Annotated in this window: 58 protein-coding genes (2 of these 58 only partly in view); 24 read left to right on the top strand and 34 right to left on the bottom strand. The window is 65.2% G+C overall.

Going from position 1 to position 54792, the window contains the following annotated elements; translation table 11 throughout:
* Together L6D89_RS11115 and L6D89_RS11110 are read right to left on the bottom strand one after the other, a co-directional pair.
* Positions 1-936 carry the 5' portion of a putative 2-dehydropantoate 2-reductase gene (locus L6D89_RS11115; RefSeq protein WP_236199721.1) on the bottom strand. 12 nt of this gene lie to the left of the window's left edge, so only the first 936 of its 948 coding nucleotides appear in the window; the start codon lies at positions 934-936; its stop codon lies beyond the left edge, outside the window.
* Complete coding sequence (locus L6D89_RS11110) at positions 936-1322, bottom strand: YbbN family protein (RefSeq protein WP_236199720.1); 387 nt, start codon at positions 1320-1322, stop codon at positions 936-938. Before L6D89_RS11110 ends, L6D89_RS11115 begins: the two co-directional genes overlap by 1 nt.
* Here L6D89_RS11110 and L6D89_RS11105 point away from each other — a divergent pair.
* A complete protein-coding gene (locus L6D89_RS11105; RefSeq protein WP_236174492.1) occupies positions 1321-1740 on the top strand; it encodes a PilZ domain-containing protein in 420 nt (139 codons plus the stop codon). The genes L6D89_RS11110 and L6D89_RS11105 overlap by 2 nt on opposite strands.
* A gap of 180 nt (positions 1741-1920) precedes the next feature.
* Entirely contained in the window at positions 1921-2997 is a 1077-nt protein-coding gene (locus L6D89_RS11100) for a 3-deoxy-7-phosphoheptulonate synthase (RefSeq protein WP_236174493.1), read from the top strand.
* Between the two features lie 236 nt (positions 2998-3233).
* On the opposite strand, the gene L6D89_RS11095 is transcribed toward L6D89_RS11100, so the two are convergent.
* Both L6D89_RS11095 and L6D89_RS11090 read right to left on the bottom strand, forming a co-directional pair.
* Entirely contained in the window at positions 3234-3518 is a 285-nt protein-coding gene (locus tag L6D89_RS11095) for a GNAT family N-acetyltransferase (protein ID WP_024765462.1), read from the bottom strand.
* 22 nt (positions 3519-3540) lie between these two features.
* Entirely contained in the window at positions 3541-4815 is a 1275-nt protein-coding gene (locus L6D89_RS11090; RefSeq protein WP_236174494.1) for a hypothetical protein, read from the bottom strand.
* Positions 4816-5052: 237 nt separating this feature from the next.
* Between L6D89_RS11090 and L6D89_RS11085 the strand changes: the two genes are divergently transcribed.
* From L6D89_RS11085 to L6D89_RS11070, 4 genes are all read left to right on the top strand, one after another.
* Positions 5053-5742: a crotonase/enoyl-CoA hydratase family protein gene (locus tag L6D89_RS11085; protein WP_236174495.1), complete on the top strand. Its 690-nt coding sequence runs from the start codon at positions 5053-5055 to the stop codon at positions 5740-5742.
* A 159-nt stretch (positions 5743-5901) separates the two neighbouring features.
* Positions 5902-6093 (top strand): hypothetical protein, encoded by a 192-nt coding sequence (locus L6D89_RS11080; RefSeq protein WP_236174496.1) that lies wholly within the window; start codon positions 5902-5904, stop codon positions 6091-6093.
* 305 nt (positions 6094-6398) lie between these two features.
* Positions 6399-6620, top strand: a complete 222-nt coding sequence (locus L6D89_RS11075) for a hypothetical protein (protein WP_236199719.1) — start codon at positions 6399-6401, stop codon at positions 6618-6620.
* Between the two features lie 99 nt (positions 6621-6719).
* The gene (locus L6D89_RS11070; protein ID WP_017516914.1) at positions 6720-7691 is read left to right on the top strand and encodes a magnesium and cobalt transport protein CorA; all 972 of its coding nucleotides are present in this window, start codon (positions 6720-6722) and stop codon (positions 7689-7691) included.
* A 567-nt stretch (positions 7692-8258) separates the two neighbouring features.
* Here L6D89_RS11070 and L6D89_RS11065 read toward each other — a convergent pair.
* On the bottom strand, positions 8259-9011 hold the full coding sequence (locus L6D89_RS11065) for an amidotransferase (RefSeq protein ID WP_236199718.1): 753 nt from the start codon (positions 9009-9011) through the stop codon (positions 8259-8261).
* On the opposite strand from L6D89_RS11065, the gene L6D89_RS11060 reads away from it, so the two are divergent.
* A complete protein-coding gene (locus L6D89_RS11060; RefSeq protein ID WP_236199717.1) occupies positions 9000-9197 on the top strand; it encodes a hypothetical protein in 198 nt (65 codons plus the stop codon). The genes L6D89_RS11065 and L6D89_RS11060 overlap by 12 nt on opposite strands.
* 18 nt (positions 9198-9215) lie before the next feature.
* Here the strand turns inward: L6D89_RS11060 and L6D89_RS11055 are convergent, their stop codons facing one another.
* From L6D89_RS11055 to L6D89_RS11045, 3 genes are all read right to left on the bottom strand, one after another.
* Positions 9216-9770 carry a cysteine hydrolase family protein gene (locus L6D89_RS11055; RefSeq protein WP_236199716.1) on the bottom strand — a complete coding sequence of 185 codons (555 nt, stop codon included), beginning with the start codon at positions 9768-9770 and terminating at the stop codon, positions 9216-9218.
* Between the two features lie 169 nt (positions 9771-9939).
* Positions 9940-12084 (bottom strand): 3-hydroxyacyl-CoA dehydrogenase NAD-binding domain-containing protein, encoded by a 2145-nt coding sequence (locus L6D89_RS11050; protein ID WP_236199715.1) that lies wholly within the window; start codon positions 12082-12084, stop codon positions 9940-9942.
* A gap of 101 nt (positions 12085-12185) precedes the next feature.
* A complete protein-coding gene (locus L6D89_RS11045; RefSeq protein ID WP_205335082.1) occupies positions 12186-13391 on the bottom strand; it encodes an acetyl-CoA C-acetyltransferase in 1206 nt (401 codons plus the stop codon).
* Between the two features lie 696 nt (positions 13392-14087).
* On the opposite strand from L6D89_RS11045, the gene L6D89_RS11040 reads away from it, so the two are divergent.
* Entirely contained in the window at positions 14088-14891 is an 804-nt protein-coding gene (locus tag L6D89_RS11040) for a c-type cytochrome (RefSeq protein WP_236199714.1), read from the top strand.
* 219 nt (positions 14892-15110) lie between these two features.
* On the opposite strand, the gene L6D89_RS11035 is transcribed toward L6D89_RS11040, so the two are convergent.
* From L6D89_RS11035 to L6D89_RS11020, 4 genes are all read right to left on the bottom strand, one after another.
* Positions 15111-15845, bottom strand: coding sequence for a proteasome-type protease (locus tag L6D89_RS11035; protein WP_236174503.1), 735 nt, complete (start codon positions 15843-15845; stop codon positions 15111-15113).
* Between the two features lie 78 nt (positions 15846-15923).
* Positions 15924-16733, bottom strand: a complete 810-nt coding sequence (locus L6D89_RS11030; protein ID WP_236174504.1) for a transglutaminase family protein — start codon at positions 16731-16733, stop codon at positions 15924-15926.
* Positions 16730-17680 carry an alpha-E domain-containing protein gene (locus tag L6D89_RS11025; protein WP_236174505.1) on the bottom strand — a complete coding sequence of 317 codons (951 nt, stop codon included), beginning with the start codon at positions 17678-17680 and terminating at the stop codon, positions 16730-16732. The genes L6D89_RS11030 and L6D89_RS11025 overlap by 4 nt, the downstream gene beginning before the upstream one ends.
* Positions 17681-17682: 2 nt before the next feature.
* Positions 17683-19095: a circularly permuted type 2 ATP-grasp protein gene (locus L6D89_RS11020; RefSeq protein ID WP_236174506.1), complete on the bottom strand. Its 1413-nt coding sequence runs from the start codon at positions 19093-19095 to the stop codon at positions 17683-17685.
* 351 nt (positions 19096-19446) lie between these two features.
* Between L6D89_RS11020 and ydcS the strand changes: the two genes are divergently transcribed.
* The 5 genes from ydcS (at position 19447) to L6D89_RS10995 (ending at position 25203) form a co-directional block, all read left to right on the top strand.
* On the top strand, positions 19447-20619 hold the full coding sequence (gene ydcS / locus L6D89_RS11015) for a putative ABC transporter substrate-binding protein YdcS (RefSeq protein ID WP_236199713.1): 1173 nt from the start codon (positions 19447-19449) through the stop codon (positions 20617-20619).
* 274 nt (positions 20620-20893) lie between these two features.
* On the top strand, positions 20894-21913 hold the full coding sequence (locus L6D89_RS11010) for an ABC transporter ATP-binding protein (RefSeq protein WP_236199712.1): 1020 nt from the start codon (positions 20894-20896) through the stop codon (positions 21911-21913).
* Between the two features lie 47 nt (positions 21914-21960).
* Complete coding sequence (locus L6D89_RS11005) at positions 21961-22812, top strand: ABC transporter permease (protein ID WP_236174586.1); 852 nt, start codon at positions 21961-21963, stop codon at positions 22810-22812.
* Positions 22802-23623, top strand: a complete 822-nt coding sequence (locus L6D89_RS11000; protein WP_236174509.1) for an ABC transporter permease — start codon at positions 22802-22804, stop codon at positions 23621-23623. Before L6D89_RS11005 ends, L6D89_RS11000 begins: the two co-directional genes overlap by 11 nt.
* 155 nt (positions 23624-23778) lie before the next feature.
* Positions 23779-25203: a gamma-aminobutyraldehyde dehydrogenase gene (locus L6D89_RS10995; RefSeq protein WP_236199711.1), complete on the top strand. Its 1425-nt coding sequence runs from the start codon at positions 23779-23781 to the stop codon at positions 25201-25203.
* A gap of 291 nt (positions 25204-25494) precedes the next feature.
* Here the strand turns inward: L6D89_RS10995 and L6D89_RS10990 are convergent, their stop codons facing one another.
* The 6 genes from L6D89_RS10990 to L6D89_RS10965 form a co-directional block, all read right to left on the bottom strand.
* Positions 25495-26199 (bottom strand): type 1 glutamine amidotransferase, encoded by a 705-nt coding sequence (locus L6D89_RS10990; protein ID WP_236174511.1) that lies wholly within the window; start codon positions 26197-26199, stop codon positions 25495-25497.
* Positions 26200-26387: 188 nt separating this feature from the next.
* Positions 26388-26726, bottom strand: a complete 339-nt coding sequence (locus tag L6D89_RS10985; RefSeq protein ID WP_024765445.1) for a ribonuclease E inhibitor RraB — start codon at positions 26724-26726, stop codon at positions 26388-26390.
* A gap of 276 nt (positions 26727-27002) precedes the next feature.
* Positions 27003-27686, bottom strand: coding sequence for a hypothetical protein (locus L6D89_RS10980; protein ID WP_236174512.1), 684 nt, complete (start codon positions 27684-27686; stop codon positions 27003-27005).
* A 33-nt stretch (positions 27687-27719) separates the two neighbouring features.
* Positions 27720-28481, bottom strand: coding sequence for an SDR family oxidoreductase (locus L6D89_RS10975; protein ID WP_236199710.1), 762 nt, complete (start codon positions 28479-28481; stop codon positions 27720-27722).
* Complete coding sequence (locus tag L6D89_RS10970; protein ID WP_236199709.1) at positions 28478-29440, bottom strand: alpha/beta hydrolase; 963 nt, start codon at positions 29438-29440, stop codon at positions 28478-28480. The genes L6D89_RS10975 and L6D89_RS10970 overlap by 4 nt, the downstream gene beginning before the upstream one ends.
* On the bottom strand, positions 29424-30899 hold the full coding sequence (locus tag L6D89_RS10965; RefSeq protein WP_236199708.1) for a flavin-containing monooxygenase: 1476 nt from the start codon (positions 30897-30899) through the stop codon (positions 29424-29426). Before L6D89_RS10965 ends, L6D89_RS10970 begins: the two co-directional genes overlap by 17 nt.
* Positions 30900-31054: 155 nt before the next feature.
* Between L6D89_RS10965 and L6D89_RS10960 the strand changes: the two genes are divergently transcribed.
* On the top strand, positions 31055-32071 hold the full coding sequence (locus L6D89_RS10960) for an AraC family transcriptional regulator (RefSeq protein ID WP_236199707.1): 1017 nt from the start codon (positions 31055-31057) through the stop codon (positions 32069-32071).
* A gap of 140 nt (positions 32072-32211) precedes the next feature.
* Here L6D89_RS10960 and L6D89_RS10955 read toward each other — a convergent pair whose 3' ends face one another.
* From L6D89_RS10955 to speE, 3 genes are all read right to left on the bottom strand, one after another.
* Positions 32212-32997, bottom strand: a complete 786-nt coding sequence (locus L6D89_RS10955) for a sulfite exporter TauE/SafE family protein (RefSeq protein ID WP_236174517.1) — start codon at positions 32995-32997, stop codon at positions 32212-32214.
* A gap of 232 nt (positions 32998-33229) precedes the next feature.
* Positions 33230-35305 (bottom strand): LTA synthase family protein, encoded by a 2076-nt coding sequence (locus L6D89_RS10950; protein ID WP_236199706.1) that lies wholly within the window; start codon positions 35303-35305, stop codon positions 33230-33232.
* 288 nt (positions 35306-35593) lie between these two features.
* Positions 35594-36454 carry a polyamine aminopropyltransferase gene (speE, locus tag L6D89_RS10945; RefSeq protein ID WP_236199705.1) on the bottom strand — a complete coding sequence of 287 codons (861 nt, stop codon included), beginning with the start codon at positions 36452-36454 and terminating at the stop codon, positions 35594-35596.
* A 192-nt stretch (positions 36455-36646) separates the two neighbouring features.
* On the opposite strand from speE, the gene L6D89_RS10940 reads away from it, so the two are divergent.
* Positions 36647-37552 (top strand): DNA-3-methyladenine glycosylase family protein, encoded by a 906-nt coding sequence (locus L6D89_RS10940; RefSeq protein ID WP_236199704.1) that lies wholly within the window; start codon positions 36647-36649, stop codon positions 37550-37552.
* A 2-nt stretch (positions 37553-37554) separates the two neighbouring features.
* A complete protein-coding gene (locus L6D89_RS10935; RefSeq protein ID WP_236199703.1) occupies positions 37555-38031 on the top strand; it encodes a methylated-DNA--[protein]-cysteine S-methyltransferase in 477 nt (158 codons plus the stop codon).
* A 9-nt stretch (positions 38032-38040) separates the two neighbouring features.
* Here L6D89_RS10935 and L6D89_RS10930 read toward each other — a convergent pair whose 3' ends face one another.
* Both L6D89_RS10930 and L6D89_RS10925 read right to left on the bottom strand, forming a co-directional pair.
* Positions 38041-38577 (bottom strand): methylated-DNA--[protein]-cysteine S-methyltransferase, encoded by a 537-nt coding sequence (locus L6D89_RS10930; protein WP_236199702.1) that lies wholly within the window; start codon positions 38575-38577, stop codon positions 38041-38043.
* A 24-nt stretch (positions 38578-38601) separates the two neighbouring features.
* Positions 38602-39180, bottom strand: coding sequence for a TetR/AcrR family transcriptional regulator (locus L6D89_RS10925; RefSeq protein WP_236199701.1), 579 nt, complete (start codon positions 39178-39180; stop codon positions 38602-38604).
* A 67-nt stretch (positions 39181-39247) separates the two neighbouring features.
* On the opposite strand from L6D89_RS10925, the gene L6D89_RS10920 reads away from it, so the two are divergent.
* Positions 39248-39775 (top strand): dihydrofolate reductase family protein, encoded by a 528-nt coding sequence (locus tag L6D89_RS10920; RefSeq protein WP_236174524.1) that lies wholly within the window; start codon positions 39248-39250, stop codon positions 39773-39775.
* 316 nt (positions 39776-40091) lie between these two features.
* On the opposite strand, the gene L6D89_RS10915 is transcribed toward L6D89_RS10920, so the two are convergent.
* The 6 genes from L6D89_RS10915 to aroC form a co-directional block, all read right to left on the bottom strand.
* On the bottom strand, positions 40092-40283 hold the full coding sequence (locus L6D89_RS10915) for a PLDc N-terminal domain-containing protein (protein WP_236174587.1): 192 nt from the start codon (positions 40281-40283) through the stop codon (positions 40092-40094).
* 61 nt (positions 40284-40344) lie between these two features.
* Positions 40345-41028 (bottom strand): acireductone synthase, encoded by a 684-nt coding sequence (mtnC, locus tag L6D89_RS10910; RefSeq protein ID WP_236199700.1) that lies wholly within the window; start codon positions 41026-41028, stop codon positions 40345-40347.
* Positions 41029-41193: 165 nt separating this feature from the next.
* Positions 41194-41739 (bottom strand): 1,2-dihydroxy-3-keto-5-methylthiopentene dioxygenase, encoded by a 546-nt coding sequence (locus L6D89_RS10905; protein WP_024765430.1) that lies wholly within the window; start codon positions 41737-41739, stop codon positions 41194-41196.
* Positions 41740-41786: 47 nt separating this feature from the next.
* A complete protein-coding gene (locus tag L6D89_RS10900) occupies positions 41787-42413 on the bottom strand; it encodes a methylthioribulose 1-phosphate dehydratase (protein WP_236199699.1) in 627 nt (208 codons plus the stop codon).
* Positions 42397-43557, bottom strand: coding sequence for an MFS transporter (locus tag L6D89_RS10895; protein WP_236174528.1), 1161 nt, complete (start codon positions 43555-43557; stop codon positions 42397-42399). Before L6D89_RS10895 ends, L6D89_RS10900 begins: the two co-directional genes overlap by 17 nt.
* A 75-nt stretch (positions 43558-43632) precedes the next feature.
* Complete coding sequence (gene aroC / locus L6D89_RS10890; RefSeq protein ID WP_236199698.1) at positions 43633-44724, bottom strand: chorismate synthase; 1092 nt, start codon at positions 44722-44724, stop codon at positions 43633-43635.
* Between the two features lie 123 nt (positions 44725-44847).
* Here aroC and L6D89_RS10885 point away from each other — a divergent pair, with 123 nt between their 5' ends.
* Together L6D89_RS10885 and L6D89_RS10880 are read left to right on the top strand one after the other, a co-directional pair.
* Positions 44848-45879 (top strand): alpha/beta hydrolase, encoded by a 1032-nt coding sequence (locus L6D89_RS10885; protein ID WP_236199697.1) that lies wholly within the window; start codon positions 44848-44850, stop codon positions 45877-45879.
* Between the two features lie 49 nt (positions 45880-45928).
* Entirely contained in the window at positions 45929-46711 is a 783-nt protein-coding gene (locus tag L6D89_RS10880; protein WP_236199696.1) for a hypothetical protein, read from the top strand.
* A gap of 685 nt (positions 46712-47396) precedes the next feature.
* Here L6D89_RS10880 and prmB read toward each other — a convergent pair.
* Complete coding sequence (gene prmB / locus L6D89_RS10875; protein WP_236199695.1) at positions 47397-48311, bottom strand: 50S ribosomal protein L3 N(5)-glutamine methyltransferase; 915 nt, start codon at positions 48309-48311, stop codon at positions 47397-47399.
* Between the two features lie 180 nt (positions 48312-48491).
* Between prmB and L6D89_RS10870 the strand changes: the two genes are divergently transcribed.
* From L6D89_RS10870 to folE, 4 genes are all read left to right on the top strand, one after another.
* Positions 48492-49088: a cysteine hydrolase family protein gene (locus L6D89_RS10870; RefSeq protein ID WP_236174533.1), complete on the top strand. Its 597-nt coding sequence runs from the start codon at positions 48492-48494 to the stop codon at positions 49086-49088.
* A gap of 174 nt (positions 49089-49262) precedes the next feature.
* Positions 49263-49583 carry a hypothetical protein gene (locus L6D89_RS10865; RefSeq protein ID WP_236199694.1) on the top strand — a complete coding sequence of 107 codons (321 nt, stop codon included), beginning with the start codon at positions 49263-49265 and terminating at the stop codon, positions 49581-49583.
* A 70-nt stretch (positions 49584-49653) separates the two neighbouring features.
* Complete coding sequence (locus tag L6D89_RS10860) at positions 49654-50211, top strand: Smr/MutS family protein (protein WP_236199693.1); 558 nt, start codon at positions 49654-49656, stop codon at positions 50209-50211.
* A 143-nt stretch (positions 50212-50354) separates the two neighbouring features.
* Positions 50355-50900, top strand: coding sequence for a GTP cyclohydrolase I FolE (folE, locus tag L6D89_RS10855; protein ID WP_024765420.1), 546 nt, complete (start codon positions 50355-50357; stop codon positions 50898-50900).
* A 63-nt stretch (positions 50901-50963) separates the two neighbouring features.
* On the opposite strand, the gene L6D89_RS10850 is transcribed toward folE, so the two are convergent.
* The 4 genes from L6D89_RS10850 to L6D89_RS10835 form a co-directional block, all read right to left on the bottom strand.
* Positions 50964-51815 (bottom strand): cache domain-containing protein, encoded by an 852-nt coding sequence (locus L6D89_RS10850; protein WP_236199692.1) that lies wholly within the window; start codon positions 51813-51815, stop codon positions 50964-50966.
* 97 nt (positions 51816-51912) lie between these two features.
* Entirely contained in the window at positions 51913-52374 is a 462-nt protein-coding gene (locus tag L6D89_RS10845) for a bacteriohemerythrin (RefSeq protein ID WP_236174537.1), read from the bottom strand.
* A gap of 382 nt (positions 52375-52756) precedes the next feature.
* Positions 52757-53359 (bottom strand): glutathione S-transferase family protein, encoded by a 603-nt coding sequence (locus tag L6D89_RS10840; RefSeq protein ID WP_236199691.1) that lies wholly within the window; start codon positions 53357-53359, stop codon positions 52757-52759.
* A gap of 10 nt (positions 53360-53369) precedes the next feature.
* Positions 53370-54527 carry an aminotransferase-like domain-containing protein gene (locus tag L6D89_RS10835; RefSeq protein ID WP_236174539.1) on the bottom strand — a complete coding sequence of 386 codons (1158 nt, stop codon included), beginning with the start codon at positions 54525-54527 and terminating at the stop codon, positions 53370-53372.
* Positions 54528-54609: 82 nt separating this feature from the next.
* Between L6D89_RS10835 and L6D89_RS10830 the strand changes: the two genes are divergently transcribed.
* On the top strand, positions 54610-54792 hold the 5' end (the start) of the coding sequence (locus tag L6D89_RS10830; protein ID WP_236199690.1) for a MarR family winged helix-turn-helix transcriptional regulator. 261 nt of this gene lie beyond the right edge of the window; only the first 183 of its 444 coding nucleotides appear in the window; it begins with the start codon at positions 54610-54612; the stop codon falls past the right edge of the window.

Here is a 54792-nt window from a genome sequence, read left to right as displayed (position 1 = left end):
GTTGCGCGCGTCGATGAAGCGCAGCGCGCGATACAGCGCCTCGATCTTCGGCAGTGCGCACCCGGCCCGGCGTGCAGCTTCCAGCGGCGCCGCGTAGATAGCACCCAGCTCCAGCGGGCGGCGCTGGGCAAAGTCATGGTACATGCTGGGCAGATAATCCGGCATGGCGTCGGTGGAGCTGAGCATCGCGCCGACAATGCCCGGCGGCAGCGAGTGCCCGCAGGCAGCGGCGCCGGCGATGACTTCCTCCATCAGTTCAGCCACCAGGGCGCGGCTGTCGGGGTTGTCCATGATCGCTCGCGTGCCGCTGTCGAGCAGCACAGAGAGGCCGTTGTAGGGAATGTTCCAGACCAGCTTCTGCCAGCGCGCCTGCTCCAGGTTGGGCATGGCATTGGAGTCCAGGCCGGCGCTGCGGAACAGCGCGGCGCCCTCCTCGACGATAGCCTGACGCGCTTCGGCTTGCTGCGCGGAGCCGGAGTGATAACCGATGTTCACCCCACCGAAGGCCTGGTGCTCGATCACGCCCGGTTCAGCACGGTGTACGCAGATGAAGCAGAGGCCACCCAGCAGGTGGATGTGCTCGGGCAACAGCGCCCGCAGTTCGTCTTCCACGGCGAGGCCGTTCTGCAGCAGCAGGACCTTCGCCCCCTGCGCCGCGGCCTGGATGATCAGCGGCGCCAGATCGGCGTTGCTGGTGGTCTTGGCGCCCACCAACAGCCAGTCGCAGGGCGGCATCCGCGCCACGTCGGCGTAGGCATTCACCGGCGACAGGCTCAGCGCGCCATGCACCTGGCTGTTCAGGCGCAGGCCGTTCTGCGCGACCGCGGGGTATTCGCTACGCAGCAGGAAATGTACGTCGTGGCCGGCGCGGGCCAGCATCAGGCCGTAGAAACCGCCAATGGCGCCGGTTCCAATGATGCCGATTCGCAGATTCATCAAGGCAACTCCTCAGCAGGGCGCGACAGGGCAGCGCGCAGGGCTTGGATCAGGGGTTCAGGGCGCAGCGCTGCGTGGACGGGGCCGAGGAACTGGCCATCGCGCACCAGGAACAGGGAAGGCAGGTGGAAGACTTCATAGCGCTCGACCAGGCCGCCACTGTGGCCGGCGTCGATCCAGCACAGACGATCTACCGGCAGGCTGAACGCCGGCAGTACCTGCCGCGCCCAGCGGCAGGTAGAGCAGCCGGCGCCGGTGAACACCAGCAGCGAAACGCCCGGCAGCTCCAGCAGCCGGCGGTCGGCATCCAGGTCGGTCAGCTCCAGGGCCGGCACTATACTCACAGAGCCAACACTATAAAGATTGCAGTCGGAGCGTTCCGTCATGCGTCAGTTCCTGCGTCACCCTTGCGACTTTCCGGTCGAGCTGGTCATCCGCAAACAGACGTTCCTGCCGCGCCAGCGGTTGCACAATATCAGCCTCGGCGGCGTCGCGTGCAATTCGCCACGGGGCTTTCGCCGTGGCACCTCCATCGAGCTGCGCATTCCCCTGCTGGGTGACTCCGCCCGCTATCCGGGCATCATCGCCTGGAGCCGCAAGCAGGCCAGCGATTATCGCGTGGGTATCGCCTTCATTGACGAGGACACGCTGTTCCGCGCGCGCATGGTGGAACAGGTCTGCCAGATCGAGCAGTACCGACGGCAGCGGGAGCAGGCCAGCGGCGGCAGCCTGCCGTTCGAAGAGCTGGCGCTGGAGTGGATCGCGCAGAACGCCGCGGACTTCCCGATGTTTTGCGCGGTCTGATCGACACCCCGCAGAAAGTCGCGCAAATGCCCGTGTTGCGGGCATTTTCCTGCATCGAGCCATTGTCGAGGCGAGGCCTGAACGGTTAAGGTTCGGGTTCCCCTTAGCGACACCATTGCCTGCGCCCCATCGCACGGGGATTTCTGGCGGCCGGCACCCGTGACCTGATTGAGTACCACGATGGCTGATTTACAGATCGACGACCTTAACGTTGCCTCCAACGAGACACTGATCACGCCGGAGCAGCTCAAGCGCGAAATCCCCCTGACCGATGCCGCCCTGCGCACCGTCGCCAACGGCCGCCAGGTCGTCCGCGATATCCTCGACGGCAAGGACCACCGCCTGTTCGTGGTGATCGGCCCCTGCTCGATCCACGACATCAAGGCCGCCCACGAATACGCCGAGCGCCTGAAGGTGCTGGCCGCGGAAGTTGCCGACAGCCTGTTCCTGGTGATGCGCGTCTACTTCGAGAAGCCGCGCACCACGGTCGGCTGGAAAGGCCTGATCAACGACCCGTACCTGGACGACTCCTTCAAGATCCAGGACGGCCTGCACATCGGCCGCCAATTGCTGCGCGACCTCGCCGAGATGGGCCTGCCCACCGCCACCGAAGCGCTCGACCCGATCTCCCCGCAATACCTGCAGGACCTGATCAGCTGGTCGGCCATCGGCGCACGCACCACCGAATCCCAGACCCACCGCGAAATGGCTTCCGGCCTGTCCTCGGCGGTCGGCTTCAAGAATGGTACCGATGGCAGCCTGACCGTAGCGATCAACGCCCTGCAGTCGGTTTCCAGCCCGCACCGTTTCCTCGGCATCAACCAGGAAGGCGGCGTCTCCATCGTCACCACCAAGGGCAACGCCTACGGTCACGTCGTGCTGCGCGGCGGCAACGGCAAGCCGAACTATGACTCGGTCAGCGTTGCCCTGTGCGAACAGGAACTGACCAAGGCGAAGATCCCGCTGAACGTGATGGTCGACTGCAGCCACGCCAACTCCAACAAGGACCCGGCCCTGCAGCCGCTGGTGATGGACAACGTCGCCAACCAGATCGCCGAAGGCAACAACTCCATCGTCGGCCTGATGGTGGAAAGCCACCTGGGCTGGGGCGCTCAACCCATTCCCAAGGACCTCTGCCAACTGCAGTACGGCGTGTCGATCACCGATGCCTGCATCGACTGGGAGACCACCGAGAAGGCCGTGCGCAGCATGCACGCCAAGCTCAAGGACGTCCTGCCCAAGCGCCAGCGCGGCTGACGCTTCGAGCGGATAGTAAAGAAGCCGGGCAGATGCCCGGCTTTTTTCTTTGGCAAATTCCGCACCGGTGCTTTTTGTAGGAGCGAGCTTGCTCGCGAATCGCTTGACGCTGGAGAGAAACACCGTTCGCGAGCAAGCTCGCTCCTACAGAACTGCCGACGCTGCCAGACATGGAATTCCAGCGGGCACAAAAAAGCCCGGCATTCGCCGGGCTTCCTGTTTCCATACCCTGAAGATCAGAGCGCGGTATCAGTGTGACGCTGGCGGCGTTCCAGGTAGCGCTCGACGTAGGAGCACGACGGGATGACGCTGTAGCCCTTGCGCTCGGCGAACTGCAGCGCGTGTTCGGTGAGAGCGGCGGCGATGCCGCGGCCGCGCAGGCTGTCCGGAACGAAAGTGCGATAGATGTCGAGCGTCTGCTTGCCCAGATCCATGTAGGCCAGATAGGCGCGATGACCATCAACAGTCGTTACGAACTGGTGGCTGGTTTCATCATGCTGGATGGACAACGACTCACTCACTTGCTCTCTCCTTCGCAGGGCCTCACAACATGACCCGCACCTGATTGATCTTGTTCAGGCGGAGGAACATCTCTGCCGAGCCGGTCCCCATCAGGACCGTGATATAGGCTCGACCGTTCTCCACCTTGTGCAGCACACCTTGATAGTAGGCACCATCGAACGTGATGAACTGCAGGCGCTTGCCGGTGTACTGGGCAAGGCTTTCAACGCTAACGAACTCATATTGCTGCGTTCTGGCCTGCGACTCAACCGTTTCTTGGGCCGAAACCATTTGATATTGGCTTTCCGGCGTGATTTTTTTCTTCAGCGGATCGACCCAGGCGAACCCCAGTGGTGCAACCGTTTGCTGATTTATTAGGACGACCGGATGCAGCATCTGGATCACATCCTTGGGCTCGAAAAATTGTAGGCCATCCCAGGCCATCCCCTCGGTAGGGGTCAGTTCGACGCGCAGCGAACGCGGGTCAGCCAGGTAGCGGCCGTAAGCCTCGAGCACCGGCTGGTCGAGGGCGATGCGCTGCTGGCGCAGGGCCTTGTCGAACTGCTCCAGCGACAGGGCGGTATAGGCCTTCGGGTCCAGGCCGAGCTTGCCCCGGCAGAACTCGCTGACTCGACGCTGGTACTGGTTGTCGTTCATCTCGACGACAACCTGTGACACCCGCGGCGGGTTCACGCGCATGTCCCCCGGGCGCTCGGAGACATTCATCAGCGTCATGCTGGTGTGCATATCGAGCATGTCACGGGTATCGCTGCGCAGATCGAAAGTCAGCGTCTGCGCGCCCGGCTGCATGCGGTAGGAGAACTCGATGTCCGATTCGAGGGTGCGGTAACCCATCTGCAGCAGCTCATCGACACCGATGTTGCGTACGTTGCCGCAGGCCACTTCGCTCATGGCGGTGAAGGCGCTCTTCTCCGCAGGCTGGGCATACAGCGACTGCATGAAGGGGCCGTGAATCTGCAGCTCGACGCCCTTCAGGTCTACCGACATCTGTTCCGGCAGCTTGCCCTCGGCCAGGCGCTCCTTGAAGCTGAGCAGTTCGCGCAGCCCGTTGAACTTCAACTGGGCGTGGGAAACCTTCAGGCTGTCGCCGGCCATCGGCACCCTGATCACCAGGTTCTGCAAGCCGACCTTGCCGTCGAAGGACGACGATATACCGCCGTAGGTGATCTCCATGATCGGCGAGAGACGGGCGATGGCGTCGTTCACCACGCTGCGCACGGAAAGCCAGAGCGACGCCTTGATGATCAGGGCAATCGCAACGACGGCAAACAGGGACCACTTGAAGATCTTCGACATGACAGGCACATCCTGGGTTGTGCGAGGGCGGTACGCAGAGATGGTGGCAGCTTAACAGCACGCTGGATGCCCCTCCACGAGCGCTGTCGGAATTTGCATACGCAGCGCACAGAAATCGCCCGGAATTTGTGGCACGCAGCTGACTCACCAGTCAGTCAAAACGCTTTACGCCCCAGGCCGGCGTCAGTATGTTCTGGCCACTTCCAACCCAAGGACTGCAATCCAGGACCCTCTGCCATGAGTGAGCTGATCAGCTACCAATTCGAAGACGGCATCGCCACCCTGACCCTGAACAACGGCAAGGTGAACGCCATCTCCCCAGCGGTCATCGAAGCCTTCAACCAGGCCCTGGACCAGGCGGAGAAGGACCGAGCCATCGTCATCGTCACTGGCCAGCCGGGCATTCTGTCCGGCGGCTACGACCTCAAGGTGATGACCTCCGGCCCGGAGAACGCCGTGAACCTGGTGGCCGCCGGCTCGACTCTGGCCCGCCGCATGCTCTCGCACCCGTTCCCGGTGATCGTCGCCTGCACTGGCCATGCGGTCGCCAAGGGCGCCTTCATCCTGCTCTCAGCGGACTACCGCATCGGCGTCGATGGCCCGTTCCAGATCGGCCTGAACGAAGTGGCCATCGGCATGACCATGCACCACGTCGGCATCGAACTGGCTCGTGATCGGCTGCGCCGCTCGGCCTTCACCCGCTCCGTGGTGAACGCGGAAATGTTCAACCCACGCGATGCCGTAGATGCCGGTTTCCTCGACAAGGTGGTCCCGGCCGAGCAGCTCCAGGCCGCCGCCCTGGAAGCCGCCCAGCACCTGAAGAAGCTGAACATGACCGCACATCGCAACACCAAGCTGAAAGTGCGCAAGCAGTTGCTGGAAACCCTCGACAGGTCCATCGAGCTGGACAAGAACCACCTGTCCTGATCGCCCGCCAACAAGAAAGCCCGGCCTGATGCCGGGCTTTTTCATGCCATGACTATTACCTAAAGAGCAATACTGATTAATCCTGTTTGCTATTTTTCAAAAATTATTACGCATTAACCTATAGATGAACCCAGAGAAAACCAACCGGAGGTGTTCATCATGAAACTCAACATCATCGCCGCCAGCGTACTGGCCGCCGCTACCGCTTTTGCCGCCCAGGCCAGCTTCGCCGAAGAGTCCCCGCTGATGCAGGACCGCATGGTTCACATGACCCAGGCTGCCATCCAGCAACAGCAGTCCGAGCAATCGGCCAGCCAGGTGAACGTCGAAGCCGCTGCCAAGCAGGGCTGAAACCTTCACACCTCCAAGCCGCCTGCAGCAGGTGACGTCATGCAGTCGAGCCCGAAGCGAAAAGCCCGGCGTGATGCCGGGCTTTTCCGGGACGATGACGCAGCCTCGGCAAGGGTCAGATAGCCATGAAGCCCGCCAGAATCCAGGAACCCACCGACAGCGCCCCGCCACCGACCACCGTGCGTCTGGTCGCCGTACTGCCATCTATCAATTCGCCTGATACCCGGAAGCAACCGGCATCGTTATTCAAGCGAACTGACCAAAGCGACACTGGGCCATCACTTCGCCGAGCCCGAATCGCCTCAATGAATCGTCAAGCCCACCGCTACGCCCGCAACGGCGCCCTCGCCGCCCTGGGGCTCTATACCATCGTGATTCTGGTGGTCACCGCCCTCACCGCCGGCTTTGATGGTGCACGCCGGGCCCCGGTGGACAACGTCGACCGCAGCGGGCTCTTCGAGCGCTTCAACCAGGCGGTTCCCGTCGCCCTACAGGGCCTTCAGGACGTTCTCACGCCGCACTCCTGAGCCCCCTTCACTGGCGCAGCACGCCAGGCTGGCCAACACTAAAGCCCTGCACAACGACTCCAGATTCCGCACCAGATGCACTGCAGGGTGGGTTTCAGCATGGGCCGAGTCATCGCTTCCGCCGTCTACAGCAAGGGCCGCAAGGTCTCCGACATCCCGCTCGAGGATGGTTACCGCTGGGCCTGCCAGCCTGACCACTTCGTCTGGACCGGCCTGCAGGAGCCGACACCGGAGGAGATGTTCAACCTGCAACGGCAGTTCAACCTCCACGAGCTGGCTGTCTCCGACGCCCTGGAAAAGCACAGCCGGCCGAAGCTGGAAACCTTCGGCGATGCGCTGTTCATCGTCATCTATTCGCCGATCCGCGCCGATAGCCGATTGATGTTCGTCGAAACTCACCTGTTTGCCGGCATCGGCTACATCATCAGCGCACGCCATGGTTTCTCCCAGTCCTACGCCCAGGTCCGACAGCGCTGCGAGGCGCGGCCGTTACTGCTGGCCCATGGCACCGACTTCGTGCTCTACGCCCTGCTGGATTTCGTGATGAGCAACTACGAACCGGTGGTGGAGGCGATCCGCGAGGAGATCGAGGAAGTGGAGCAGCAAGTGCTGCGCAAGTCACTGACCCAGGAGCAGATCGAGAAGATCTACGGCCTGCGCCGCGAGGTGCTCAAACTCAAGCACTACGCCGCGCCCATGGTGGAAATCTGCCAGGAACTGCAGCGCCTGGACTTTCCCTTCATCGACAAGCAGATGCGGCCCTACTTCCGCGACGTGGCCATCCACGTGAACCGCCTGCTGGAAGACCTCACCACTTTGCGCGACGTGGCCAGCCAGACCATCGAAGTCGGGCTGGCACTGGAGTCCTCACGACAGAGCGTGGTGCAACGCAAGTTCGCCGCCTGGGCGGCCATTCTCGCCTTCCCCACCGCCGTGGCCGGTATCTACGGGATGAATTTCGAGTACATCCCGGAACTGCATTGGCACTACGGCTACTTCCTGATCATGGGGTTGCTGGCGCTGGGCTGCGTCGGGTTGTACATCAGCTTCAAGCAGGCGGATTGGCTATAGAGAGCATTGGCAGCCATTCGGCGACGCGGAACGTAGGATGGCGTGGAGCGCAGCGCTACCCATCGAATGGTGTGCACCGGCTGATTCGTGCCGGCTGAGGCCAATCGCGGACAGAGTCCGCTCCTGCGTAAATGCCTGCTTCAGGTGCCGAACACTTCGCCAGCGCTCCCTGCAGGAGCGAGCTTGCTCGCGAACCGCCCGACGCCGGAGCAGCGGGGAAGACATCGCGGACGCAGTCCGCCCCTGCGAGATATCTTTGCGCTTGGGCCATCCCTCACCCTGGCCCTCTCCCAAGGGGAGAGGAGACCGTTCGGTGCAGGATGAAACGTCGGCAACAGCAGGCACGGACGGCTCCCTCTCCCCCTGGGAGAGGGTTGGGGTGAGGGGGGAAGACGCAGCGATGGGCTATCCAGAGAAGTCAGCTGCTCCTACACCAACCGGCGGCTGCAGGAGCGGACTTCGTCCGCGATCGGGTCGGCTCTGCACCTATCCAACCCGGACCGATGTCCCACGGCACCAACGAAAACGCCGCTCGATTGAGCGGCGTTTTCAGTCAGCACGGCAGAATCAGGCCGCGCTTTTCTTCTCGGCTTTCTTCTTCGCGTCGCTGCCCTGCTGGACGAAGCGCATCATCCACTCGCCCACCGCGGTGCCCTGGTGTGGACGCGCAAGGCTGTCGATGCCGGACTGGAACACCGGCTCGCTGAAGATGTGCTTGCGCAACTCGAGGATCGCCTGGGAATAGTCGCTCTGGAATTCCGGGTGGCCCTGGAAGCACAGCACCTGGTCACCAATGGCGTAGGCCGCGTTCGGGCAGAAATCGCTGGAAGCGATGCGGCGCGCACCATGAGGCAGCTCGGTGACCTGGTCCTGGTGGCTGACCAGCAGGGTCAGGCCATCGCCCAGCGACGGGCTCATCCACTCAGGCTGCTCCTCGATGCGGTAGTCGTGGATGCCCACGCCCCAACCCTGCCCGGCACGCTCGGCCTTGCCGCCCAGCACCAGCGCCAGCAATTGATGGCCGAAGCATACGCCCAGCAACTTGTCGCCGCGCTGGTAGAGCTTGAGCACGTAGTCCTTGAGGGTCTGGATCCAGGGATCAGTGCCGAACGAGTCCGCCTTGCTGCCAGTCACCAGGTACGCGTCGAACTTCTCATCATCGGGCGGGTAATGCCCTTCCACCACGTTATAGACCTTGAATTCGGCCGGAACGGGTTGCTTGGCGAACAGTTGCTGGAACATCCAGCCGTAGCCCTTGTACTGGTCGATGAGTTCGGGGCGGAGAATGTCGGTTTCCAGAATGCAGATGTGCAACGACATGCAGTGGTGATTCCTGGGGGGTTAGCGGCTGATAAGAATGGTTTTCCTGAAACTGATGAAACGCGCGTGAAAATTACGCCCTATTTTTTCACCGCACAAGATGCCGAAGCCGATTCTTGCGCAGGAATTTCAGGGGAAATACCGGAAAAATCGACTTCCTTCAATTGCACCGGCGCACAGGGGTGACGGCCGGTTGGCAAGGATTCAGATCAGGGACAGCGTTCCCAGTAGCGAGTTCGCGCTCAGCACCTGGGCGTATTCACCTTGCAGGTTGGCCAGGGACATGGCGTGAACCTCCTCCGCACTGCGCCAATTGCCGTTGAAATCGAGCTTGTCGAAGGCGAAACAGGCGTCCGCCACCACCCGAGTGGCAAAGCCCAGGTTGCCCGCCGTGCGCGCCGAGGCTTCCACCGAGTTGTTGGTACTCACTCCGCAGATCACCAGCGATTCGACGCCGCGCACGCGCAGCCAGCGCTCCAGGCCGCTGTTGATGAAGGCGTCAGGGATGTTCTTCTCCACCACGTGCTCGTGCTCCAGCGGCGCCAGCGCAGGCTGGAACTCCGCGCCGGGCTGCCCCGGCCAGAACGGCGAACCCGGCGTGCGCGAGATATGCCGCACGTGCACCAGCGGCCAGCCGGCCTGGCGCCAGGCTGCCAGCAGCACACCGATGCGTTGCTCGGCCTGCGGGTTGTTGCGCGGCTCGGAACTGGTGCGCATGCCGTTCTGCATGTCGATGATCAACAGGGCGGGAGCAGTCATCGCTGCGGTCCTTGCGAGTTGGGAGGCGCCATCCTACGGCCTGAGCAGGCAAGAAAAAACCGGCCAGGGGCCGGTTCTTCCGAGTGAGGACTTGTAGGAGCGAGCTTGCTCGCGAACGGCCCTGCTGTGGACTCGGTTCGCGAGCAAGCTCGCTCCTACGAAGTGCACGTCAGAAGGACTCTCCCCGCGCCGCTTTTTCCAGCAGCAGCGCCGGCGGCAGGAAGCGCTCGCCATACTGCTCGGCCAGGTACTGGGCGCGGGCGACGAAGTCCTTCAGGCCGTATTGGTTGATGAATTGCAGCGCGCCGCCACTCCAGGCCGCGAAGCCGATACCGAAGATCGAGCCGATATTGGCGTCGGCGGTGGAGGTCAGCACACCCTCCTCCACGCAGCGCACCGTCTCGATGGACTGGATGAAGAGAATGCGGTCACGCACGTCTTCCGGTGAAATCTGCGCGTCAGCCTTCTCGAAGCGCTGCTTGAGCTCAGGCCACAGATGCTTCCTGCCATTGGCCGGATAGTCGTAGAAACCCGCGCCAGCGGCTTTGCCTGGGCGCTTGTACTCGTTGACCATCAGGTCCACCACGGCAAAGGCCGGGTGCTGCGGCAACTGCTTGCCTTCGGCTTCCAGGTCCTTGCGGGTCTGCTCGCGGATGTGGGTCATCAGGCTCATCGACACTTCGTCACTGATCGCCAGCGGGCCTACCGGCATGCCGGCCTGGCGCGCCTGGTTCTCGATCATCGCCGCCGACACGCCTTCGCCGAGCATCGCCAGGCCTTCGTTGGTGAAGGTGCCGAACACGCGGGAAGTGAAGAAGCCGCGACTATCGTGGACCACGATCGGAGTTTTCTTGATCTGCAGGACGTAGTCGAAGGCGCGGGCCAGGGTGGCGTCGTCGGTCTTCTCGCCACGGATGATCTCCACCAGCGGCATCTTGTCCACCGGGCTGAAGAAGTGCAGGCCGATGAACTTCTGCGGCTGCGCCACGGCCTCGGCCAGACCGGTGATCGGCAGCGTCGAGGTATTGGAGGCGATCACCGCGTCCGCCAACGCGGCGGACTCGGCAGCGGCGCTGACCTTGGCTTTCAGGCCACGGTCCTCGAATACCGCTTCGATGATCAGGTCGCAGCCTTCGAAGTCGGCGTCGCTGGCGGTCGGCTTGATCCGTGCGAGGAAGGCGTCACGCTTCTCGGCAGTCATCTGGCCCTTGCCGACTTTCTTGTCCAGCAGGCCGGCGGAATAGGCCTTGCCCTTCTCGGCCGACTCCATGGAAACGTCCTTGAGCACCACCTCGATGCCGGCGGCGGCCGAGACGTAGGCGATGCCGGCGCCCATCATGCCGGCGCCGACTACGCCGACCTTTTTCGTCTGCTGCGGCGGGATGCCCTGCGGGCGGGATTTGCCGGCGTTGATCTCGTTGAGCTGGAACCAGAAGGTGCCGATCATGTTCTTCGCCACCTGGCCGGTGGTCAGCTCGGTGAAGTAGCGCGCCTCGATCAGCTGAGCCGTGTCGAAGTCCACCTGGGCACCTTCGACGGCGGCGCACATGATCTTCTCCGGTGCCGGGAAGCATCCCTTGGTCTTGTCACGCAGCACCGACGGGGCGATGGCCAGCATCTGCGCCACCGCCGGGCTGGACGGCGTACCGCCGGGAATCTTGTAGCCGGCGCTGTCCCACGGCTGCTTGGCGGCCGGGTTGGCGGCGATCCATTCGCGGGCCTTGGCCAGCATGTCTTCCCGGCTGGAGGCGAGCTGGTGAATCAGGCCGGCCTTGAGCGCCTGATCCGGGCGCACTTTCTTGCCTTCGGCCAGGTACGGCAGGGCCTTCTCCAGGCCGAGCAGGCGCACCATGCGCACCACACCGCCGCCGCCGGGCAGCAGGCCCAGGGTGACTTCCGGCAGGCCGAGCTGCACGTGGCTTTCGTCCAGGGCGATGCGGTGATGGCAGGCCAGGCAGATTTCCCAGCCGCCGCCCAGGGCCGCGCCGTTGATGGCGGCGACCACCGGCTTGCCAAGGGTTTCCAGGCGACGCAGCTGGCCCTTGAGCACCAGGATGCCTTCGTAGAAGGCCTTGGCGTCGGCCTTGGTGACCTTGATCAGTTCATTCAGATCGCCGCCGGCGAAGAAGGTCTTCTTTGCGGAGGTGATCACCACGCCGGCAATCGACTCCTTCTCGGCTTCCAGGCGCGCGACAGTGGCGGCCATGGCCTCGCGGTAGGCACCGTTCATGGTGTTGGCGCTCTGGCCGGGCATGTCCATGGTCAGGACGACGATGTTGTCCTGGCCTTTTTCGTAACGGATGGCATCAGTCATTTTTGTTTTCTTCCCAAGGGTGGGAGACCCGCAGGAGCGAGCCTGCTCGTGAATACTCCGCAGCGCGGACAGGTTCGCGAGCAAGCTCGCTCCTACGACAGTCAGATACGTTCGATGATGGTGGCGATGCCCATGCCGCCGCCCACGCAGAGGGTGGCCAGGCCGTAGCGCAGGTTGCGCCGCTCCAGTTCGTCCAGCAGGGTGCCGAGGATCATGCAGCCGGTGGCGCCCAGCGGGTGGCCCATGGCGATGGAGCCGCCGTTGACGTTGACCTTGCTCTCGGGCACGCCCATGTCCTTCATGAACTTCATCACCACCGAGGCGAAGGCTTCGTTCACTTCATAGAGGTCGATGTCCTCGGCCTTCAGGCCGGCCTTGGCCAGCGCCTTGCGGGTGGCCGGCGCGGGGCCGGTGAGCATGATGGTCGGGTCGGTGCTGGTCACCGCAGTGGCGACGATGCGCCCACGGGCCTTCAGGCCCAGCTCGCGGCCCTTGGCCTCGGAGCCGATGAGCATGGCAGTCGCGCCGTCGACGATGCCGGAGCTATTGCCCGGTGTATGCACATGCTCGATGCGCTCGACGAAGCTGTACTTGCGCAGCGCGCTGGCGTCGAAGCCCATCTGGCCCATCATCTCGAAGCTGGGTTTGAGCGCACCGAGGCCTTCGAGGGTGGAGTCGGCGCGGATGAATTCGTCATGGTCGAGCAGGACGATGCCGTTCTGGTCCGTGACAGGCACCAGGGATTTGGCGAACAGCCCTTCGGCGCGGGCCTTGGCGGCCTTCTGCTGGGAGCGCAGGGCGAAGGCGTCGACATCGGCACGGCTGAAGCCTTCCAGGGTGGCGATCAGGTCGGCGCCGATGCCTTGCGGGACGAAGCTGGTGTGCAGGTTGGTTTCCGGGTCCAGCGCCCAGGCGCCGCCGTCGGACCCCATCGGCACGCGGGACATGGATTCCACGCCGCCGACCACCACCAGGTCCTCGAAGCCCGAGCGCACCTTCATGGCGCCCAGGTTGACCGCTTCCAGACCCGAGGCGCAGAAGCGGTTGATCTGCACGCCGGCGACCTGCTCGTCCCAGTCGGCCACCAGCGCGGCGGTCTTGGCGATGTCCGAGCCCTGGTCGCCCACCGGGGTCACGCAGCCCAGGACGATATCGTCGACCTGCGCGGTATCCAGCTGGTTGCGCTGCTGCAGCGCACGCAGCACACCGGCCATCAGGTTGACCGGCTTGACGCTGTGCAGCGCGCCGTCCTTCTTGCCCTTGCCGCGGGGAGTACGCACCGCGTCGTAAATGAATGCTTCGGTCATGGCGTTCTCTCTTAGAGTTGTCGTCACGCAGGCGTGGCGTGTCGGCCTACCTTAGCGGCGTAACGGCCAGGGGCAATGACCGCAACGCTCAGCACAATTGACCGCCACGCTCAGCGACCGACCGGAGGCGCTCGGGCCGAAGGCTCTGGAAAGGGGTTGTCGGCGGCAGCGGACGAGCGGTCGAAAAGCTGAACGGCGTTGTCACGCCCCAGTCATATAGAGGGAATATGCCTGAAGCTGCGTCACTTGCTGCAAGATGGTCTAAGCCCGCGCGGCACTAGGCTTAGACTCCGTTATGCAGTGAATGAAAAGCGTGCAGATGATGCGAAGAGTGCCGTTGCCGGGTTTTGCCGGTTCGGCTGGAGACACCAGAAGCCAAGGTACGCGCCTCACTATCAACAGGCCGTGAGTGAGCCGTGCCAAGAACAAGAAAGGCGGAAGGACATCATGGACAAACAATCGAGAAAATGGCGGCAGGCCAGCCTGATCGTCTTCGCAACCACCGTTGTTTTGATCATTCCCAATCTGAGTCGTCTGGTCGGCTAGGGCCAACACCCGGCTATCCCGTCGCTGCGCACCGCGCGCCGCCATCCGCGAGCCACGGTCAACGCAGCACGGGAGGAGCCACCTCCCCTGCCTCATCCCGTCAGCCTCTGCTATGGTTCCGCGGCCCGATTCTTCGCCCCGGATGCGACCATGCGCCCACTGCTGTTGTTGCTGTTCCTGCTCTGCCCCAGCGTTTTCGCTGCGACCCTCACCCTGGAATTGCCCAACGGCCAGCACACCCTCAGCACTGAACAGCTGCTGGCCAACGCCAGGGCGCAGGACATCGAGATTCCCGCCGACGTCTCCTACAAGCGCACCATGCACTATCGCGCGGTGCCACTGGCTGCCTTGCTGGACGGTGTGAAGCCCGGCGATCACCTGCAGGCGGTTGCGCTCGATGGATTCGCCGCCGAGCTGCCGGCCGCGCCGTTGCTGGAGGAAAAGGGTTCGCGCGCCTGGCTGGCCATCGAGGAAGCCGGCAAACCCTGGCCGAAGCTGGGCGACGGCAAGCCTTCCGCCGGGCCTTTCTACCTGGTGTGGACCGATCCCAGGGCGGCCGGCATCGGCCCGGAGCAGTGGCCGTTCCAGGTTGCCAGCATCCGTTACCTGAAGCCGCTGGCCGAACGCTTCCCGGCGCTGCTGCCGGCGAAGAATGCGCCGAAGCAGGTGCAGCACGGTTTCGCCCAGTTCCAGAAGAACTGCCTGGCCTGCCATCGCCTGAATGGTGCCGGGGATTCGCAGTTCGGTCCCGATCTGAACATCCCGCACAACCCGACCGAATACTTCGCCGCGGATTATCTCAAGCAGTACATCCGCGACCCGCAGAGCCTGCGGCACTGGCCGGAGGCGCGGATGAAGGGGTTTGCCGCAGACGTGATCAGCGACACGGAGCTGGAGCAGATCGTCGCTTACCTGAAGCATATGGCGGGACGGAAGGTGAAGGCCGGCAGTTAGAAGCCGGGGCTCGTCGCAGGGCGCATAACGCGCCAGCGTTATCCGCCTTATCGATCTCGGCGGATAACCTGTTCCAGGTTATGCGCCCTACAGCACTACCCGGAAAGCCCGACGGGGCGACGGTTCGCGAGCAAGCTCGCTCCTACAAAGAGCGGGTTCCTCGCGTAGGATTGCCGTGTAAGAGCGAGCTTGCTCGCGAACCCGCCCGGCAGCGAAACATCAGTGCCAGTAATCCCCCGGCGGCGCCGGCAGCTCGCCGAGCAACTGGCGCAACCCCGCGCCCCACTGCCCGCGAATGCCCTCGAAATACGCATCGCCTTCCTGGATACGGTAGCCGGCCGGCACCTCCAGGCTGCCTTCGCGGTACACCAGCAGGTCCAGCGGCATGCCCACCGAGAGGTTGCTGCGGATGGTCGAGTCGAAGCTGATCAGCGCACAGCGCAGCGCCTGCTCCAGCGGCGTGGCATAGCTCATGGCGCGGTCGATGATCGGCTTGCCGTACTTGCTCTCGCCGATCTGGAAGTAAGGCGTATCGCGGCAGGATTCGATGAAGTTGCCCTGCGGGTAGACATTGAACAGGCGCGGCACCTCGGTGCCGATCTGCCCACCGACGAGGAACGAGCTGCCCAGGTCGACACCCTGGTTCTGCCCGATGTTCTCGTCGTGGTCGACCACTTCGCGCAGCGTCGAACCCACCAGCCGGGCCGCTTCGAACAGGTTCTCGACGTTGCCCAGGTTTGGCTCGTCGCTGCCCATGCGCTGACGCAGAACACTGATCACCGACTGCGAGGTGGCCAGGTTGCCGGCGCTCTGCACCACGACCAGACGTTCGCCGGGGGTGCCGAAGATGTGCAGCTTGCGGAACACGGCGATGTTGTCGACGCCGGCATTGGTGCGCGAATCGGATACGAAGACCAGGCCCTGGGCGAGGTTCATGGCGACGCAATAGGTCATGACGTTCTCATGGCATGTTCTGGGGGCAAAAGGCTGGCAACGATCTTAAGCCGCTGCCCGGCCTTTCGCCACGCCCGCTCACTGCTGCATCTGCTGGGCCTGCTGCAGGTGCCCCGGCGCTACCGTGACGCGGGCGTGCATCTGCTCGCCGCCGCCGCCCCGACGCATGCCGCGCACCGGGCAGGCATCGAGGTAATCCAGGCCCACTGCCAGCTTCAGATGACGCTCCGGGCGGTCCAGCACATTGGTCACGTCGAAGCTGTACCAGGCGCCGTCCAGCCAGGCCTCGGCCCAGGCATGGCTGGCGAGATGATCCTCGGAGTCGGCGTAGAGATAGCCGGAAACGTAGCGCGCCGGCACGCCCAGGTAGCGCAGGCAGGCAAGGAAAGCGTGGGCGTGGTCCTGGCAGACCCCCTGCCCGGCCGCGAAGGCTTCGGCCGCGGTGCTGTCGACCTGGGTCGAACCCGGCACGTAGGCAATGCGCTCATTCATCGCCTGCATCAGGCGGATCATCGCCTTGCGGTCGCGGCGCTCGGCGCACTGGGCGCGGGCGAACTCCTGCAGCGCGCCATCGGCCTGGGTCAGGCGGGTGCTGCGGAGGAACGGCAGCGGCGACAGGTGATCGTGTTCGCAGTCGTTCTCCACGTCGATTTCGACGTTGCCGTGGGCGGCGATGACGATGGCCTCGTGGGGTTCATCCAGGGTCAGCACGTGAAGAATGTTGCCGTAGGCGTCGCGCTGCGGATGCGCCGGACGCGGCAGGTGCAGTTGCCAGTCGAGCACATGCTGGCGTTCGCTCTCCTGCGGAGTCAGGCGCAGGTACTGAATGCTCGCGCGCACCTGGTCTTCGTAACGGTAGGTGGTGTCGTGGCGGATGGAGAGTTTCATGCGGCCTCCAGGTACGAGCTGTGAATGGCGTTGGCGAGCTGGCGCACCAGCCCGATGTGGTCGGTTATCCAGGGATGCAGACCGGCGCCCAGCACCTCGTCGATGCCGGTGTAGCGCACCCGCGCCTCCAGTTCGGCGGCCAGGCGCTGGGCCGGGCGGCCGTTGGCGCCGGGCAGGCTGGCGAGGATCTGGCGCAGTTCCTCGGCGCAGGCCAGCAGCGAGCGCGGGACGTCCTCGCGCAGCAGCAGGAGTTCGGCGATGTTCCGTGCGTTCAGCGCATCGCGATACAGCTCGGTGTAGCCCTCGAAGGCCGAGAGCGCGCGTAGCAATGCCGTCCACTGGTAGTAACCGCGGGCGGATCCTTCGGCAGGCCCGGCGCTGTGCTCGCCCAGTACCTGATGCCGCGCATCGAGCAGGCGCAAGGTGTTGTCGGCGCGTTCGATGTAGGTGCCCAGGCGGATGAAGTGGAAGGCGTCGTTGCGCATGCTGGTGCCGAAGGTGGCGCCGCGGAACAGGTGCGAGCGGTCCTTCACCCATTCGCAGAAGTGGCTGATGCCGTAGCGCAGCAGGCCCTGGTGGGCGATGTCGCGCATCTCCAGCCAGGTCGCGTTGATGTTTTCCCACATGTCGGTGGTGATGCGCCCACGCACCGCATGCGCTCCGGCACGGGCGGCGCCGAAGCAGGAATAGATGCTGGTGGGGTTCTGCGCATCCAGGGCGAAGAAGTTCAGCAGGCGCTCGGCGTGCAGTTCGCCATGGCGCGCGAGATACGCGTCGAGATTGCCGGTGATCAGCAGCGGCATGGCCAGTTCTTCCAGGCCATCGCCGCGGCCATCCTGGGGCATCAGCGACAACGAGTAGGACACGTCGAGCATGCGCGCGAGGTTCTCGGCACGCTCCAGGTAGCGCGACATCCAGTAGAGATCGGAAGCGGTACGGCTCAGCATGATCAGTCCTCCACCACCCAGGTGTCCTTGGTACCGCCACCTTGTGACGAGTTGACGACCAACGAACCTTCGCGCAGCGCCACCCGGGTCAGCCCACCGGGCACCAGGCGCACGTTGTCCGGCGCGGAGAGCACGAAAGGCCGCAGGTCGATGTGGCGCGGGGCGATGCCGTTGTCAACGAAGGTCGGGCAGGTCGACAGGCTCAGCGTGGGTTGCGCGATGTAGGCCTCCGGGCGCGCCATCAGCCGCGCGCGGAAGGCCTCGATTTCCGCGCTGGTCGCGGCCGGGCCGACCAGCATGCCGTAGCCGCCGGAGCCCTGCGCCTCCTTCACCACCAGCTCGGGCAGGTGCGCCAGCACGTGGGACAGGTCCTGCGGCCGGCGGCACTGCCAGGTCGGCACGTTGTGCAGGATTGGTTCCTGGTCGAGGTAGAAGCGGATCATCTCCGGCACATACGGATAGACCGACTTGTCGTCGGCCACGCCGGTGCCGATGGCATTGGCCAGTACCACGTTGCCGGCCCGGTAGGCGGCGAGCAGCCCGGGTACGCCGAGCATGGAGTCGGGATTGAAGGCCAGCGGGTCGAGGAAATCATCGTCGACGCGCCGATAGATCACGTCCACCGGCTGCGGCCCGGCCGTGGTGCGCATGTAGACGCGCTCGTCACGGACGAACAGGTCGGCGCCCTCCACCAGCTCCACGCCCATTTCGCGGGCAAGGAAAGCGTGCTCGAAGTAGGCGCTGTTGAAGCGTCCCGGCGTCAGTACCACCACGCTGGGATTATCCAGCGGGCTGGAACTGCGCAGGGTATCCAGCAACAGGTTCGGGTAATGGTCGATGGGCGCGATGCGTTGCGCGCCGAACAGTTCCGGGAACAGGCGCATCATCATCTTGCGGTTCTCCAGCATGTAGGAGACGCCGCTGGGGGTGCGCAGGTTGTCCTCGAGCACGTAATAGGCGCCGTTGCCGTCGCGTACCAGGTCGATGCCGGCAATGTGCGCGTAGACGTTGCCCGGCACGTCCAGGCCCTGCATGGCCAGTTGGTACTGGTCGTTGGCCAGGACCTGCTCGGGCGGGATCAGGCCTTCCTTGAGGATGCGCTGGTCGTGGTAGAGGTCGGCGAGGAACAGGTTGAGCGCCTGCACCCGCTGGATGCAGCCGGCTTCGATGATCTTCCACTCGCTGGCGGGGATGCTGCGCGGGATGGTGTCGAAGGGAATCAGGCGCTCGGTGCCCTGGTCGTCGCCATAGAGAGTGAAGGTGATGCCCGCGCGATAGAACAGCAGGTCGGCTTCGCGGCGGCGCTGCTGCAGCTGTTCGCCAGGCATGTCCGCCAGCCAGCGGGCGAACTCCGTGTAGTGCGGTCGGCAGGCGCCAGCGGCGTCATGCATTTCGTCATAGAACACCCGAGCCATCTTTCACTCCTTGTTGCCGCTCGTCCTCGGCTGCAAAGGCCATCGCAAGGGCCGTGCCAGAGGTCGATTTCCTGTTGTTTCAATGACTTGCAAAGGCCGCCAGAGAGCCTCGCACCCGCGTGGTGCGCTTTTCCCGCCCGGCCACCCCGGCCCGCCCCGTTTGGGGCCGCAAGCGCCATCCGGCGGGCCTTTGCGGGGAGCCGGGGGCTTTCTTGTCAGCCTCTGGGGGCGGAACTACGCTGCAAGAGCACGTCCGTTCGCTATGGACCTGCCGCGATCAACAGAGGTGCCAAATTTCTGCGCGCTGGTATCGCAGTGGCTCCCACAACGTAGAACAACAGGAGTCCGATCATGACCTCAGGGCAATTGTCTCTCGTGAAAGTCGCGGCGCTGGCCTTCGCCGGCGCCAGCCTGCTGTCCAGCGCCTCGCTGCAGGCGGCTGAAGCGCTCAAGCAACTCGGCAACCCTGAAGGGGCGCTGGATATCATTGCCTGGCCCGGCTACATCGAACGCGGCGAGAACGACAAGAACTACGACTGGGTCAGCCAGTTCGAGAAGGACACTGGCTGCAAGGTCAACGTGAAAACCGCCGCCACCTCCGACGAGATGGTCAGCCTGATGGCCAAGGGCGGCTACGACCTGGTGACCGCTTCCGGTGACGCGTCGCTGCGCCTGGTCTACGGCAAGCGCGTGCAGCCGATCAACATCGCCCTGGTGCCCAACTGGAAGAACGTCGACAAGCGCCTGCAGGACGCGCCCTGGCACACGGTGGACGGCAAGCACTACGGCACGCCCTATCAGTGGGGGCCGAACGTGCTGATGTACAACACCAAGGTCTTCCCCAAGGCGCCGGACAGCTGGAGCGTGGTGTTCAGCGAGCAGAAGCTGCCCGACGGCAAGAGCAACAAGGGCCGCGTGCAGGCCTATGACGGGCCGATCTACATCGCCGACGCGGCGCTCTACCTGAAGACCACCCAGCCGGCGCTGGGCATCCAGGACCCGTACGAACTCAACGAAGAGCAGTACGCCGCCGCCCTCAAGCTACTGCGCGAGCAGCAGAAGCTGATCCACCGCTACTGGCACGACGCGACGGTGCAGATGAGCGACTTCAAGAACGAAGGCGTAGCCGCTTCCGGTTCCTGGCCCTACCAGGTGAATGCGCTGCAGGGCGAGAAGCAGCCGATCGCCTCGACCATCCCCACCGAGGGCGTCACCGGCTGGGCCGACACCACCATGATGCACGTCGACGCCAAGCATCCGGTGTGCGCCTACAAGTGGCTGAACTGGTCGCTGGAACCCAAGGTGCAGGGTGACGTTGCCGCCTGGTTCGGCTCGGTGCCTGCCTCCCCCGACGGCTGCACCGGCAGCCAGTTGCTGGGCGCCCAGGGTTGCGCCACCAACGGTTACGACCAGTTCGACCGCATCGCCTTCTGGAAGACCCCGCAGGCCAAGTGCGCCCAGGGGCAGTGCGTGCCGTATAGCCGCTGGACGCAGGATTACATTGCGATCATGGGTGGGAGGTGATGCCCCTGCTGGATCAAAAGCCCCTCACCCTAACCCTCTCCCGCAAGCGGGAGAGGGAACCGTTCGGTGCAGGATGAAACCTTGCCATCAGCCGGCACGGACGGCCCCCTCTCCCTAAGGGAGAGGGCTGGGGTGAGGGGATGCGTTGGCACAAACCTCTCCAGAAAACAGTCGCCGCTATAAATGCCCCACCTCTCCCACAAGTCGGCAAGCACCCCCGCCCCCATGCGCTACCTTTTCTGATGCAGCCCCCGCCAATCAGGTAGCCACCAGCATGACCACAGCCGTCCAGTTCACTGACGTGAGCCGTCACTACGGCGAGGTGCGCGCCGTCGACCGCGTGTCCATCGAAATCCGCGACGGCGAGTTCTTCTCCATGCTCGGCCCTTCCGGCTCGGGCAAGACCACCTGCCTGCGGCTGATCGCCGGGTTCGAGCAGCCCACTTCCGGCTCCATCCGCATCCACGGCAACGAAGCCTCCGGCCTGCCGCCCTACGAGCGCGACGTCAACACGGTGTTCCAGGACTACGCGCTGTTCCCGCACATGAACGTACTGGATAACGTCGCCTACGGCCTGAAGGTGAAAGGCGTGGCCAAGGCCGAGCGCTACCACCGCGCCGAGGAAGCCCTGGGGATGGTCGCCCTCGCCGGCTACGGCAAGCGCAAGCCGGCGCAGCTCTCCGGCGGCCAGCGCCAGCGCGTGGCCCTGGCCCGCGCGCTGGTGAACCGCCCGCGCGTGCTGCTGCTGGACGAACCGCTCGGTGCGCTGGACCTGAAGCTGCGCGAACAGATGCAGGTGGAACTGAAGAAATTGCAGCGCCAGCTCGGCATCACCTTCATCTTCGTCACCCACGACCAGAGTGAAGCGCTGTCCATGTCCGACCGCGTGGCCGTGTTCAACAAGGGCCGCATCGAGCAGGTCGACACTCCAGGCAACCTCTACCGCCGCCCCGCCACGCGCTTCGTCGCCGAGTTCGTCGGCACCGCCAACGTGCTGCGCGGCGACCTCGCCCAACGCCTGCTCGGCGAATCCCGCCCGCACTCGCTGCGCCCGGAACACGTGCGCTTCGGCCGCGCCGGCGAAGGCGAGCTGGAGGTCAGCGGTACCCTGTTCGACGTGCAGTACATGGGCGCCAGCAGCCGCTACGAGATCGAACTGGAAAACGGCGTGCGCCTGGTCGCAGCGCTGCCCAACGGCGAGCGCGAAGAGCCACGGCCGAAACCGGGTGACGCGGTAACTGCCGCCTGGGCACGCAGCGCGCTGGTGCCGCTGCTCGAGGAGCCCGCGCCGTGAGGGCGATCTCCAGCTTCCTCTACCGGCGCAGCACGCTCTATCTGCTGATGCTGCTGATCCCGCCGCTGCTGTGGTTCGGCGTGATCTACATCGGCTCGCTGTTCGCCCTGCTCTGGCAGAGCTTCTACACCTTCGACGACTTCACCATGGCGGTGACGCCGGATCTGACCCTGGCCAACTACCAGGCGCTGTTCAACCCGGCCAACTACGACATCGTCCTGCGCACCTTCAGCATGGCCATCGCCGTGTCAGTGGCCAGCGCCATCCTCGCCTTCCCCATCGCCTACTACATGGCGCGCTACGCCGGGCCCAAGGAGAAAGCCTTCTTCTACATCGCCGTGATGCTGCCGATGTGGGCCAGCTATATCGTCAAGGCCTACGCCTGGACGGTGATCCTGGCCAAGGGCGGCATCCTCTACTGGGTGATCGAACACCTGCACCTGCTCGGCCTGCTGAACCTGCTGCTGGAGGTTCCCGGCGTGGGCGGCAACACCCTGTCCACTTCGCACCTGGGGCGTTTCTGGGTGTTCACCTACGTCTGGCTGCCGTTCATGATCCTGCCGATCCAGGCCGCCCTCGAGCGCCTGCCGCCGACGCTGCTGCAGGCCTCGGCCGACCTCGGCGCGCATCCGCGGCAGACCTTCTTCCAGGTCATCCTGCCGCTGGCCTTCCCCGGCGTGGTGGCCGGCTCGATCTTCACCTTCAGCCTGACCCTGGGCGACTTCATCATCCCGCAGCTGGTGGGCCCCAGCGGGCTGTTCATCGGCACCATGGTCTACGTGCAACAGGGCGCGGTGGGCAACATGCCGCTGGCGGCGGCCTTCACCCTGGTGCCCATCGTGCTGATTGCCGTCTACCTGTCCATCGCCAAGCGACTGGGGGCCTTCGATGCGCTCTGAGGCACACTCCACCGACCGTCCTTCGTGGTTCCTGCGCCTGGCGGCCTGGGGCGGGCTGGTGTTCCTGCATTTCCCGATCCTGGTGATCCTGCTTTACGCGTTCAACACCGAAGAGTCGGCCTACAGCTTCCCGCTGCAGGGCTTCACCCTGAAGTGGTTCAGCATCGCCTTTCAGCGCGGCGACGTGCTCGATGCCATCTGGCTGTCAGTGAAGATCGCCTGTGTGGCCACGCTGATCGCCATGATCCTCGGCACGCTGGCGGCCGGCGCGCTGTACCGCCGTGACTTCTTCGGCAAGGAAAGCATCTCGCTGATGCTGATCCTGCCCATCGCCCTGCCCGGCATCATCACCGGTATCGCCCTGCTCTCGGCGTTCAAGACGCTGGGGATCGAGCCGGGCTTCCTGACCATCGTCATCGGCCACGCGACCTTCTGCGTGGTGATCGTCTACAACAACGTGATCGCGCGCTTCCGCCGCACCTCCTTCAGCCTGATCGAGGCGAGCATGGACCTGGGCGCCGACGGCTGGCAGACCTTCCGCTACATCATCCTGCCGAACATCGCCACGGCGCTGCTGGCCGGCGGCATGCTGGCCTTCGCGCTGTCGTTCGACGAGATCATCGTCACCACCTTCACCGCCGGCCACGAACGCACCCTGCCGCTGTGGCTGCTCAACCAGCTCAGCCGCCCGCGCGACGTGCCGATCACCAATGTGGTGGCCATGCTGGTGATGCTCGCCACCATGCTGCCGATCCTCGGCGCCTACTACCTGACGCGAGGCACCAGCGACGTGGCGGGGAGTGGCAAGTGACCCTGTACTTAGCGCCCCCTGCCTAACCGTCTCCTGAAGGGAGAGGAGGCTGGAACGGCGCAGGAAGAAACCACTGTTTCACCCGGCACGGACAGCTCCCTCTCTCCGGGAGAAGATTGGGGTGAGGGCAAACCCACTGACGAAAGGAGCCCCCCATGCAAACCAAACTCCTGATCAACGGCCAGTTCGTCGCCGGCGAAGGCACCAGGCTGGACATCCTCAACCCCTCCACCGGCGAGGTGATCGGCCAAGTCGCCGAAGCCAGCGAAGCCCAGGTGGACACCGCCGTGCGCGCCGCTGACGCGGCCTTCGACGGCTGGTCGCAGACCGCACCGAAGGATCGCGCCCTGCTCCTGCTGCGCCTGGCCGACCGCATCGAGGAACACGCCGCGGAGCTGGCCCAACTGGAATCGGACAACTGCGGAAAGCCCTACGCCGCCGCGCTGAACGACGAGATCCCGGCCATTGCCGACGTGTTCCGTTTCTTCGCAGGCGCCTGCCGGGTGCTGCCCGGCTCCGCCGCCGGCGAGTACCTGCCCGGCTTCACCTCGATGATCCGCCGCGACCCGGTGGGCGTAGTCGCCTCCATCGCACCGTGGAACTACCCGCTGATGATGGCCGCGTGGAAGCTCGGCCCGGCCCTGGCCGCCGGTAACTGCGTGGTGCTCAAGCCTTCGGAGCAGACACCGCTGACCGCCCTGCGGGTGGCCGAATTCATCGCCGAGCTGTTCCCCGCCGGCGTGGTCAACCTGGTCTTCGGCCGCGGCCCGAGCGTGGGCGCGCCGCTGGTCAGCCACGATCTGGTGCGCATGGTCTCGCTGACCGGCTCGGTGGGCACCGGCAAGGCCATCATCAAGAGCGCCGCCGACAGCGTGAAGCGCCTGCACATGGAGCTGGGCGGCAAGGCCCCGGTGATCGTCTTCGACGATGCCGACCTGGACGACGTGATCGCCGGCATCCGCACCTTCGGCTTCTACAACGCCGGGCAGGATTGCACCGCCGCCTGCCGCATCTATGCCGGCAAGAAGGTCTACGACAACTTCGTCGCCGATCTGGCCAGCGCGGTATCGAGCTTGAAGACCGGCCTGCAGAACGACCCGAATACCGAGCTCGGCCCGCTGATCACTGCGGCCCAGCGCGACCGCGTCTCCGGCTTCGTCGAACGGGCCAAGGCCAGCCCGCACATCCAGATCGCCACCGGCGGCAAGATGGTCAGCGGCAAGGGCTTCTTCTACGAGCCCACGGTGGTGGCCAACGCCCAGCAGGATGACGAGATCGTCCGCCGCGAAGTGTTCGGCCCGGTGGTCTCGGTGACGCCGTTCAGCGACGCGGACGAGGCGGTGCGCTGGGCGAACGACTCCGACTACGGGCTCGCCTCGTCGGTGTGGACGAAGGATGTGGGCCGCGCCTCACGGGTCGCGGCGCGCCTGCAGTACGGCTGCACCTGGGTCAACACCCACTTCATGCTGTGCAGCGAAATGCCCCACGGCGGCTTCAAGCAGTCCGGCTACGGCAAGGATTTGTCGATGTACGGACTGGAGGACTACACCGTGGCGCGGCACATCATGTTCAAGCACTGAGCCGCGCCCCGGCGTGAGCCTGACCTGTAGGAGCGAGCTTGCTCGCGAACCCCGGCCCCGCAGCGGGGGCTGTTCGCGAGCAGGCTCGCTCCTACGAAAAGCCGCCCCCTGCGTAGGAGCGGACTCCGTCCGCGATCGTCCATAGCCGCATCAGAATTGCGGACAGAAACGTAGCATGGGTGGAGCGCAGCGATACCCATGCTGTCGGTGGGCGGAGTCGATGGGTATCGCTGCGCTCCACGCCATCCTGCAAAGTGCGCCATGCACCACCAGCGTGGTGCGAGACACCGATCAGACCAACCCGGCCAGCTTCAGCCAATGGCGGTAGAAGCCTTCCGCCACCTGGTTCATCGCCGCGACCCGCTGCGGCAGGCCCTCGAGCATCACCTCGGCGCTTTCCTGGCTCGGCTGGCTCGGGTCGAGGTATTCCGGGAAACCGTTGACCCAATCGCTGACCAGCTCCTCGGTCATCTCCGGGTGGCCCTGCAGGCCGAGAATGCGCTCACCGAAGCTGAACGCCTGGTTCTCGCACCAGGGACTGGACAGCAAGCGGGTGGCGCCTTCGGGGATATCGAAGGTATCGCCGTGCCACTGGTAGATCGGGAATTCGTCAGGCAGGTGCGCCAGCCAGGGGCTCTGCCCTTCCACGCGGCGCATCGGCTGCCAGCCCAGTTCGGTGTACGGCAGGCGATGGATCTGCGCGCCCAGCGCCTTGGCCAGCAACTGGCCGCCCAGGCAGTGGCCGATCATCGGCACGTCACGCTCGAGGAAACGGCGGATCGCCGCGATTTCGTCGCGCAGCCATGGCAGGTCGTCGTTCACGCTCATCGGCCCGCCCATGATGGCGACGGCCTTGGGCCGTTCCAGGTCGTAGCCTTGCAGCTCGTCGAGGTCGGCGCGGCGCACGTCGAACGGCAGTTGCAGACGGTCGAGCAGCGCGCCCAGATGGCCAGGCGGGCAGAAATCGACGTGGGTCAGGATCAGAATATCGGTCATGGTCACCTCCGCCCGGCAGTCTGCCGGATCGGCGGCGCTGAAGAAACCTGGCGTGTCCGCAAGCGGGTCCTTGCACGGCCGCCGAGCAGGCGGCGAAGAAAGTGCGCCGTCACTGCTGGTGGCGGCGCACTTTCCGCTTTGCGGCCAGACAATCGGCCATCGGGTGATGGCTCGACGACGTGTTGCGGTCAGCGCAGGGAGGTGACCTCCTGGGTCACGCCCCATCCATCGAGAATACCGCCCAGTGGCACCACGACTTCCTCCAGGTCGTGCTCGAAATCGCCGATGGCGGCGTGGGTAGCGAACATCACCTTGCTGATCTGCAGGCTCCAGCCGCCATCATCGCGGGCTTCGACCTGGGTTCTCAGCGACTCTCCGCGAAACTGCCGGGCAGCTTTGCGGGCGTTCTGTTCATCGGAAAAGATGGCGAAAAAATCGATGGGATGAATGCGAGCGAAGTCGAAGCCACCTTCCTTCATCCGGCGCAACACGTTGACGCTGATATCCTCCGAGAGGGGCTTTTCCATGGTACGCACCTCCTGTCGAGACGTTCAGAGTGTATTCCCGCCGACGAACGCACCCGCCACGGGTGCATTCCGGGCACTTCAGTGTGCCGCCAGGAAACGTCAATTGACGCAACGTCCCCCGAAATAGTGGCCAACTCCGTCGAACGCGCCGAACGGCGCAACGGACTATCCCGGCCACATTTCTCAGAGTAGCGCCTGAGCACGCGGCCTGCCGCTCCTTTGACGCTTCGCGCCGTTGGGCGGCGACGGGCGGCAGAAAGGCGCCATCCTGCGTCGCTAGCCGCCCAGTGCGATGCACAGACCGGTCATGGCCACGCCCAGTGCGGTAAAGCCCAGCGCTCCGGGCCAGGGCGAGCCACCGGACCAGCGGCTGAGCAGCCAGCCCAGGCCGAACAGCATGCTCACGCCGATGCCCTGGGCCAGGCGCAGTGCCAACAGGTCATCGGGTACCAGCCACAGTGGCAGGATCAGCGGCAGGGTAATGCCGGTGACCAGCACCACGATCAGCAGCGCCGCCAGCCAGACCTCGGCGCCGCCGCCGTGCGGCTCACCGGTTCCCAGCTCGGATGCGACCAGGCGCTGGCGCAGGCTCCACAGCTCATCCGGCTGCAGGATCGCCACCAGCCGCGGCGGCAGGAATTCGTCGAGGCCTTCGCGAAAGTCGACGTCAGTGGAGGTGCCGCGCAGCGCCCGCAGGCGGCCATGCTGGTGCAGCCGCTCCACCCGCAGGCGCACCAGCAGCATCAGGGCATCCACCACGCCCCAGGCGATGTTGCAGCCCAGCGCGGCGACGATCAGGTCCTGTCGGCTCGCCCCACCGCTGGCGGCAGAGATCACCGAGATGATGGTCAGCGTCATGATGACCCCGTAGGTCATCTCGCTGATCCGGTCGAAGGGCGTAGTGATGTCCTGCAGCACGCGCTGCCAGGCGGATGACTGAGTTTGCGGGGTTTGCTGCATGGGCCGGCCTCCTTTGCCGCCCCTGCAGTCTACTCAGGCGCGGCTGAGCCAGGCCATCACCCAGCGATTGATCGCCGGCGGCGACAGCTGGCCGGACCAGTACATGGCGCGGAACATCGCGCCGATCGGCCGGTGCACGCCGCTGCTCTGCGCCTGGCGCCAGGCGGCCTGGGCGATATCCTCGGCCACCAGGGTGACGCCCAGGCGACGCAGCACCGGCGGCTCGAAGGTCTGGCTGGCGACCATCGGCGTACGTACGAAAGGCGGCATCAGGTCGGCGACGCGGATGCCCAGTTCGCGCCACTCCAGCTCCAGCGCTTCGGTCAGGCCGCGCACGGCAAACTTCGACGCCGAATAGCTGGCCATCTGCGGCACGCCGTAGAGCCCGGAAGCCGAGCCCATGTTCAGCACCTGCGCGCCGGACGTGCGCTTGAGGTAAGGCAGCGCCGCATAACAGCAATTCAGCACGCCCTGAACGTTGATCGCGATGATGCGGTTGTGCTCGGCGAGGCTGATGTCCTCGAAGCGGCCGAAACGCAGGATGCCCGCGCAGTTGAACAGCAGGCGCAATTGACCGCCGTTGGCTTCGGCGAACTCGCACACTGCCGCCGAGACGGCGTCGGCATCGGTAACATCCAGCGCCCGATGCCAGGCACCGTCCAGCTCGGAAGCCAGCGCCGCCAATGGTTCGGGGTTGAGATCGAGCAGCCCGACGCGCCAGCCGCGCTGGTGGAACAGTTTTGCGGTGGCGGCGCCTATGCCCGACGCTGCCCCGCTGATCAGCATGGTGTTCATCGTGGCGATCCTTGCTTGAGACCAGGTTGCAGATGGCCGGTGAGAAAGACGGCAACGTCCTGTAGCGCACGATCGGCCACGTCGAGCAAACCGGCGTGGGCCTGGAATACATGCCAGCAACCGGGGAAGCGCTGCAGCTCGACGGTTGCGCCATAGCGCCGTGCCGCTGCGACGAAGCGCAGGCTGTCGTTACGCAGCACCTCGTCCTCACCGACCTGGATCAGCAGCGGCGGCAAGCCGCTGAGATCGGCATGCAACGGCGACAGCTGGGCGTCTGCGCGCGGTACACCGGGCGGGCAGAACATCTCCATGGCACTCTCGATCCAGGCGCGGGTGATCAGCGGGTCGCCCGCCGCCGGGGCGTGCAGATGTTCAGCGGAAAGATCGGTCACCGGCGAGAAGGTCACCAGTGCGCCCGGCGCTGGCAGCCCCTGGGCCCTCGCCTCAAGCGCCAGTTGCAGGGTCAGGTGGCCACCGGCGGAATCTCCGACCACGGCGATGGACTGCGCGGGAATACCCTTGTCCAGCAGCGCGCGGTAAGCCGCCACGGCGTCTTCGCGCTGCGCCGGGAAGCGGTGCTCGGGCGCGAGACGGTAATCGATCACCCAGACCTCCGCCTTGCAGCGCCGCGCCAGGTTGGCGGTGATCGCCCGGTGCGTGGCCGGCGAGCCGATCAGGTAGGCGCCGCCATGCAGGTAGAGGATCACCCGGCCCTCACCCACCTGTTCCGGCCGCCAGACTTCGGCGGGAACTCCACCCAGCGTTGCCTGCTCGCGGTGTACGCCACGGGGAGTGAGCGTCGCCGCCGTCAGCCCGCGCAACAGGGCGCGCTGTGCCTTCACCGGCAGTTGCGGGCCCATCAGCCCGCGGAACAGCAGATTGAGCACGCCGCGCAAGGTGGCCGTCAGCAGTTTCTGGCGGGTCGACAGCGACACCACGGGTTCAACGGATGCAGTCATAGTCGGCGAACTCCGGCTGACGGGTCTGTTGGCGATAGCGGAAGGTGAAGCCCGGCCAGTTCACGGTATTGCGCCCGCTGGCGGTCTTGTACCAGCTGCTGCAACCACGCTCCCAGATGGTGTGCTGCAGGTCGTGCTGCAACTGGCGGTTGAAGCCCTGCTGCACCTGCGGCTTGAGGTCCAGGTACTTCAGGCCCTCGCGCTGGATCCGTTGCAGGCAGCCGAGCACGTAGGGGAACTGGCTCTCCAGCATGTAGATGATCGAGTTGTGCCCCAGGTTGGTGTTCGGCCCATAGAGGATGAAGAAGTTGGGGAAACCGCTGACGCTGATGCCCTTGTACGCCTCGGCGCCGTCGCTCCAGGCCTGGTTCAGCTCGCGCCCGGCCAGGCCGGTGATGCGCATCGGCGCGAGGAACTCGGTGGCGGCGAAGCCGGTGCCATAGATGATGGCGTCCACCGGATGGCGCTGGCCGGCGCGAGTGACGATGGCGTCTTCAGTAACCTCGCGGATACCGGTATCGATCAGCTTCACGTTGCTGCGCGCCAGCGCCGGGTAGTAGTCATTGCTGATCAGGATGCGCTTGCAGCCCATGGGGTAATCCGGCTGCAGGCGCGCACGCAGCTGCGGGTCGGCGATGCTCTTGCGCATGTGCAGGTGGAAGCTGATGCGCATGAATTTCATCATCGGCGGGAACACCGTGAAAGCCAGCGCCCGTGCCTCGTGCTGCACGTACTTCAGCCCACGATCCAGGCGCTGCAGCCAGGGCAGGCGCGACTTGATGCGGCGTTCCCAGGCGGCATAGGGGCGATCCGGCTTGGGGATCACGTAGGCGGCGCTGCGCTGGAACAGCAGCAACTCGGCGACTTTCGGGGCGATCTGCGGGACGAACTGAATGGCGCTGGCTCCGGTGCCGACCACGGCGACGCGCTTGCCGTCCAATGGAGTGCCATGGTCCCACTGTGCGGAATGAAAGGCCTTGCCCTGGAAGCGCTCGATGCCCGGCAGCTTCGGGATCAACGGGCGGCTCAGTTGGCCAAGGGCGCAGACCAGCGATTGGGCGCGCAGCTCCTCTCCGTCGGCGCAGGTCACCCGCCACTCGCCAGCCGCTTCATCGAAGCTCGCGTCGCGCACCTCGCAGTTGAAGCGGATGCGTTCGCGCAGGCGGTATTTATCGGCGCAGTGCCGCGCGTACTCGAGGATTTCCGCCTGGGGCGCAAACTTGCGCGACCAGTCGGCCTTGGGTTCGAAGGAGAAGGAATACAGGTGCGAAGGCACGTCACAGGCGGCGCCCGGATAGACGTTCTCGCGCCAGCAGCCACCGACATCGGCGGCCTTTTCGAGGATCAGGAAGTCGCTGATGCCGGCCTTCTGCAGGCGGATCGCCAGGCCCAGGCCGGCAAAGCCGGCACCGATGATCAGCACGCGCGGGGCGGCCGATCGACGGGATGGTGTTGTCATTGTTGTGCTCCCGGTTTGATCTCCGCACAGCGGCGGATGACAACATCCTAGTGCGACTTCCGTCAGCGGGTTATGGCATAGTCGGACAGAAAATTGTGACTTTCGGTCAGCCATTTTTCCCTTCCCTGCCTGAAACTTCGCCCCGCGAGGACATGATGCCCGCCACCCCATCCTGGTCGCCCCGGCGCAGTGCCATCAGCGTGCAACTCATGACCCAGTTCGGTCTGGACCACGGCATGACCCTGGAGCAATGCCTGGACGGCACCGGGCTGGACATCGGCGTGCTCGCCGACCCCGGTGCAGAGGTTGAAGCGACCCAGGAACTGCAGCTGCTGCGCAACATCAACCGGTGTATCGGCCAGCGCCCCGGCATCGGGCTCAAGGCCGGCCTGCGCTATCACCTCAACACCTACGGCATCTGGGGCTTCGCGATGCTCAGCAGCTCGACCTTCCTCAGTGCCGCCCACCTGGGCCTGCGCTACCTCGACCTGACCTATGCCTTCCACCGCATGACGCTGGAGGAACACGCCGGCGAGGCGCACCTGGTGCTGGACGACACGTCCGTGCCGGAGGACCTGCGCGACTTCCTCATCGACCGCGACGGCGGTGGCGTGCTGCGCATCCAGCGTGACCTCACCAACCAGCCGCCGCCGATCCGCCAGGCGCTGTTCCGCCGCGAGGCGCCGGCCGACCTGCAACCCTACATCGAAGAGCTGGGCGTCACGCCGCTGTTCGGCCAGGCGGAGAACCGCATCATCTTCGACAGCCGCATCCTCGAAATGCCGCTGCCCGGCGCCAACCCGGAAGTGGCGCGGCGCTGTGAGGAACAATGCCGCGCCCTGCTCGCCCGGCGCCAGGTGCGCACCGGGCTTTCCGGGCAGATCCGCGATCGCCTGCTGGGCACGCCGGGGCGGCTGCCGGACATGGAGCAACTGGCGGATGAGCTGCACATGACCTCGCGTACGTTGCGACGCCGGCTGGAGACCGAGGGCAGCAGCTATCGTGCGCTGCTCGACGAGGTGCGCCAGGCGCTGGCCGAGGAGTTGCTGGCCACCGGGGTGATCCGTCTGGAGGAGATTGCCGAGCGGCTCGGCTATGGCGAGGTGTCGAACTTCATCCACGCCTTCCGCCGCTGGAAAGGCGTGACGCCGGGGCGCTTCCGCCGCCGTTAGAAAACCTGTTGACGATCTTGCGAGCTAGCGCCGTAGCAGGCGGAAAGCGCCCGAAGAGCGGAGTTTACCTTCGGTAAATGCGCATCTGAGGGCGCTTTCCAGCGCCCAACGGCCGACGCGCAGCAGATCGTAGACCGGTGTTAGAAGACCAGCTTGTAGCCGATCATCGCCAGCATCAGTGCCAAGCAAGGGCGCAGGACGCCGTCCGGGATGCGCCCGGCCAGGTGGCTGCCGACGTAGATGCCCGGCAGCGAGCCGATCAGCAGATAGCCCAGCAACCCCCAGTCCATGTTGCCCATGCTGGCATGGCCGAGGCCGGCGACCAGGGTCAGCGGCACCGCGTGGGCAATCTCGGTGCCCACCAAGCGGCGGGTAGCGAGGAACGGATAGAGGATGAACAGCGCCACGGTACCCAGGGCCCCCGCGCCGATGGACGTCAGGGCGACCATCGCGCCGAGGATGGCGCCGGTGATGACCGTCAGGGTATTCAGCCGTGGGCCGCTGAAGTGGAAGCTGTCGCCGGCATGGCGCTGGGCAAAGGCCAGCACCTGTTTCTTGAACAGCACCGCCAGGGCGGTGAGCAGCAGCACGACGCCCAGGGCGTTCTTGATCACGGCGTTCATCGCCGCGGTATCGGTATGCAGGCTGTGCAGGAACAGCAAGGTCAGCGCCGCCGCCGGGACGCTGCCCAGGGCCAGCCAACCGGTGATGCGCCAGTCGATGTTGTCGTTCTTGCGGTGAACCAGGACGCCGCCGGACTTGGTGATGGCGGCATAGAGCAGGTCGGTGCCCACGGCAGCGGCAGGGTTGATACCGAACCAGAGGAGAATCGGAGTCATCAGCGAACCACCGCCGACACCGGTCATCCCAACGATAAAGCCAACGACAAGACCCGCGACTACAAACCCGATATTGCCGAAATCCATCTACGCGTCCTGACTGGCGAAACTGATCACCTCGTGGTGTGGGCGGCAGGATAACGACTTTTCTTATAATCCATTAGATCGATGTGGTCTTAATTTATAACCTGTTCTTTCAAATGGTCAGGCCGCTGATTTTCCCCTTCGCAGCGTCTGCTTCGCGCTTTTCAGGCGTTCCCCGGTATCGGCCTGAGCAATGAAAAAGGGGCCCGAAGGCCCCTTTTCATCTAGCGCTCTGTCACTTCACGTCAGGCTTGCCGTCGACCACACCGGTCTTGTTGTCCAGCAGGGCCTGGGTGGCGGTCTGGATGAAGGACTCCAGACGGGTCTTCATCTCCGACTGCTCCGGCGTGTTCCCGATGCGGGTCGCACCGAAATCCTTGCCCAGCTTGTAGTCATAGACGCGGATATCGCCATCCTTGGGCTTGATCAGGATGCGGTTGCCATACACCAGCGCGACATCCTGGCCGCTGCCAGACGGCTTGATCATGCCGAAGCCCTTGTCACCTTCGGGCAGGTTCAGCAGGTCGCGGCCCCAGCACTGGTGACGCGCTTCGCCGCCCAGGCGACCCATGATGGTCGGCACGATGTCGATCTGGGTGCCGACGGTGTCGCGCGTGGCGCCGAACTTCTCCTGGATGCCGGGAGCGATGACCAGCAGCGGCACGTTGAAGCGGAACAGGTCCATCTCGGTCAGCTGCTCGGGGGTACCGAAGCCGTGGTCGCCGACGATCACGAAGATGGTGTCCTTGTAGTACGGCGACTTCTTGGCCTTCTCGAAGAACTGGCCGAGCGACCAGTCGGAGTAGCGCATCGCGGTCAGGTGCTCGTCCAGGCTGCCATAACCGGTCACCGGCTGTACCGGCAGGTCCTTGGGCAGCGCGTAGGGCACGTGGTTGGACAGGGTCTGCAGCAGGGCATAGAACGGCTTGCCGGTGGCATGCAGCTTGTCCAGTTCCTCGTTGCCGCGGGCGAACATGTCCTGGTCGGACACGCCCCAGGTCGGGTCGGAGAACACCGGGTTGACGAAGTCATTGCGGCCGATGAACGAGGTCATGCCCTGGTTGGCGAAGAAGCCGGACTGGTTGTCCCAGGCGAAATCGCCGTTGTAGACGTAGACGTCCTCGAACTTGCGCGCCGACAGCAGCTGCGGCAGGCCGGAGAACTTGTGGCCACCCTCGGGCGTCTGCATCAGGTACTCGAAGCCCGGCAGGTTGGGGAAGCACGCCATGGTGGCGAACATGCCCTGGTGGGTGTGGGTACCGTTGGAGAAGTACTGGGTGAACAGCAGCCCGTCCTTCGCCAGCTTGTCGAAGTTCGGCGTGATGTTGCCCGGAGCGCCCAGCGCGCCGACGTAGTGACCGGCGAAGCTTTCCATCAGGATCACCACGACGTTCTTCACCGGCAGGGTGCCATCGGCCGGCGGCGTGTAGTCGCGACGGATCGGAGCGTCATCGGCGTCGACCAGCTTGTCGTCCGGCATCACCAGCATCTTGCGCACGGTGGCCAGCGCCTTGTCCTGCGGCAGGGTCGACTTCCAGATGTTGTCGCGGTCTTCGGAGAAGCGGCTCTCGGCGGCCTTGATCAGGCTCAGGGTGCCGTTCAGGCCGAGCTGGTTGGCGAACTGCGAGTCGGTGGTAAAGGCATCACCCCAGCGCAGCGGCGGGCCCTGGCGCAGGGTGCCACGGGCGGCAACGACGCACAGCACGATCAGTACCAGCAACACCGCCACGCGGATGTACCAGGCAGCGGCCGATGGGCCACCGGCGGCCGGGCGGGTAGCGCGGTCGATGCCGCGGAACAGCATGTACAGCAGCCAGGTGGCGATGGCCCAGGCCAGCAGGTAGCGGACTACCGGGTAGCCGTACCAGATCATGCTCATGACCGTTTTCGGGTCTTCGGACATGTACTGGAATACCAGGCTGTTCAGGCGCTGGTGGAATTCACGGTAGAAGTCCATCTCCAGCACGCCGAGGAACAGCGTGATGCTCGCGGCGATGGTCAGCCAGGTCTTCCACAGCCAACGCCAGCCCATGGCGCGCACACTGACCACGGCGAGCACCAGCGGAGCGACGATGTAGACCACGGCGCGGATGTCGAAACGCATGCCGGTGAGGAAGGCTTCGACAAAGGTGGAGGCGGGTGTGCTGCCGATCAGTTCGCGGTTGTAGATGAACAGCGCAAGGCGCAGCAGGGAGTACATCACCATCAGCGTGACGACGCTGAGCGCGGTGAACGCCAGGTGGCTGGACACGGTCGGCCGCGTGAGGCTCGCACCGGTCTGGCGGTTGGACAGGACTTCTGATTGGCCCATTTCTTGGTTCCGTTGTGAACGTTCGGGGTCGAAGGTGCATCGCCATTGCCGGACAGAACGGCTGCCCGCGCGAGCGCGAAAGGCTGCGGCATTACACCGCAAAAGCTGCGGCGGCGCATTCTAAAGTGCGCCGCTTAAGCGGACATTAAGCTTGGCACGCCAATCGTTTCGGGATGATGCAAGCGTGAAGCGGCGCAGGTGGGACCGCCCAAGGGCGGGCAGAGTGCCGTGCGGGATGTGAAGAAAATGTCGTGGCGCAGGGCTTGCCCGCGCCACGCGCAGAGCCGCTCAGTCGTTGGCCGGCTTGCCGATGGCCTGCAGTACGTACTGCGGCAGGGCAAACGCGCCCTGGTGGATCGCCGGGTTGTAATAGCGGGTCTGGATGCCGCTGGCGGCGAAGCGCTGCGCCAGCGTGGCGGCGTCGACCTTGCGCAGCGCCGGGTTGGTCGAACCCCAGGCGAAGGTCATCGAGCCACCGATGTAGGTCGGCACCGCCGCCTGGTAGAAGTGCCAGTCGGCGAACAGGCCGTTCATCCGCCCGGCGGTGTTGCGCACGGTGTCCAGCTGCATGAACGGCGTGCCGTTCTGGGTCACCAGCACGCCGCCCTCGTTCAGGCAGCGGTGGCAGGCCTGGTAGAAGTTCTCCGAGAACAGCACTTCGCCCGGGCCGATCGGGTCGGTGGAGTCGGAGATGATCACGTCGAACTTCTCCGTGGTGGTGGCGACGAAGCGCATGCCGTCGTCGATCACCAGGTTCAGCCGCGCGTCGTCGAAGGCGCCCTGGGAATGGTTGGGCAGGAACTCCTTGCACATGTCGACCACGGTGCCATCGATCTCGACCATGGTGATGTGCTCGACGCTGGCGTGCTTGGACACCTCGCGCAGCATGCCGCCGTCGCCGCCGCCGATGATCAGCACGCGCCTGGCATTGCCATGGGCGAGGATCGGCACATGGGTGAGCATCTCGTGGTAGATGAACTCGTCGGCCTCGGTGGTCTGGATCACACCGTCCAGCGCCATCACCCGGCCCATGCGGGCATTCTCGAAGATCACCAGGTGCTGGTGCTCGGTGCGCACCTCGTGGAGCATCCTGTCGACGCTGAAACGCTGGCCATAGCCGTCGTAGAGGGTTTCCTGGTAATCGTGCATGCAGTGGGCTCCCGTCGGGACAAGACAATAGGAGGGGACGGCCGCGCCACCCCGAAAGAGGCGCGCATTCTACGTGCCGAAGGATGACAGGTCGAACCCTGCCGTCGCTGCCTGCATAAAGAAGCCGGCCCGCGCCGGTTTGAAAGTCAGGCGCGGGAGGACAGCTGCTCGCCCAGCAGGTAATGTCGCCCCATGAAAAACATTCCGCCCCTGCCCCAGCGCATCCGCCTGCCCTACCACGCCCCCTGGGACTGGCAGCAGTTCCACGAGCATTTCGCCCTGCGCAGCCTGGCCGGCGTCGAATGCCTGTCGCCCCGGCGCTACGCCCGCAGCGTTCGGCTGGGCGCGGATAGCGGCTGGTTCAGCGTTGCCCCCCTGGACGGCTGCGCCGAACTGGAACTCGAACTGCACCTGCCGAGCCACCACGCCGAGGCGCTGACCGCGCGGGTGCGCAAGATGTTCGACCTGGACAGCAATCCCGCGCACATTGCCGCACACCTGGGCAATGACGCCGTCCTCGGCCCGCTCCTGCTAGAGGCTCCCGGCCTGCGCCTGCCCACCGCGTTCGATCCGTTCGAGCAGGCCGTGCGCGCCATCGTCGGCCAGCAGGTCACGGTCAAGGCCGCCGTGACCATAGTCGGACGCCTGGTGCAGCGCCTGGGCGAGGAATTGCCGGGAGCGATCGAAGGCCAGCCCACGCGTCTTTTCCCCACCGCCGAAGCCCTGGCCGAAGCCGATCTTGCCGGCATCGGCATGCCTGGCAAGCGCGTCGAGACGCTGCAGCGCTTCTCCGCCGCCTGCGCCAGTGGCGCGCTGCAGCTGCATGTGGAGGATGGCGCCGAGGATCTGGTGAAGCGCCTCTGCGCCCTCCCCGGCATCGGCCCCTGGACCGCCGAGTACGTCGCCCTGCGCGCCTTCGGCGATCCGGACGCCTTTCCCGCTGCCGACCTGGGTCTGCTCAAGTCACCGGTCTGGGGCGCGCAAGGCATCACCGCGCGCGAACTGCAACGCCGCGCCGAAGCCTGGCGGCCGTGGCGCGCCTACGCCGCCGTCTATCTGTGGCACGCCTACTCCCAGGCCGGCCGCACCGGAGGATGACCATGCACTATCGCTACCACGACAGCCCCACCGGGCGCCTGCTGCTGGCCGGCGACGAAGGCGGCCTGCGTATGCTCTACATGGACCTGGAGACTCGCCACTACCCGCAGCCGGACTGGCACCAGGGCAGCCCGCTGCTGGACGACGTAGCACGTCAGCTGGACGAGTATTTCGCCGGCAAGCGCCAGCGCTTCGAGGTGAAGCTGAACACCGGTGGCACCGAATTCCAGCGCCAGGTCTGGCAGGCGCTGCTGGAGATTCCCTACGGCTACACCACCGTCTACGCCGAACTGGCGCGGCGCATCGGCCGGCCCAAGGCGATCCGCGCGGTGGGCGCGGCCAACGGAGCCAACCCGATCAGCATCATCGTCCCCTGCCATCGGGTGATCGGCAGCGACGGTAGCCTCACCGGCTATGCCGGCGGCCTGCCGCGCAAGGAATTGCTGCTGCGCCTGGAGGGCGCGCTGGAAACGGCCTAGCCGTCCGCTCTAGGAGAAGTCGAAAGAGGTCTGCGCTGCCTGCGGATCGACGTAGCCTTCCAACGCCAGCATGCGCATCTTCGAGCCGCTGCCACCGGGCGCAGAGAAGCCGCCGGTCTTGCCGCCACTGGCGAGGACCCGGTGGCAAGGAATGATCAGCGGGATCGGATTGGACCCCATCGCCTGCCCTACCGCGCGGGACAACCCGACATCGCCCAGGCGCCGGGCAATCTCGCCATAGGTCGTGGTCTCCCCGCGGCCCAGTTGGAGAATGTCGGCGTAGACACGGCGGTGGAAATCGCTCTGCCCGGACAAGTCCAGCGGCAGCGTCTCGAACGACACCGCTTCACCGCGTGCATAAGCGAGGATCAAGCGCCGGGCTTCATCGATGAATGCCGGCCATTGGGCAATCTCGCTGCCGAGCTTGTCGAAGCGCTCGCGCACGCTGTGCACGGAATCCCCCGGCAGATAGGCGCGTGTGATCCCCTGCGGGCTCCAGGCGAGCCCGAACCAGCCGAGGTCTGTTTCAATCAGGCAGTAATGCATCGGACGAGTCTCCATCGCGGTGCTTTATCCCGCAACCCTTTCCGCCTTCAGCACGACATCGCACCAGCGCCTGAGCTCGCCACCGATGGCCGTGGCCGGATCGCCCTGGCGCTCGAACGCCCACCACAGCTGCGCACCCTGCCACTGACTGGCCATCAGTCGACCAAGCACCAGCTGCCGTTGCGGATCGTCGCTCAGCCGCCGGCCCAGCGCAGCCGCCAGCGCAGCGCCCCAACACGCACCGCGCTCGCGCAACAACGGATCGCGCATGTCCTCGCGCAGGATCAGCAAGCCTTCCGCGTAATCGCTCTCGCCCTCGCCTACCGGGAACAGCGCCAACAACATCCTCACCGCGCCCTCGGGGCTCAACTCAGCGCTGTCGTCGAGACACGCGGTCTGCTCGTCCAATCGATCCCAGGCACGCAGCAGCACGGCGCGGAGGAACTCCGCCTTGCTCGCGTAGCGCTGCACCAGCGTCGCGGCGGACAACCCGACCTCGCGGCCTACCGCGGCGAAGGTCACGGCTTCGGGCCCTGCGCGCACCATCAACGCCATGGCGGCATCGAGTATCGCTTCGTTGCTGACCGTCTTGGTGCGAGCCATGTCATCCTCTTTTATAAATGAACATTCATTTATATATTGATGCACAGCTTACCCAGGGAGCCCCCACATGGCCAGAATTCTCGGCTACATCGCCAGCAGCCTCGACGGTTTCATCGCCACCCCGGAACACGGCCTGGACTGGCTGTTCAAGCATGATCAGCTGGAGCTGGGCGAACATGACTACCACCTGTTCCTGCAGCGCATTCGCACCGTGGTCATGGGCCGCGCGACCTACGACTTCCTCGCAGCCGACCCGGGCCCCTGGCCGTATGCCGAACAGCGGGTCGTGGTGGTGACTTCGCGCCCCATCGAGCACCCCAAGGGCCCGCTCGAAACCCGCAGCGATATCGATGCACTGGTCGCGGAACTGCGCGCGCTGGATGACGGCGACGTGTGGATGCTCGGCGGCGGCCAGCTGCAAATGGCCTTCCTGCAGCGTGGGGCGCTGGATGAGCTGGAGGTCTACGTGATGCCGGAGATCATCGGCGGCGGTTACCCGCTGTTCCCCGCGAGCGGACTGCGGGCCTCGCCGACGCTGTTGTCGGCCAAGGTGATCGAGCCGGGCTGCGTGCGGATGCATTACCGGTTCGATTGATAAACGAGTCTGGGCAAGGGGTTCGCGAGCAAGCTCGCTCCTACAAGAAAAGCTTGCCCTGCGGCCTGGCTCTGGCTTTTGCTCTCGAAGTCTTCCAGAGAAACATCCAAGCGCGCCGAACGCCCCTTTCAGGAGGCCTCAACGAGGGTATTTTTCGCCCCAAGCGAAAAACCGGATGGAGGGGCAAGCCCTTTGGTTACTTTCCGGGGAGCGGCCATCCGTCGTTTGAGAAAGTAACTCGCCAGAGGGGGCGAAACAAAATCTCCTACCCCATACCGAAGCGGCGCAGAAACACCCAGACCCGACGAAGACCAACTTATACCCGCACGTTGCCTCGCGGCCCGGCGATGGCCCAGATGATCAGCCCGAGCACCGGCAGGATGACGATCACCAGAATCCAGATGATCTTCATCGGCATCTCCGCGCCGCTCTTGACCACGTTGATGATCGCCCAGATATCCAGGGCGAAGATGATCAGGCTGATCAGCCCACTGAGGGTCGAGCCCATGATGAGATTCTCGCGGTTGGGGTTGGTCCCTTCAGCGTAGCCTGCCAACCCCTGGTGCACCTCAGACCCGTGCCGGATCGATCAGCGCAAAGCTCGCCAGCGTCTCGTGGCCTTCCAGCACCCCACCCTCGCGAGCCAGGCCGATGGTCTGCAGGCCGGCCTGCTGCGCGGCGTCCAGCTCCTGCACCACGTCGGACAGGAAGAGGATTTCCTCGCCCGGCAGGCCAATAGCGGCGGCGATACGCCGGTACGACTCGGCCTCGCGCTTGGGTCCGCTGGTGGTATCGAAGTAACCGGAGAACAGCGGCGACAGGTCGCCCGCCTCCGAGCAGCCGAAGATCATCTTCTGCGCCTGGATCGAGCCGGAGGAATAGACGTACAGCCGGTAGCCCTCGGCGTGCCAGTGGCGCAGCGCGTCGACGGCGTCCGGGTAGACATGGCCCTTGAGCTGGCCGGCGCGGTAGCCCTGCTCCCAGACCATGCCTTGCAGTGCCTTGAGCGGTGTGGCCTTGCGGTCTTCGGCGAGCCAGCCGAGAAGGATGACGATGCAGCGTTCGGTGCCGGCGTTCACCTCACCGCTGTCGGCGCGCACGGCGGCCAGTTGCTCGGCCACGGCCGGCTCGTCGGCATGCTCACGCACGAAGTCCGGCAGGTGCGCGGCGGCATAGGGAAAGAGCACGTCGAAGACGAAGCTGACCGCGCTGGTGGTGCCTTCGATGTCGGTGAGGATGGCTTTGATCGGCATGGGAACTCCAGAGTCCCGCCTCTGGCGCAGGCGGACGGATATGGCGGTAGGAGCGAGCTTGCTCGCGAACAATCCCCTTGCGGACTCGGTTCGCGAGCAAGCTCGCTCCTACGAAAACAGACAGCGTCCCCACTCACTTGCAGCGACGGGAGACGCCGCAATCGATCAGTCTTCCAGCAACGGAAAACGCTTGGCGATCTCGTCACCGGTGAACTTCGCGACCCAGCCCTCGGCATTGTTGAACAGGCGGATGGCGACGAAGTGCGGGCGCTCGCCCATGTCGAACCAGTGGCGGGTACCGGCTGGCACCGAGATCAGGTCGTTCTTCTCGCACTGCACGGCGTAGACGTGGTCCTCGATGTGCAGGGTGAACAGCCCGCGGCCAGCAACGAAGAAGCGCACTTCGTCCTCGCCATGGCGATGTTCGTCGAGGAACTTGGCACGCAGTTCGTCCTTCTGCGGGTGGTCGGCGGTGAGGCTGACCACATCGACAGTGACATAGCCTTCCTCTTCCTGCAGGCGGCGAATCTCGTGCTGGTAGGCGGCGATCACCTCTTCCTGGCTGGCGCCGGGAACGATGGGCGCATTCGCCGCCCAGCGCTGGAAGCGCACGCCCAGCTCGCCCAGGGTGGAGGCGATGTCCTCGGCGTGGGTCAGCAGCTTGAGTGGCTGCTCGGGATTGGATTCGTGGTAGACGGTCAGGCTGCTCATGGTCGTTATCCTTCTGGGCTATTTCCGCAAAAGCGGGCCGGATTCGCTCAGCGCGTGCCGCCGCGAAGGCTCAGTACTTTCAGTTCGCATTCGAAGAGGAATTCGAATGCTTCGATCTGGCGCAAGGCATCGGCCATGCGTGGCCCCCAAGTGTACAGGCCGTGGCCACGGATCAGGTAACCGGGGCAGTCCGGATGCGCATCCAGCCAGGGTTGCACCTTGCCGGCCAGGCGGGCGATGTCCTGGTCATTGTCAAAGATCGGCACCGTGACACGGCCTTCGTGGGTGGTGACACCGCTGAAGGCCTTCTGCAATTCGTAGTCTTGCAGCTCCAGGCGGTCGCCCACGGTCAGGCGCGACAGCACCGTGGCATTGACCGAATGGGTGTGCAGCACCGCACCGATCTCCGCGCGCCAGGCGTAGAGCTGGGTGTGCAGCAGGGTTTCCGCCGAGGGTTTCTTGCCCGGCTCCAGGCTGTTGCCGGCCAGATCGGTTGCCAGCACGTCGTCCTCGCCGAGCTGGCCCTTGTGCTTGCCCGAAACGGTGAGCAGCGCGCGGTCGGCCGCCAGGCGCGTGGAATAGTTGCTGCTGGTGGCCGGCGACCAGCCACGGCGATAGAGGAAACGGCCAGCCTCGATGATCTGTTGGGTCAGCTGTTCACGGGTGTCGTTCATGCGGGTCCTCGTTCAGACGGGTCCAGATGATGAAGGCGGCAGCCAGCGCGGCGACGCTGGCGATGGCGAAGGTCCAGGCGGGGCCCAGGCTACCCCAGCTGTAGCCGGAGTACAGCGCGCCCAGCGCACCGCCGGTACCGGCCAGCGCAGCGTAGAGCGCCTGGCCCTGCCCCTGCTGGCGCGCCTGGAAACTGCGCTGGACGAAATGAATCGCGGCGGCGTGGAAGCTGCCAAAAGTCGCGGCGTGCAGCAACTGCGCAAACAGCAGTACCGGCAGGTGCCCGGCCAATGTGCCCAGCAGCAACCAGCGCAAGGCCGCCAGCAGGAAGCTCGCCACTAGCACCTGGCGCAGCGAGAAGCGCTTGAGCAGGCGCGGCATCACCAGGAACAGCAGCACCTCGGCCACCACGCCCAGCGCCCAGAGCTGGCCGATCAGCCCGCGGGCGTAACCGAGGGCCTCCAGGTGCAGGGTCAGGAAGGTGTAGTACGGGCCATGGGACAGCTGCATCAGGCACACGCACAGATAGAAGGCCAGCACACCGGGCTTGAGCAGCTGCCGGAGGAAGCCGCCGGCACTGGCCTCATCCTGCCGCGCCGGCGGCTGGGCATTCGGTACCCACCAACTGGCGCCAATGATGCCGAGCATGATCGCCAGCAGCGCCAGCGGATAGGCGTCCAGGCTGGCGAACTCGAACAGCCAGCCCAGGCCGACCACCGTACAGATGAAGCCGATGGAGCCCCACAGGCGGATGCGACTGTAGCTTTCGGTGCGCCCGCTCAGGTGCGCCAGGGTAATGACTTCGAACTGCGGCAGGACGGCGTGCCAGAAGAACGCGTGCCCGGCCATGATCAGCGCCAGCCACGCATAACTGTGGCCGAGGAAGATGCCGGCGAAGCACAGCGCCGTGCACACCGCGCCAAAGCGCACGATGGCCAGCCGCTGGCCGCTGCGATCGCCCAGCCAGCCCCACAGGTTCGGCGCGACGCAGCGCATCAGCATGGGAATGGCGACCAGCTCGCCGATCCGTGCACTGGAGAAACCCAGGTGATGGAAATACAGCGCGAGGAACGGCGCCGTCCCGCCCAGCAGGCAGAAATAGAAGAAGTAGAAACTGGACAGACGACAGTAAGGAAGAGCGGCCACAGGCGCTAGGCTACAGGCGGCAGGAAAGAGCAGCTGTTACCTGCAGCCTGTAGCTTGCAGCTTGTCGCCTGCGGCTCAAAGCTGGCCCAGCACCGGGGTACCGACCTTCACGTCGGCATTCTGCGCACGATGGCGCAGCAGGTGGTCGAGCAGCACGATGGCCATCATCGCCTCGGCGATGGGCGTGGCGCGGATGCCCACGCATGGGTCGTGGCGGCCCTTGGTGATCACGTCCACCGGGTTGCCGTTCACGTCGATGGAGCGGCCGGGGGTGGTGATGCTGGAAGTCGGCTTCAGCGCCAGGTGGGCGACGATCGGCTGGCCGGAGGAGATGCCGCCGAGGATGCCGCCAGCGTTGTTCGACAGGAAGCCTTCCGGCGTCAGCTCGTCGCGGTGCTCGGTGCCGCGCTGGGCGACGCTGGCGAAGCCGGCGCCGATTTCCACGCCCTTCACCGCGTTGATGCTCATCAGTGCGTGGGCCAGTTCGGCGTCCAGGCGGTCGAAGATCGGCTCGCCCAGGCCCGGCGGCACGCCTTCGGCGACCACGGTGATCTTCGCGCCAACCGAATCCTGGTCACGGCGCAGCTGGTCCATGTAGGCCTCCAGCTCCGGCACCTTGTCCGGGTCGGGGCTGAAGAAGGCGTTGTCTTCGACGCTATCCCAGGTCTTGAAGGGGATTTCGATCGGGCCGAGCTGGCTCATGTAGCCGCGCACGCTGATGCCCATGCCTGCCAGCGCTTTCTTGGCGATGGCGCCGGCGGCCACGCGCATGGCGGTCTCGCGCGCCGAGGAACGGCCGCCGCCACGGTAGTCACGCACACCGTACTTGTGGTGGTAGGTGTAATCGGCGTGGGCCGGGCGGAACAGGTCCTTGATCGCCGAGTAGTCCTTGGACTTCTGGTCGGTATTGCGGATCAGCAGGCCGATCGGGGTGCCGGTGGTCTTGCCCTCGAACACGCCGGAGAGGATTTCCACCTCGTCGGCTTCCTGGCGCTGGGTAGTGTGGCGGCTGGTGCCGGGCTTGCGCCGGTCGAGGTCGCGCTGCAGGTCTTCCAGGGAAATCTCCAGGCCGGGCGGGCAGCCGTCGACGATGGCGACCAGCGCCGGGCCGTGGCTTTCGCCAGCGGTGGTGACGGTGAACAGCTTGCCGTAGGTGTTGCCGGACATGCGAGGCTCCGCGAAAAGACTTGGATTCGAAAAGGCCGAGCAGTATACCTGCGTCAATCCGCCCTGCGAACCTTCGCCGCCCGCGAGGATCAAAGCGCCATCAGCCCCGTCGCGAAGTCTTCGATGCGCCGTATCGCCCTGCTCTGCTCCCTGCTCCTTGCCTGCGTCGTCACGAGCCAGGCCCAGGCCGCCCCCACCAGCATCCTGCAACGCCCCTATGACCTGGACAGCGGGCACGGCGTGCTACGCGGCACCCTGCTGCTCCCACAGACACAGACTCCGCCGCCCGTGGCCCTGCTGATCGCCGGTTCCGGCCCCACCGACCGCGACGGCAACAACCCCGAGGGCGGACAGAACGCGTACCTGCGCAAACTGGCCGAGGCTTTGGCGGAAAACGGCATCGCCAGCGTGCGCTACGACAAGCGCGGCGTCGCCCGCAGCCTGCCGGCCGCGCCGCGCGAGGAAGAGCTCAGCGTCGAGGCTTACGTCAGCGACGTGGTGGCCTGGAGCGACAAGCTGGCCCACGACCCGCGCTTCGGCCGCCAGGTCCTGATCGGCCACAGCGAAGGCGCGCTGATCGCCAGCCTCGCCGCGCCGCAAACCCACGCCGAGGCGCTGGTATCCCTGGCCGGCAGCGCCCGCCCGATCGGCGACGTGCTGCGCGAACAGTTGCAGGGGCGCCTGCCCCCGCCCCTGCTCGCCCAGGCTGACCAACTGATCGACAGCCTGCAGGCCGGGCAACTGCAACCCAAGGTGCCAGAACCGCTGAAGGTGCTGTTCCGCCCCAGCGTGCAGCCCTACCTGATCTCGCTGTTCCGCCAGGACCCGGCCCGCGCCTTCGCCGCGCTGAAACTGCCAACGCAGATCCTGCAGGGCACCAACGATATCCAGGTTGGCGTCGAGGATGCGCAGGCGCTCAAGCGCGCCAAGCCCGACAGCGATTTCCACCTGATCTCGGGGATGAACCACATCCTGCGTATCGTTCCGACCAGCGGTCCGCAGCAGCTCGCCTCCTACAACAACCCCAACCTGCCGCTGGCCCGCGAGCTGGTGGAGCGCGTCACCACGTTCATCCGGCACGCGCAGACGCTGCCCGATGCCACGCTGGCAACTTCTGGAGCGAACGTCTCAAGAAATCCGCCGGTGCGTCGATAAACCACGGGAGAGCCCTGGTCACGCCCGCCAGGCCCCGAGGTAGATCCCCATGACCGAAGCCGAACAGACCGCCGTCGCCGCCGACGAGAGCGCCGCCGCTCGCCCGCACCCGTGGGCCGAGCTGGCGCCGGAACACCATCGCCTGCTGCGCCTGGCGCCGCTGACCACCGACCGCACCACCGGCGCGCGGCCGCTGCGTTTCGTCCAGTTGGGCCGAGTCGAGCGCCACAACGGCGAGCAGAGCCTGTTGCGCCTGACCGTGCAGGTACCCGGGCAGGTGCTGCGCAAGGAAGTGAACCTGCTGGAGGTCTGGGCGGACCACCGCAACAAGGAGGTGCGCTTCGGCGCCGACTCAGGCTTCGCCACCGAACCGCTGAACCGCGGCCTGGGACGATTCCTGCTGGCCCAGGGGGTGGCCTGGGCGAAAAAGAAGTGGTCGCACTACCGCGTCGAGGGTGGCGCGCTGGCCGTGAAGGACGGTCTCAGCGAGGAAGCCCGACAGCGCCGCGACCACTTCCTGCGCGCCCAGGGCTTCGACGTGATCTACGAGGATTCGCGGCTGTTGAAGGCACGCTACAGCGTCGGCCGGGTCAGCGAGCTGTATGACGACTGGCACAAGGACAAGGTGCAGATAGTCCCGCTGCTGGAAGCCGGCTCGATGCTGGAACAGGCCGACCAGAACCTCACCACCCAGTCCAACGAGATCCGCCGGCTGGAGCAACGCATCGAAACCTTCCGCCGCGACGACACCAGCCTGCGCTTCACCATCGCCTGCCTGACGGTCTTCGCCGTGTTCCAGGCCGGCCTGCTGATCTGGATTGCCACGCACTAGCGCGCACGCGCCTCCGACCGCTCGGCGCGGCCGGAGGGCAATCGCGGACGAAGTCCGCTCCTACCCAATGCCAACCTCCGCGTAGGAGCGGACTCCGTCCGCGATCGGCTGAGCCCCACATCGAAGCCAAGCCAGAGCGATTCTTTTGTAGGAGCGAGCTCGCTCGCGAACCGCCCCAGCACCGGGGTAACCGGCAAATCCATTCGCGAGCAAGCTCGCTCCTGCAGATTCAGCCTCCCCTTGGCGTGGATCAGGCCATCACACGGACAGAGTCTGCCCCCCAAAGCCGACCTCCGCGTAGGAGCGGACTCCGTCCGCGATCAGCCGAGCCCCACATCGAACCCAAGCCAGAGCGATTCTTTTGTAGGAGCGAGCTCGCTCGCGAACCGCCCCAGCATCGGGGTAACCGGCAAATCCGTTCGCGAGCAAGCTCGCTCCTACAGATTCGGCCCACCCTTGGCGTGGATCAGGCCATCACACGGACAGAGTCTGCCCCCTCCAAAGCCGACCTCCGCGTAGGAGCGGACTCCGTCCGCGATGGGCTGAGCCCCACATCGAACCCAAGCCAGAGCGATTCTTTTGTAGGAGCGAGCTCGCTCGCGAACCCGCCCCGGCGCCGGACTAACCGACAAATCCGTTCGCGAGCAAGCTCGCTCCTACAGATTCAGCCCACCCTTGGCGTGAATCAGGCCTTCACGCGCGCCCTGAACAGTTCCTGGTGCTCCCGGCACTGCTGCGCCGAGAGCAGGAACACGCCGTGGCCGCCGTATTCGAAGTCGAGCCAGGTGAAGTCCACTTCCGGGTAGAGCGCCGTCACGTGGACCTGGCTGTTGCCCACTTCCACCACCAGCGTGCCACGCTCGCTCAGGTGGTCCGCCGCCTCGGCCAGCATGCGCCGCACCAGGTCCAGGCCATCGTTGCCGCAGGCCAGGCCGAGTTCCGGTTCGTGGTGGTATTCGGCAGGCATGTCGGCGAAGTCTTCAGCATCGACGTAGGGCGGGTTCGACACGATCAGATCGAAACGCTGGCCCGGCAGGCCCTCGAAGCCGTCACCCTGCACGGTGTAGACGCGCTCGCCCAGTTCATGGCGCTCGATGTTGATGTTGGCTACTTCCAGAGCGTCGAAGGACAGGTCGCCCAGCACCACTTCGGACTCCGGGAAGGCACTTGCACAGGCGATACCGATGCAGCCCGAGCCGGTGCACAGGTCCAGGATCCGCGCAGGATCGGCCGCCAGCCACGGCTCGAAGCGACGTTCGATCAGCTCGGCGATCGGCGAACGCGGCACCAGCACGCGCTCATCGACCACGAAAGGCATGCCGCAGAACCAGGCCTCGCCCAGCAGGTAGGCGGTGGGCACGCGCTCCTGGATACGCCGGCGCAGCAGGTGCATCAGGTACTCGCGCTCCTCGTCCTCGAGGCGGCAGTCGAGGTAGGCATCGGCCATTTCCCAGGGCAGGTGCAACGCGCCCAGCACCAGTTGGCGGGCTTCGTCCCAGGCATTGTCGGTACCGTGGCCAAAGAACAGCTCCTCGGCGTGGAAGCGGCTGACGGCCCAGCGGATATGGTCACGCAGGGTCAGCAAACGGGATTCGGTCACGGCGGTGTGTCCTCGCAGCTCGCAAAAAGGGGCGCATTCTAGCGGAACGCGGGCGCTCTGGGGGCCGATGGGCAGTTCCAGCGAAGAATGCCAATACCACTTTGGCGCGAGTTCGCAAAGATTCACAGCGGACGCGTTACGGCCCACAATGAGTGAACATGCATTTACAGGAGTCGTGACATGTCCCTTCCGCTCAGCATGCTGCAGATCAGTGGCCGTGGATATCCGCCGGCCACCCTGCGCCAGAGCACTCTGTTGATCATCGACGCGCAGGAGGAGTACCGCAGTGGCGTGCTGGCGCTGCCCGACCTGGACGCCGCGGTGGCGCAGATTCGCCTGCTGCTGGAGGCGGCGCGGAACATGGGCACTCCGATTGTCCACGTGCACCACCTGGGCGTGGTCGGTGGCCTGCTCGACCCGCAAGGCCCGCGCGGCCGCTTCCTGCCGGAGCTGACGCCGCTGCCGGGCGAAGTCGTGGTGGACAAGCGCCTGCCCAATGCCTTCGCCGGCACCGACCTGCATGACCGCCTGCAGGCCAGTGGCCGCCTGGACCTGATCGTCTGCGGGTTCATGACCCACTCCAGCATCAGCACCACGGTCCGTGCCGCCAAGGACTACGGCTACCGCTGCACTCTGGTGGATGCCGCCTGCGCCACCCGCGACATCCCCACGCCCGAGGGCGGTGTGCTTGCCGCCCGCGACCTGCACCGCGCGGAAATCGCCGCCCTCGGCGACAACTTCGCCGCCGTGGTCGCGCAGGCCCAGGCACTGGTCTGAAGCCACTCGTCCCGACGGGCGGCAACGACAAGCGCCCGGGGTTAGGCTCAGCTTAGGCGCGCAAGCCAGCGAATCCGCTCACCCAGCGGGTTCGCCGCGCTTCCCGGCCCTGGGGGGTGGAACCCCACCCGTCCCCACCGGTCATAGCCTCGTTCAACAGATGAGGAAGTCGGGATGAAGATGACCGAAAAGTTCGATCCACCCAGCCTGCGCCCGAAGCGTCCGGGCCGCTGGCGCTGGCGTTTCGCCGCCGCGATCGCGGCGATAATCGCCACCTTCGGCATCCTCTCCGCCATGGCCGGCGTCGCCGCCCTGCTCCGCCGCCAGCCCGCGGTGGGAGTGCTGCACATCGAACCGGGCGCCGGTGCCGTATTGCTGGTGATCGGCCTGCTCGGCCTCTGGCTGGGCGTCACCTTCTGGCGCGCCGCCCGCCGCCGTGCCCGTGGCCGCGAAGGCCTGAGCCTGTCGCCACGATTGATGAAACGCCGCAACTGATCCCCGTACGGTGCATTTCCGCAGGACAGGCGCGATCCGTTAGACTGCGCGGCTGTTTGAGGAGGTGCGCATGCAAGACGACGATTTTTCCCAATTCGCCAGCGAAATGCGCGGCGTCAGGCGCATCACCGTGGACCAGGCCGATACCGGTAAACCCAAGGCCGATCGCAAGCAGCTCAAGGAGCTGCGGCAGAACGCGACCGTACGCACCGAGAACATCCGGGTCGACGGCCTCTCCGACCAGTTCGTCATCGATGTCGGCCCCGAGGACGAACTCTACTGGGCCCGCGACGGCGTCCAGGAAGGCCAGATGCGCAAACTCAAGGCCGGTCAGATCGGCTTCGACGGCAGCCTCGACCTGCACGGCATGAAGATCGAAAAGGCCCGTGAAACCCTCTGGGACTTCATCGCCGAAGCCACCCGCTTCGAGGTCCGCTGCGTGCGCGTCACCCACGGCAAGGCCGCGCGCGTCGATGGCCGCAGCCCGATGGTAAAGAGCCATGTGAACACCTGGCTGCGCCAGCACCCGCAGGTACTCGGCTTCGCCTCCTGCCTGCCGCGCCATGGCGGCACCGGCGCCATCTACGTGATGCTGCGCCGCAACATGCTCGAAGGCCGCGACGAGTAAAACCACTGCGCCGGGCGCGCGCCCACGCCCGGCGACAAACTGCCTGCCATAACGCGCCAACCGGCGCTCGGGCCTTGCCAGCCAAGGCTGAGCGCCCTACCCTGCGCCACGGTTTTTATTTTTGTCATTGCCACAGGTAGATCATGTCCCTGGAACAAAACTACTCCGCGATCCTCAGCCAGCTCGGTGAGGACGTCACCCGCGAAGGCCTGGTGGACACGCCCAAGCGCGCCGCCAAAGCCATGCAGTACCTTTGCCGCGGCTACCAGCAGACGCTGGAGGAGATCGTCAACGGCGCCCTGTTCAGCTCCGACAACAGCGAGATGGTGCTGGTCAAGGACATCGAGCTCTACTCGCTGTGCGAACACCACCTGCTGCCCTTCATCGGCAAGGCCCACGTCGCCTACATCCCCAACGGCAAGGTGCTGGGGCTGTCCAAGGTGGCACGCATCGTCGACATGTACGCCCGTCGCCTGCAGATCCAGGAAAACATGTCGCGGCAGATCGCCGAGGCGGTCCAGCAGGTCACCGGCGCGCTGGGCGTGGCCGTGGTGATCGAGGCCAAGCACATGTGCATGATGATGCGCGGCGTGGAGAAGCAGAATTCGTCCATGGTCACCTCGGTGATGCTCGGCGAGTTCCGCGAGAACGCCGCCACTCGCAGCGAGTTCCTCAGCCTGATTCGCTGAAAGCCGCTGCCATGAAAAACCGGCCCTCGGGCCGGTTTTTTTTGTACCTGTGAATCGCTGCGATCAGCGCGTGTAGTAACCCACCGCAACCAGGTAGTGGCCAGACTTGCGCAGGAAGGCGTGCTTGTTCTCCACCTTGCTGGTCACCGGGTTGCGCCACTGGTATTCGAATTCCGCCTCGCCCTTGGACTTGGCCAGCTCGAGCATGGCGTGACCGATCGGGTTGCCGCCGGGGTCCTTCAGCGACTCGAAATCGGTGCCGACCATGCGCGTATTGAAGCCATGGGCGACGAACTTCGAGGTATCCAGGTCGACCACGAAGACATACAGGTCATCCTCGATGAAGGTCTTGTCCAGTGCATTGATCTTCCTGAAGGTACCCTGCGGGTCGGCTTCCACAGCCTTTACCGCCTTGGCCAGCATGGCCGCCGCCTGCTGCGCCGAGGCGCGCGGGATGTAGTAGCCCACCGCGAGGAAGCGCTCACCGACGCGCTGGTAATAGACGTGCTTGCGCTCCACCTTGCCGTCCGCCCAGTTCTTCCAGCGGTAGTCGGCCTGCTGCACCTTGCCGGTTTCCGGCGACTTCAATGCCTTGGCGAACTGCTCCTGGAGCGAAGGGTCGAGCGTGGACGACACGTCGCGGTCGATCAGCACCACCGACGGCCCGCCGCTGGCGAGCATGGTGCCCTTGCTGTCCACCACGAACACATAGAGGTCGCCATCGACGAACTCACCCTGACGGCTGAATGCGGCGAAGGCCTTGTCGCCCTCCTGCTTGTATGCGGCCACTGCCTTGGACAGCAGCGCCTTGGCGCGCTGGTCGTCGGTCGGCGCGGTGGTGGCCGACTGCGCGGCGAACAATGGGAAGGACGACAGGAAAGAAAGCAGCAGCAGTGACTTCAACAGCGTCTTCATGCGCGAATACCCCCGTGGCATTGCTTGTAGTTGTGCACAGAGCATAGTCAGCCGGAGGGGATTCGCGTCGGCATTCACTGCCGAAACCAAGGGCGATTCAGCCGAAGAATCGCTTCATCGAGCGCGACAGCCAGCCACCGTGGCTCTGGTCGCGGGTCAGCTCGTGCATGCTGGCCATCACCGACTCCACGTAGTTGGCGTCGTCATTGCGGATGTGATTGAACAGCCAGCGACCCAGCAGGCCCTTGAGTTCCTCGGCGACGTCCTCGCCGGCCTCGAAACGCGCGCGGTAGTCGGAAACGCGCTTGATGAAGAGTTCGTGGACCTTCTTGTGCGCACGGGTGAACTGGTAGCCGGAATCCTCCAGCAGGGTCTCCTCGAAGGCAAAGTGCGAGATGGTGTAGTCGACCAGTTCCTCGATCACGCCGCCGAGCATGGCTCGGTCGTGATGGGCCTGGGCCTCGTGCAGCTGATTGATCATTTCGACGATGCGTTTGTGCTGCGCGTCGATCACTCCGATCCCGGTATCGAGATCTGCCTGCCAGACCAGATAGGCCATCTTTCCCCTCCCCACGCCGGACGACGACACTGCCTGCTTCTCGCGCCCGGCCACATCGGTACGTCCTACATGGCAGTGCGTCCAGATTAGGGAGGGCGACAAAACGCCGCCATGATGCCGGTCAACCCCAATGCGGCGAAATCCGCGGTTTAGAGCGGTCTTTTCGGAATTATCTGATGGCAAATTGCCTGTTTTCGCTGCGCACAAGGCAAACCCATGCGTAGGAGCGGACTCCGTCCGCGATCGCTTTTCGGCTGCTCCGAGCTGGCCGGTGGCACATCGCGGACGGAGTCCGCTCCTACGCTCCCCTGTGTCATTGGGTATGCACAACGAAAAACGCCGCTTCCAGGGAAGCGGCGTTTTCAATGGCCGGGCGCGGTGGTCAGTCCTGCATCGCCACGTGCCGCGGATGATCCGCCACCCGCGCCAGCCAGGCATTGATCGCCGGGAAGTTCGCCAGGTCGAAGCCGCCCTGGTGCGCCACATGGGTGTAGGCGTACAGGGTGATATCGGCAATGGAGTAATCCTCCCCCACCAGGTAAGGCGTCTGCTCCAGTTGCTTCTCCATCACCTTCAGCGCCTTGTAGCCGCCCTTCTGGCAGCGCGCGTACTCCTCGCGGCGCTCCTCGGGCAGGCCGAGGTAGAACTCGATGAAGCGCGCCACCGCCACATAGGGCTCATGGCTGTACTGCTCGAAGAACTGCCACTGCAGCACCTGGGTGCGCAGGCGCGGCTCGCTGGGCAGCAGGCCGCTGCCATCGGCGAGGAAGTTGAGAATGGCGTTGGATTCCCACAGGCAGGTGCCATCCTCGAGTTGCAGCACCGGCACCTTGCCGTTGGGGTTCATCGCCAGGAACTCGGCGGTCTGCGTCTCGCCCTTGAGGATATCGATCTCGCGCCACTGGTAAGGCAGGCCGAGCAGGTGCAGGGCCAGCTTGACCTTGTAGCAGTTGCCGGACAGTCGATCGCCGTAGACGGTGTACATGCTCATCTCCTCATTGGGCCTGGGCTTCGCGGATGACCGTCGCCAGGCGGCGCAAACCTTCGCCGGCACGTTCCGGCGCCACGTGGCTGAAGTTAAGCCGCAAATAGCCGGGATTGGCATCCGGTTGTGTGAAGAAAGGCTCGCCCGGCATGAAGGCCACGTTCTGCGCCAGCGCAGCATCGAGCAGCGTGCGGGTATCCAGCGGCTGCCTGAGCTTGAGCCAGAAGAACAAGCCGCCCTGGGGCACGTTCCACTCCGCCAGCTCGGCAAAATGCTCCTCCAGTTGCGCCTGCATGGCGTCGCGGCGGATGCGGTAGAAATCGCGCAGCTCGGCCAGATGGCCACGGTAGGCCTCGGTGCCAAACCACTGCAGTGCCTGCCATTGGCCGACGCGATTAGTGTGCAGGTCGGCGGACTGTTTCAGGCGCAGCAGGTGCGGAAACAGGTCCGGCGTAGCGATCAGGAAGCCCACGCGCAGGCCCGGCAACAGCGTCTTCGACACGGTACCGGTGTAGATCCAGCTGGCCTTCTTCAGGCGGCTGACCAGCGGAGTGGCGGCGCCCGCATCGAACACCAGCTCGCGGTAAGGCTCGTCCTCGATCAGGGTCACGCCGAACTCGTCGAGCACGGCAGCCACCTCATCGCGGCGCTGTTCGCTGTAACGCACGCCGGACGGGTTCTGGAAAGTCGGGATCAGGTAGGCAAAGGCCGGTTTGCTGCTCTCCAGGCGCTGGCGCAGCGCGGCGACGTCCGGCCCTTCGGCGCCCAGCGGCACGGTCAGGCAGTTGGCGCCGAACAGCTGGAAGGCCTGCAGCGCGGCAAGGTAGGTCGGCGCTTCGAGCAGCACCTCGGTACCCGGGTCGATGAACAGCTTGCTGGCCAGGTCCAGGGTCTGCTGCGAGCCGCTGACAATCAATACCTGGCTCGCCTCGCAGGGCACACCCAGTGCGCGCGCCTCGGCGGCGATGGCTTCACGCAGCGCCGGCTCCCCTTCACTCATGCCGTACTGGCCCATGCTCGCCGGCATGGCGTCCCAGTTCACCTTTGGCAGCATCGGCTCGGCGGGCAGGCCGCCGGCGAAGGACATCACCTCCGGGCGCTGCGCCGCGGCGAGGATTTCACGGATCAGAGAGCTTTTCAGTCGAGCGATGCGTTCGGAGAAGGCCATGGGGGTCACCGGTAGCGGGAGCACGGAAGAATGAGTCAAACTGCTTGACCGAAGCTACGACGCCCGAGACGGATACGTCAATATGCCTGACCTAATAAAAAGCGACCTGCAGCTCGAAGCGATCCAAGCCTTTTTCTACAGCTACCGGGCCTTCACCGCGAAGCCTGACGAGATGCTGGCACGCCGTGGCCTGAGCCGGGTGCATCACCGCATCCTGTTCTTCATCGCACGCAATCCCGGGCTGAGCGTCAGCCAGCTGCTGGCC

Origin of the sequence: Pseudomonas pseudonitroreducens (genome assembly GCF_021603645.1) — a bacterium.
GTDB classification, from domain to species: domain Bacteria; phylum Pseudomonadota; class Gammaproteobacteria; order Pseudomonadales; family Pseudomonadaceae; genus Pseudomonas; species Pseudomonas pseudonitroreducens.
The sequence above is the reverse complement of the archived record's forward strand: the minus strand, read 5'-3'. Positions and strand labels throughout refer to the sequence as shown.

Bases quoted from the DNA above. Each gene is read 5' to 3' on its own strand.
- L6D89_RS11105 (WP_236174492.1), top strand. From the start codon at position 1,321: ATGCGTCAGTTCCTGCGTCACCCTTGCGACTTTCCGGTCGAGCTGGTC.
- L6D89_RS11110 (WP_236199720.1), bottom strand. From the start codon at position 1,322: ATGACGGAACGCTCCGACTGCAATCTTTATAGTGTTGGCTCTGTGAGT.
- L6D89_RS11100 (WP_236174493.1), top strand. From the start codon at position 1,921: ATGGCTGATTTACAGATCGACGACCTTAACGTTGCCTCCAACGAGACA.
- L6D89_RS11090 (WP_236174494.1), bottom strand. From the start codon at position 4,815: ATGTCGAAGATCTTCAAGTGGTCCCTGTTTGCCGTCGTTGCGATTGCC.
- L6D89_RS11085 (WP_236174495.1), top strand. From the start codon at position 5,053: ATGAGTGAGCTGATCAGCTACCAATTCGAAGACGGCATCGCCACCCTG.
- L6D89_RS11080 (WP_236174496.1), top strand. From the start codon at position 5,902: ATGAAACTCAACATCATCGCCGCCAGCGTACTGGCCGCCGCTACCGCT.
- L6D89_RS11075 (WP_236199719.1), top strand. From the start codon at position 6,399: ATGAATCGTCAAGCCCACCGCTACGCCCGCAACGGCGCCCTCGCCGCC.
- L6D89_RS11070 (WP_017516914.1), top strand. From the start codon at position 6,720: ATGGGCCGAGTCATCGCTTCCGCCGTCTACAGCAAGGGCCGCAAGGTC.
- L6D89_RS11065 (WP_236199718.1), bottom strand. From the start codon at position 9,011: ATGTCGTTGCACATCTGCATTCTGGAAACCGACATTCTCCGCCCCGAA.
- L6D89_RS11055 (WP_236199716.1), bottom strand. From the start codon at position 9,770: ATGACTGCTCCCGCCCTGTTGATCATCGACATGCAGAACGGCATGCGC.
- L6D89_RS11050 (WP_236199715.1), bottom strand. From the start codon at position 12,084: ATGACTGATGCCATCCGTTACGAAAAAGGCCAGGACAACATCGTCGTC.
- L6D89_RS11045 (WP_205335082.1), bottom strand. From the start codon at position 13,391: ATGACCGAAGCATTCATTTACGACGCGGTGCGTACTCCCCGCGGCAAG.
- L6D89_RS11040 (WP_236199714.1), top strand. From the start codon at position 14,088: ATGCGCCCACTGCTGTTGTTGCTGTTCCTGCTCTGCCCCAGCGTTTTC.
- L6D89_RS11035 (WP_236174503.1), bottom strand. From the start codon at position 15,845: ATGACCTATTGCGTCGCCATGAACCTCGCCCAGGGCCTGGTCTTCGTA.
- L6D89_RS11030 (WP_236174504.1), bottom strand. From the start codon at position 16,733: ATGAAACTCTCCATCCGCCACGACACCACCTACCGTTACGAAGACCAG.
- L6D89_RS11025 (WP_236174505.1), bottom strand. From the start codon at position 17,680: ATGCTGAGCCGTACCGCTTCCGATCTCTACTGGATGTCGCGCTACCTG.
- L6D89_RS11020 (WP_236174506.1), bottom strand. From the start codon at position 19,095: ATGGCTCGGGTGTTCTATGACGAAATGCATGACGCCGCTGGCGCCTGC.
- ydcS (WP_236199713.1), top strand. From the start codon at position 19,447: ATGACCTCAGGGCAATTGTCTCTCGTGAAAGTCGCGGCGCTGGCCTTC.
- L6D89_RS11010 (WP_236199712.1), top strand. From the start codon at position 20,894: ATGACCACAGCCGTCCAGTTCACTGACGTGAGCCGTCACTACGGCGAG.
- L6D89_RS11005 (WP_236174586.1), top strand. From the start codon at position 21,961: ATGCTGCTGATCCCGCCGCTGCTGTGGTTCGGCGTGATCTACATCGGC.
- L6D89_RS11000 (WP_236174509.1), top strand. From the start codon at position 22,802: ATGCGCTCTGAGGCACACTCCACCGACCGTCCTTCGTGGTTCCTGCGC.
- L6D89_RS10995 (WP_236199711.1), top strand. From the start codon at position 23,779: ATGCAAACCAAACTCCTGATCAACGGCCAGTTCGTCGCCGGCGAAGGC.
- L6D89_RS10990 (WP_236174511.1), bottom strand. From the start codon at position 26,199: ATGACCGATATTCTGATCCTGACCCACGTCGATTTCTGCCCGCCTGGC.
- L6D89_RS10985 (WP_024765445.1), bottom strand. From the start codon at position 26,726: ATGGAAAAGCCCCTCTCGGAGGATATCAGCGTCAACGTGTTGCGCCGG.
- L6D89_RS10980 (WP_236174512.1), bottom strand. From the start codon at position 27,686: ATGCAGCAAACCCCGCAAACTCAGTCATCCGCCTGGCAGCGCGTGCTG.
- L6D89_RS10975 (WP_236199710.1), bottom strand. From the start codon at position 28,481: ATGAACACCATGCTGATCAGCGGGGCAGCGTCGGGCATAGGCGCCGCC.
- L6D89_RS10970 (WP_236199709.1), bottom strand. From the start codon at position 29,440: ATGACTGCATCCGTTGAACCCGTGGTGTCGCTGTCGACCCGCCAGAAA.
- L6D89_RS10965 (WP_236199708.1), bottom strand. From the start codon at position 30,899: ATGACAACACCATCCCGTCGATCGGCCGCCCCGCGCGTGCTGATCATC.
- L6D89_RS10960 (WP_236199707.1), top strand. From the start codon at position 31,055: ATGCCCGCCACCCCATCCTGGTCGCCCCGGCGCAGTGCCATCAGCGTG.
- L6D89_RS10955 (WP_236174517.1), bottom strand. From the start codon at position 32,997: ATGGATTTCGGCAATATCGGGTTTGTAGTCGCGGGTCTTGTCGTTGGC.
- L6D89_RS10950 (WP_236199706.1), bottom strand. From the start codon at position 35,305: ATGGGCCAATCAGAAGTCCTGTCCAACCGCCAGACCGGTGCGAGCCTC.
- speE (WP_236199705.1), bottom strand. From the start codon at position 36,454: ATGCACGATTACCAGGAAACCCTCTACGACGGCTATGGCCAGCGTTTC.
- L6D89_RS10940 (WP_236199704.1), top strand. From the start codon at position 36,647: ATGAAAAACATTCCGCCCCTGCCCCAGCGCATCCGCCTGCCCTACCAC.
- L6D89_RS10935 (WP_236199703.1), top strand. From the start codon at position 37,555: ATGCACTATCGCTACCACGACAGCCCCACCGGGCGCCTGCTGCTGGCC.
- L6D89_RS10930 (WP_236199702.1), bottom strand. From the start codon at position 38,577: ATGCATTACTGCCTGATTGAAACAGACCTCGGCTGGTTCGGGCTCGCC.
- L6D89_RS10925 (WP_236199701.1), bottom strand. From the start codon at position 39,180: ATGGCTCGCACCAAGACGGTCAGCAACGAAGCGATACTCGATGCCGCC.
- L6D89_RS10920 (WP_236174524.1), top strand. From the start codon at position 39,248: ATGGCCAGAATTCTCGGCTACATCGCCAGCAGCCTCGACGGTTTCATC.
- L6D89_RS10915 (WP_236174587.1), bottom strand. From the start codon at position 40,283: ATGGGCTCGACCCTCAGTGGGCTGATCAGCCTGATCATCTTCGCCCTG.
- mtnC (WP_236199700.1), bottom strand. From the start codon at position 41,028: ATGCCGATCAAAGCCATCCTCACCGACATCGAAGGCACCACCAGCGCG.
- L6D89_RS10905 (WP_024765430.1), bottom strand. From the start codon at position 41,739: ATGAGCAGCCTGACCGTCTACCACGAATCCAATCCCGAGCAGCCACTC.
- L6D89_RS10900 (WP_236199699.1), bottom strand. From the start codon at position 42,413: ATGAACGACACCCGTGAACAGCTGACCCAACAGATCATCGAGGCTGGC.
- aroC (WP_236199698.1), bottom strand. From the start codon at position 44,724: ATGTCCGGCAACACCTACGGCAAGCTGTTCACCGTCACCACCGCTGGC.
- L6D89_RS10885 (WP_236199697.1), top strand. From the start codon at position 44,848: ATGCGCCGTATCGCCCTGCTCTGCTCCCTGCTCCTTGCCTGCGTCGTC.
- L6D89_RS10880 (WP_236199696.1), top strand. From the start codon at position 45,929: ATGACCGAAGCCGAACAGACCGCCGTCGCCGCCGACGAGAGCGCCGCC.
- L6D89_RS10870 (WP_236174533.1), top strand. From the start codon at position 48,492: ATGTCCCTTCCGCTCAGCATGCTGCAGATCAGTGGCCGTGGATATCCG.
- L6D89_RS10865 (WP_236199694.1), top strand. From the start codon at position 49,263: ATGAAGATGACCGAAAAGTTCGATCCACCCAGCCTGCGCCCGAAGCGT.
- L6D89_RS10860 (WP_236199693.1), top strand. From the start codon at position 49,654: ATGCAAGACGACGATTTTTCCCAATTCGCCAGCGAAATGCGCGGCGTC.
- folE (WP_024765420.1), top strand. From the start codon at position 50,355: ATGTCCCTGGAACAAAACTACTCCGCGATCCTCAGCCAGCTCGGTGAG.
- L6D89_RS10850 (WP_236199692.1), bottom strand. From the start codon at position 51,815: ATGAAGACGCTGTTGAAGTCACTGCTGCTGCTTTCTTTCCTGTCGTCC.
- L6D89_RS10845 (WP_236174537.1), bottom strand. From the start codon at position 52,374: ATGGCCTATCTGGTCTGGCAGGCAGATCTCGATACCGGGATCGGAGTG.
- L6D89_RS10840 (WP_236199691.1), bottom strand. From the start codon at position 53,359: ATGTACACCGTCTACGGCGATCGACTGTCCGGCAACTGCTACAAGGTC.
- L6D89_RS10835 (WP_236174539.1), bottom strand. From the start codon at position 54,527: ATGGCCTTCTCCGAACGCATCGCTCGACTGAAAAGCTCTCTGATCCGT.